Here is a 57,671-nt window from a genome sequence, read left to right as displayed (position 1 = left end):
CGTCCTTGAGGTTGGTGTTGGCGCTGGCGTCCTGCGGCGTCCAGAGGCAGACGTCCTCGGCGGCCTTCTGCTCGGGGTCGCTGTCGAAGGCGCCCAGCCCCCACGCCGCACCGGCCACGATCAGCACCAGCACCACCGCCGCACCGACCCCGGCCTGGATGCGTCGACGCCGACGGGCGGCGGCGGCCCGCCGGGCCAACTGCCGGTCGAGCTTCTCCCGCGCGAGCTTGCGCTGCCGGTCCCTGCTGGAAGCCACCCGTGCTCCCCTTCCTCTACCCTGGTCGTCACCGGCGGTCGGGTCGTTCGCACCCGCCGTGCTCGCAGGTGCGCCACGCCACACGCCCGCCAGAGTGTACGGGTACCTGCTGTGAAAGTGGTGTACGAGGGCCGGCCTGGGTTTATCAAAGTGCGTCACTGTGCCGTACGGGGCCCCTGGTACGGGTGGGCGCGGATACCGGATCGCGCCGGCGACTAGGCTGCCCAGGAGACGGACGACTCAGACGGAAGGGGAGCGGACGTGCTCGTGGCCGGCTTTCCCGCGGACGCCTTCGGCACCAACTGCTACGTGGTGGCGACCGCGCCGGGGGAGCAGTGCGTGGTGGTCGACCCCGGCATCGGGGTGCTCGACCGGCTCGACGCCGTGCTCGCCGAGCACCGCCTGCACCCGGCCGCCGTGCTGCTCACCCACGGCCACCTCGACCACACCTTCTCCGTCGCGCCGGTCTGTGGCGCACGCGGCATCCCCGCGTACGTGCACCCGGAGGACCGGGAGCTGCTGGCCGACCCGACCAAGGCGTTGTCGATGGACCTCACCGCGCTGTTCGGCGGCCGGCTGCCGTACACCGAGCCCGACGACGTCGCTGAGCTGACCGACGGGGCGACGCTGGCGCTGGCCGGCCTGGAGATCACCGTCGACCACGCGCCCGGCCATACTGGCGGGTCGGTGCTGTTCCGGTTGCCCGGCACCGGCTCGCCCTGGGAGGCCGACCAGGTCTGCCTCTCCGGTGACGTGCTGTTCGCCGGCTCGATCGGCCGCACCGACCTGCCGGGCGGCAGCATGCCCCGGATGCTGACCAGCCTGCGGGAGAAGGTCCTCCCACTCGCCGACGACACCGTGGTGCTGCCCGGCCACGGCCCGGCGACCACCATCGGCCGGGAGCGGGTGCGTAACCCGTACCTCGCCGACCTGGCCGGCCCGGACGGTGCGCGCCCGGCCGCGCCCACCCGCGGCCTCTAGCCGTTCCTCCGCGCCGCGCGCGGACCTGTCGATCCCCCCCGCGCCCGGCGCGGACCCGCAAGGAGTACGTCATGAGCAAGCCCACGCCCATCTCCGGCTTCCCGGAATGGACCACCTCGCAGCGGATGATCGAGCAGTACGTCCTCGACCGGATCCGGCACACCTTCGAGCTGTACGGGTTCGCCCCGCTGGAGACCCGATCGGTGGAGCCGCTGGACCAGTTGCTGCGCAAGGGGGAGACCTCGAAGGAGGTCTACCTGCTGCGCCGGTTGCAGGCCGACGCGGACGGTCCGGCCGGTGACGACGCGCTCGGGCTGCACTTCGACCTGACCGTGCCGTTCGCCAGGTACGTCCTGGAGAACGCCGGCAAGCTCCAGTTCCCGTTCCGGCGCTACCAGATCCAGAAGGTGTGGCGGGGCGAGCGCCCGCAGGAGGGGCGCTACCGGGAGTTCCTCCAGGCCGACATCGACATCGTCGACCGGGACACCCTGCCGGCGCACTACGAGGCCGAGATGCCGCTGGTGATCGGGGACGCGCTGCGGTCGCTGCCCATCCCGCCGGTGCTGATCCAGGTGAACAACCGCAAGATCTGTGAGGGCTTCTACCGAGGCATCGGGCTGACCGACCCGGAGGCGGCGCTGCGCGCGGTCGACAAGCTCGACAAGATCGGCCCGGCGAAGGTGGCCGACCTGCTGGCCGAGACGGCCGGGGCGAGCGCGGCGCAGGCCGACGCCTGCCTGGCGCTGGCCGGGATCTCCGCCCCGGACGCGTCGTTCGCCGAGGCGGTGCAGGCTCTCGGGGTGCGCGATCCGCTGCTCGACGAGGGCGTCGCCGAGTTGGTCGCGGTGGTGGAGACGGCCGCCGCGCACGCGCCGGGGCTGTGCGTCGCCGACCTGCGCATCGCCCGGGGCCTGGACTACTACACCGGCACCGTCTACGAGACCCAGCTGGTCGGCTACGAGCGGTTCGGCTCGATCTGCTCCGGCGGCCGGTACGACAACCTGGCCAGCGCCGGCGCCGTGTCGTACCCGGGGGTGGGGATCTCGATCGGGGTGACCCGGCTGCTCGGCCTGCTGTTCGGTGCGGAGGCGCTGTCGATCTCGCGCAGCGTGCCGACCTGCGTGCTGGTCGCCGTCGCGGCCGAGGAGGAGCGGGCGGCCAGCAACGCCGTGGCGGAGGCGCTGCGGTCGCGGGGCGTACCGACCGAGGTGTCGCCGAGCGCGGCGAAGTTCGGCAAGCAGATCCGGTACGCCGAGCGGCGCGGCATCCCGTACGTGTGGTTCCCGGGAGCCGAGGGTCACCAGGTGAAGGACATCCGTTCGGGCGAGCAGGTGGACGCGCTGGCGGACCGGTGGTCCCCGCCGCCTGCGGACCTGACGCCGGTGATCGGTTGAGCCCGGGTTACTGGCGCGTACGCCGACGGGGACCTACGGTGGCGTAAGTTACGCCACCGTAGGGAGGGCCCCTGTGACCGAGCTGAGCCAGACCGCGCTGCTCCACGAACTCGAACCCGTGGTCGCCAAGAACCTCGACCGGCACCTGTCGATGGCCAAGGAGTGGTTCCCGCACGAGTACGTGCCGTGGAGCGAGGGGCGCACCTTCGACGGCCCGCTCGGCGGCGAGGCGTGGTCGGAGGGGGACTCGACGCTGCCCGAGGTGGCCCGGACGGCGCTGATCGTCAACCTGCTCACCGAGGACAACCTGCCCTCGTACCATCACCAGATCGCCAGCCTGTTCGGGCCGGACGGGGCGTGGGGGACCTGGGTGGGCCGGTGGACGGCCGAGGAGGGCCGGCACGGCACCGCCATCCGGGACTACCTGACGGTGACCCGGGCGGTCGACCCGGTGGCCCTGGAGCGGGCCCGGATGGTGCACATGACCGCCGGTTACAGCAACTCGCACGACTCGTCGATGCTGCGTTCGCTGGCGTACGTGTCGTTCCAGGAACTGGCCACCCGGATCTCGCACCGCAACACCGGCCGGATCACCGGTGACCCGGTCTGCGAGGCGCTACTGAGCCGGGTCGCGGCCGACGAGAACCTGCACATGGTCTTCTACCGCAACCTGCTCGGGGCGGCCCTGGAGGTGGCCCCCGACCAGACGATGCGGGCGATCGCCGAGGTGCTGGAGGACTTCCAGATGCCCGGCGTCGGCATCGAGGGCTTCACCCGCAAGTCGGTGACGATCGCCCTGGCCGGGATCTACGACCTGCGTCAGCACCGCGACGACGTGGTCGCCCCGGTGCTGCGTCAGTGGGACGTGTTCAACGTCGCCGGCCTGGGTGCCGAGGGCGAGGCCGCCCGGGAACGGATCGCCGCCCACCTGGACGGCCTGGAGCAGGCCGCGTCCCGGTTCGAGGAGAAGCGCGACGCCCGGGCCGCCAAGCTGGCCGCCCGCGCCTGAACGTCCCGCCCGGGAACCGTCCGCTCCCGCACCTGTCCCCGGTGGGGCCGGTGGGGTGGGCGGTCCCGGGCTGCGCGTCGCCGACGCGAGCGCCGCTTTCGCTCCGGCCCTGTCCGCCGGTCACCGTGGGTGACGCAGGGCCGCCCTTCCGGCTTGGTGACTTAACGTAACTTGCCGGCCTTCCTTGGTGTCCCACCTCTCCGCGCTTTGCTCTGCTGCCCGCGCGGCACCACCGACCTGGCCTGTGGTCGACCGATGATCTTCGGTGGGGCCGGCCCCGGCTCCCGCTACCCTCCGTGACTGTCGCCGGCAGGGCGGCAGAGCAAGGGGGTGGCGTGTGGCGGCTCTGCGTGACGGGCTGGGGTGCCCTCTCCTGTCCGGTGCCGGGGCGGTCGAGGTGGTCGGGGTCGGTGGTCCCGACGGGGCGTCGTGTCGACCGCGGCCGACCGGGGGCCGGGTCCGGCGGTGGTCGGGCGGACGGGATCCTCGCCGGTCGGCTCGGCCGGGCCGGTGTGGGTCTGACATGGATGTGTCCACCGTGTTGCTTGACCGTCATAACCGCTGGTGGGGTGAATCCGGGCAAACTCATGTCTTGCTTACGATCTTAAATATGTGAATACTTCAGTCACTTGGCCGATTTCCCCAGGTCGGCCGGGTTGTCCCCGGGTGCGTCCCCGTGACGCAGCCCGTCACCCCCTTTCGGAGGTTGTTACATGCGACCCACGAGGTCCTCACTCCGTCACGCCGCCGCCGTCGCCATGGCCGGAACCCTGGTCACCGGCGCGCTCATGGGTGCCCCCGCCCAGGCGGCCCCCGCCTCGCCCGCATCCCCCGACGCCGCCGCCAGCCTGGCCGAGCGCCTCGGCGACCGGGCCGCCGGCACCTACGCCGACGCCAGCGGCAAGATGATCGTCGCCGTCACCGACTCCGCCGCCGCCAAGCAGGTCCGCGCCGCCGGCGCCACCGCGAAGCTGGTCACCCGGGGTGCCGCGCAGCTCCGTTCCGCCACCGCCGAACTGGAGCGGTCGGCCAAGATCCCCGGCACCGCGTGGTGGACCGACGCCGCCACCAACCAGGTCGTCGTGTCGGTCGACAGCACCGTCACCGGTGCCAAGCTGGAGCGGGTCAAGGCCGCCGCCGCGCGCACCGGTGGCACCGTGCGGATCGAGGCCGAGGCCGGCGTGCTCAGCACCAAGATCTCCGGTGGCCAGGCCATCTACACCGGCGGCGGCCGTTGCTCGCTCGGCTTCAACGTCCGCAACAGCGCCGGTCAGACCTTCTTCCTGACCGCCGGGCACTGCACCAACATCGGCTCGACCTGGTACTCGAACTCCGGCCAGACCAGCGTGCTCGGCACCCGTACCGGCACCAGCTTCCCGGGCAACGACTACGGCATCGTCCGGCACAGCAACGCCGCCAACGCGACCGGCAACGTCTACCTCTACAACGGCAGCTACCAGGACGTCACCGGTGCCGCCAACGCCTACGTCGGCCAGAGCGTGCAGCGCTCCGGCAGCACCACCGGCGTCAAGGGTGGCTCGGTGACGGCCACCAACGCCACGGTGAACTACGCCGAGGGCTCGGTCTCCGGCCTGATCCGGACCACCGTGTGCGCCGAGCCGGGCGACAGCGGCGGCTCGCTGTTCAGCGGCAGCAGCGCGATCGGCCTCACCTCCGGCGGCAGCGGCAACTGCACCCGCGGCGGCACCACCTACTTCCAGCCCGTCACCGAGCCGCTGAGCGTCTACGGCGTCAGCATCATCTGATCCACCTCCGGATCATCCGATCCACCTCCGTGAACGGGCCGTCGGGGACACCGGCGGCCCGTTCCGCGCGTCCGGTGGGCGGGGCCGGCCTTGCTCACCCCGCAACCGGGCGCACCGGGCGGCTGACACAATGCGGGGGAACAGCCGTACCGCAGATGAGGAGACGCAAGTCGTGATCCGTACCCATGACGCCGGCAGCCTGCGCGCGACGGACGCCGGCACCACGGTGACGCTCGCCGGGTGGGTCGCCCGCCGGCGCGACCACGGCGGTGTCATCTTCGTCGACCTGCGCGACGGCTCCGGCGTGGTCCAGGTGGTGTTCCGCGAGGAGGACGCGCACGCGCTGCGCAACGAGTTCTGCGTCAAGGTCACCGGCGAGGTGACCCGCCGCCCCGAGGGCAACGAGAACCCGGAGCTGCCCACCGGCGAGATCGAGGTGACCGCCAGCGCGCTGGAGGTGCTCTCCGAGGCCGCGCCGCTGCCGCTTCCGGTCGACGACCAGGTCGAAGCCGGCGACGACATCCGGCTGCGCTACCGCTACCTGGACCTGCGGCGCAGCGGCCCGGCGAAGGCGATGCGGTTGCGCTCGCGGGCCAACCAGCTCGCCCGCACCGTGCTGCACGACCGGGACTTCCTGGAGATCGAGACCCCGACGCTGACCCGGTCCACCCCCGAGGGCGCCCGCGACTTCCTGGTCCCGGTCCGGCTCCAACCCGGCAGCTGGTACGCGCTGCCGCAGTCGCCGCAGCTGTTCAAGCAGCTGCTGATGGTCGGCGGCATGGAGCGGTACTACCAGATCGCCCGCTGCTACCGCGACGAGGACTTCCGGGCCGACCGGCAGCCGGAGTTCACCCAGCTCGACATCGAGATGTCCTTCGTCACCGAGGACGACGTGATCGACCTCGGCGAGGCGATCGTCGCGGCGCTCTGGAAGGACCTGGCCGGGCACGAGATCTCCCGGCCCATCCCCCGGATCACCTGGCACGACGCCATGTCCCGGTACGGCTCCGACAAGCCCGACCTGCGCTACGGCCTGGAGTTGACCGAGCTGACCGACTACCTGCGCGGCACCGCCTTCCGGGTCTTCGCCGGGGCGATCGACGCGGGCGGCTACGTCGGCGCGGTGGTCATGCCCGGCGGCGCGGCGCAGACCCGCAAGGAACTGGACGGCTGGCAGGACTGGGCCAAGGCGCGCGGCGCGCGTGGCCTGGCGTACGTGGTGCTGGACGCCGAGACCGGCGAGGCGCGTGGGCCGGTGGCCAAGAACCTCTCCGCCGAGCACCTGGGCGGGCTGGCCGACGCGGTCGGGGCCAAGCCGGGCGACGCGGTGTTCTTCGCCGCCAGCACGGACACCCGGGAGGCGCAGGAGCTGCTCGGCGCGGCCCGGATCGAGATCGCCAAACGGGCCAAGCTGGTCGACGAGAGCGCCTGGGCGTTCTGCTGGGTGGTCGACGCGCCGATGTTCGAGCGTACGGACGAGGGTGGCTGGACCGCCGTGCACCACCCGTTCACCTCGCCGAACGCCGACTGGGTCGACCGGTTCGAGGAGGCCCCGGACCGGGCGCTGGCCTACGCGTACGACATCGTCTGCAACGGCAACGAGATCGGCGGTGGCTCGATCCGTATCCACCGGGGCGACGTGCAGCAGCGGGTCTTCGACCTGCTCGGCATCACCCCCGCCGAGGCGCAGGACAAGTTCGGCTTCCTGCTGGAGGCGTTCAAGTACGGCGCCCCGCCGCACGGCGGCATCGCGTTCGGCTGGGACCGGGTCTGCATGCTGCTGGCCGGGGCCGACTCGATCCGCGAGGTGATCGCCTTCCCCAAGACCCGGGGCGGCTTCGACCCGCTGACCGGCGCCCCGACCCCGATCACCGGGCAGCAGCGCGCCGAGGCCGGCATCGACGCCAAGCCCAAGCCCGCCGCCACCGCGTCCACCGGCACCGCCGGCCCGGCCGCCCCGGTCGCCGACCCGGTCTGACCCACCACCCGGAACCCGGCCCCACCCGGAGCCCGGCCCGGCCTACCCGGCATCGTTGATCAAGAGGTTTGCGTCATCATCGCTCGCCGAGGTGACGCAAACCTCTTGATCGTTACGGGAGAGTGGTGGGATGCGGATGCTCGTGGTGGGAGGGAGTGGGGGCGCGGCTGGTGCACCTGTCCAGCGACGCGTTGCACGGCGGACGTCCCGAACCGTACGGCGACGACGGGCCGCCCAGCCCGGTCCACGCCTACGGTGCGGCGAAGGCGGCGGCGGAGACCGCGGTCCGGGCGATCGACCCGTCCGCCGTGCTGGTGCGTACCTCGCTGATCGTGGGCGAGGGCAGCAAGCAGATCCGGCTCTGCCGGGAGGCGCTCGCCGGGCGGGCCGTCCTGTTCACCGACGAGCTGCGCTGCCCGATCGACGTGACCGACCTGGCCCGCGCCGTGCTGGAGCTGGCCACGTCGTCGTACGCCGGGCTGCTCAACGTCGCCGGCCCTGACGCGGTCAGCCGGGCGGAACTGGGGTTGCTGGTGGCCCGGCGGGAGGGGCTCGACCCGGGTGGGATGACCACCGCCACCGGGCGGTCGTCGGGGTTGGTCCGCCCGGCGCAGGTACGCCTGGACTCCTCCCGCGCGGTCGGTCTGCTCCGGACCCGGCTGCGCGGCGTCGCCGAACTCCTCACCGGCTGACCCCCTCCTGCCTGCCGGCCCCTCCGTGATGCTGCACAGTTTCTATGCATAACTCTTGTGCATAGAAACTGTGCACAGGTACTGTGCGGTCATGGCGAACGACGGACCCACCCCCCGACCCGCTCCACGCGAGGTGCGGATCGACAAGCGGCAGGTGCGGGTGCTGGCGCACCCGCTGCGGATGCGGTTGCTCGGCGCACTGCGGGTGCAGGGGCCCGCCACCGCCACCACCCTGGCGGAAGTGCTCGGCACCAACACCGGCGCCACCAGCTACCACCTGCGGCAGCTCGCCGAGGTCGGGCTGGTCACCGAGGACCCCGACCGGGGCACCGGCCGGCAGCGCTGGTGGCAGGCGGCCCACGAGGTCACCAACTGGGAACCGACCGACTTCGACGACGACCCCGACGCGCGGGCCGCGATCGAGTGGATCCAGGGCGACCAGGTGCGCCTGCTCGTCGAGCACGCCGAACGCTGGTTCGCCACCCAGCACGAGGCGACCCCCGCGTGGCGGGACGCGATCGGCATGAGCGACATCTTTCTGACCGTGGCACCGGACCGGCTCGCGGCGCTCACCGCGGAGGTGTGGCAGGTGCTGGAGCGGTACCACCGCGAGGCGGAACACGCGCCCGCCGATCCGCAGGCCCGCCCGGTGCAGGTGTTCCTGGCCGCCTACCCGCTGCTGGACGGGCCCCGATGAGCGCGCTCACCGTACGCCAGATTCGGTTCCGCTACCTGACCCTCTACGGCCTGCGGTGGCTGCCCACCGGCCTGACCATCCCGGTGATGATCCTGCTGATGCAGGAACGCGGCCTGACGCTGTCCCAGATCGGCCTGGTCTCCACCGCCCAGGGCCTGGTGGTGCTGGCGCTGGAACTGCCCACCGGTGGTCTGGCCGACGCGCTCGGCAGCCGGGTGGTCCTGGTCACCGCCTGGGCGGTGAGCCTGCTGTCGCTCGGGCTGTTCGCGGTGGCCGACTCGTTCGCACTGTTCTTCATGGTCTGGGCCCTGCAGGGGGTCTACCGGGCGCTCGACAGCGGCCCGCTCGACTCCTGGTATGTCGAGTCCACACTGGCCGCGGACCGCGACGCGGACTACGAACCCGGCCTCGGCTTCGCCGGCACCGTCGCGGGCCTCACCATCGCCGCCGGTGCGCTGCTCAGCGGCGGCCTCATCGCGCTCGGTCCGGTCGGGCCGGTGAGCGCGTTGACCGTACCGGTGCTGGTCGCCGCCGCCCTCCAGGCCGTCGCCCTGGTCGTCCTGCTGGTCCTGCTGGTCGAGACCGGCCCTGCCCGGGGTGGCCGCGCGCTGCGTGCCTCGGTCCTGGCGGCGCCCCGGATGGTCGGTCAGGCGATCGGCCTGCTGCGCCGCTCCCGGGTGCTGCTGGCGCTGGTGTCGGTGGAGTTGTTCTGGGGCTTCGGCATGGTCACCTTCGAGTCGCTACTGCCGATCCGGCTCGCCGACGTGGTCGGCGACCCCGAGCGGGCGGCGGCGCTGCTCGGCCCGGCCAACTCGGCGGCCTGGCTGGTCTCGGCGGCCGGCGCGGCGGCCACCCCGCTGCTGCTGCGCTGGCTCGGTGCCGCGCCCGCCGCCGGGCTGCTGCGGATCCTGCAGGGCGTCACCGTGCTGGGCATGGGGCTGCTCGCCGGCCCGGCCGGGGTGCTGGTCGCCTACCTGGCCTGCTACGCCGTGCACGGCGCGTCCAACCCGCTGCACCTCGGGCTGCTGCACCGACAGGTCGACGGGCCCTACCGGACCAGCGTCATCTCGCTCAACTCGATGATGGGGCAACCGGGGTTCGCCCTCGGCGCGGTGCTGCTCACCGCCCTGGCCGACCGTTCCGGGGTCGGCCCGGCGATGGTGGTCGGCGCGGTCGCGCTGGCGGTGGCCGCCCCGCTCTACCTGCCCGCCTGGTGGGCCGGTCGCCGGGCCGCCCCGGCCACGCCCGCCGGAGCCGGGCCGGCGACCGGTCCGGCCGGGCCCGGGGCTGAACCGGCCGGGGTCGCAGCCGGGACCGGTCCAGCCGGGGGCGTCCCGCCGGGCGGCGCGGCGGCCTCAGCCGAGCCACACCGAGCTGCGCCGTAGCGTGCCGGTGAAGCCGAGTCGACGGTAGAGCCGCAGCGCGGCCAGGTTGTCCGCGTAGACGCCGAGCGCGACGTGGTCGTACCGGGTGAGCAGGGCCCGGGTCATCCCGGCGGTCAGCGCCGCGCCCAGCCCGCGCCCCCGCCGGTCGCGGGCGACGGTGAGCCCGGCGAGGAAGCCGATGTCGCCGCGACTGCGGTCGGCACCGCAGGCGACCAGGCGGTCGGCGTCCCAGATGCCGTACCAGCCGGCGACCGTCGGGTCCTGCGGGCGCGACGACGACGTGGGGAAGGCGTCGTCGATCAGCGCCGCCAGCGCCGGGTGGTCGGCCCGACCGAGGCGGACCACCCGCTCCTGTCCGGGTTGCCGGGGTGGGGCGGCGGTGGTCCAGAGGAAGTCCCAGTCGTCGACCCGGGTCGCCGCGAACCGGTCGACCAGCAGCTGCCGGTCGGCCCGGGGCAGCTGCAGGTACTGTCCCGGGCCGACGGCCCCGTCGGCGACCAGCGCCGCGACCAGCTCCACCGCCGCGTCGACCGGGCCGAGGACGCCGCCGGCCCGGTCGGTCCCCGCCGCCGGCAGCAGCCAGGCCACCGCGCCGTCGCGGACCCAGGCGCGGGGCGCGTCGTCGAGCCGCACCGCGTGCCGGACGAACGGGTGGTGGTCGGTGGCGGCGAGGACAGCCGGCCGGCCGGCGAGTTCCCGGTCGGTGTCGATCATGCGACCAGCCTAGAACCCGGCCGGGTGGGACACCCCGCCGACGCCGATCTCCACCATGGAGATTGACGAGTCGACCGTTTGGGTACATCCGGGCCGACCTACTGGGACCCCCTACCGGAGGACATAACCATGCTCGCCATCCTCGCGGCCGTCGTCTTCGGCTTTGCGCTGCTGCTGGATCTGCTCAACACCAACTTCGGCGCCCCCGACCTGTTCAACTGGAACACCCTGGTCCTGATCGGCCTGCTGCTGCTCTCGCTCTACCTGGCCGGCGTCGGCAGCGGCCCGCGCGGCGGTGGCGGCGGCCGGTGGTACCGGGGCCGTCGGCCGGGCCGCGGCTGACCGCAACGGATCAGAACGGGCGCGGTCCACGGCGCGATTCCGGCGTCGTGGGCCGCGCCCGGTACTGTCTTCCTGATGGATTCCGACGCCCTGTTCTCCCTCGGTGCACCCGCCGCGGCGCCCAGCGCCCCCGCGGGTTCCGTCGGCGTCGACGACTTCGCCTCGGTCGGGCAGGACGCCCCGCTGCCGGTGCGGATGCGACCCGCGAGCATCGACGAGTTGGTCGGCCAGGAACACCTCCTCGCACCCGGGGCGCCGCTGCGGCAGCTCGTCGGCGGTGGCGCGGCGCTGTCGGTCATCCTCTGGGGCCCGCCGGGCAGCGGCAAGACCACCATCGCCCACCTGGTGGCCCGGGCCACCGACCGCCGGTTCGTGGCCATGTCGGCGCTGACCGCCGGGGTCAAGGACGTCCGGGCGGTCATCGAGACCGCCCGCCGCCAGCGCCGCTCCGGTGGCCCGCAGACCGTGCTCTTCATCGACGAGGTGCACCGGTTCAGCAAGACCCAGCAGGATTCGCTGCTCGCCGCGGTCGAGGACCGCACGGTCACCCTGCTCGCGGCGACCACCGAGAACCCGTACTTCTCGGTCATTTCGCCGTTGCTGTCCCGGTGCGTGCTACTCACCCTCCAGCCGCTCGACGACGACGCCGTGCGCGCGCTGCTGCGCCGCGCGGTGACCGACCCGCGCGGCCTCGCCGGCACGCTCACCCTGGCCACCGACGCCGAGGACCACCTGGTACGCCTCGCCGGCGGCGACGTCCGCAAGGCACTGACCGCGCTGGAGGCGGCGGCGGCCTCGGCGACCGCGCTCGGCGTCGACCGGATCGACCTGGCCACCACCGAACAGGCGGTGGACGTGGCGGCCGTGCGCTACGACCGCGACGGCGACGCCCACTACGACGTGACCAGCGCGTTCATCAAGAGCATGCGCGGCTCGGACGTCGACGCCGCGCTGCACTGGCTGGCCCGGATGCTGATCGCCGGGGAGGACGCCCGGTTCGTCGCCCGCCGCATGGTCATCTTCGCCAGCGAGGACGTCGGCATGGCCGACCCGTCCGCGCTGAGCGTGGCGACCGCCGCCGCGCACGCGGTGGAGTACGTCGGTCTGCCCGAGGCCCAGCTCAACCTGGCCCAGGCGGTGATCCATCTGGCGACCGCGCCGAAGTCCAACTCGGCGACCACCGCCCTGGGGGCGGCGATGGCCGACGTGCGGGCGGGCCGGGGCGGCGCGGTGCCGCGCGGGCTGCGCGACGCGCACTACGCCGGCGCCCGGGGGCTCGGGCACGGCACGGGTTACCGCTACCCGCACGACGACCAGCGCGGGGTGGTCACCCAGCAGTACGCTCCCGACGACCTCGTCGGGACCGACTACTACCGGCCCAGCGGGCACGGGGCCGAGCGGTCGGTGGCCGCCCGGCTGCCCCTGCTGCGCCGGATCGTCCGGGGGCTGTCCGCCCCGGCGACGCGCCCCGACGGTCCGGTGCCGGTGGTCAACGGCCGGCACCCGTCGGGCACGGGGCACGCCGGTGGGGCGGATGAGGACGGCGGCGACGCCGCCGGGGAGGTTCGGCAGTGACATCGCGAGGTGGGGAGCAACCGCAGGACGGTCCCGACGAGCGGCGTGAACCCCGCGCCAAGGGACGTCGGTGGGGCCGGGGGCGGGGCGGCGACGAGACCCCGCCCGAGCCGGTCGGCGAGGATTTCGGCTGGATCGACGACCTGCGTACGGCCAAGCAGCAGCGCACCGAACTCGGCCCGGATGGCGGCCCGGTTCCGCCCGTGCGGCCCCCGGCCGTGCCACCTGCCGGCCGGGGCGCGGTCGCGCCGCAGTCCGGGCCGGTCGCGCCGCGCGTCGGTCAGCCGGTGCACCGCCCCGAACCGGCCGGTCCCCGCCCCGTGCAGCCGGATCCCCGACCGCGCCCGACGCCTGCCGGGACCGGCCCGGAGCCGGCACCGCCGGCCGTCCGGCCGCAGTCCGGGCCACCGGCCGCCCCGCTCCCCGGTCAACCGGGTCCGCGCCCCGGGCCGGCGGCCCCGGGTGTCGCCCGCCCGCCGCAGCCCGGTGGCCCGGTCGAGCCGCCGCCGGCCGGGATGACCCGGCCGGGTCCGGTGCCGGCCGGTGCCGATCCGGCCCGGCCCGGCCGGTCGACGCCCCACCCCGACGGGCCGCCACCCGCCGCCGGTCCGGCCGCCCCGCCGGCCCGTGGGCCGGGCTGGCCCGCGCCACCCGAGCAGCGCCCACGCCCCGGTGCGGGGCCGTGGCCGGACCCGACCTCGCCCGGCCGGCCGGGCCCGCAGCGGCCCGGGGAGGCGTCCCGTCCCGACCCCGGCACCGGTGGCACCGGCCCGGTCCGGGCCGCCGTCCCGGCCCCCGGCCGTGCGTCGGTTCCCGGTATCGGACCCGGCCGGCCGGCACCTCCGGTCGGTCAGGTGCCCCCGCCGGGTCAGCCCCCCCAGGCCGGTCAGGCCCCTCCGGTCGGCCGGGCCGGCCCCGGTGGTGCGGCCCCGGGCGGCCCACCCCCCGGTGGCCCGGCTGCCGGGCCACCGGCCGGCCGGGCGGTGCCTGAGGAGCGGCCCGGCGTCGTGACTCCCGCCGAGCCGCCCCTGCGCAGCCGCCGCACGGTGCCGGACGACCGTCCGGGAGGTCGACGGGCGGCACCGGCCGAGCCGGCCAGGTCCGGTCCGGGTTCCGCCTCCGTCGGAGTGGACCCGGGCGGTGCCCCCCGGGTCGGGGCGGGTGCCCCGACCGGTGCCGGGCTGCTGCCCGGCCCGTCGGCCGGCGGCCCACGGGCCGCCGCCGTGGCACCTGTGGGCCCGCGTCCCGACCCGACCGAGCCCGGCCCCGGTGCACCGGGGCGTCCCGCTGACGCGGCGACCGGCGTGGGCCGCGAGCCCGCGGACCGGCCGGCCGCCGAGCGGGCCGGCCGTCGGCGTGCGGCCGAGCCGGACCAGCCGCTGGTACCGCTGACCGGCAACGCGCCGCCGCTGCCCGAGGTCACGCCGGCCGCACCGGGTGCGCAGGCGGTCCCGTCGGTACCCGGCCGGCCCGGTCCGGCCGCTCGGGACGACAACGGGCGGCGTCGCCCGCCCACCGACGTCGCCGCACCACCCGGCCGTCGGGCCCGCCCCGACGGTGAACCGGCCGTCCACCGGCCCGGCCCTGACGGCGACGCGCCGGTGGGTCGTCGGGCCCGCCCCGACGACGACGAGCCGTCGGGTGGTTGGCGGTACCCGGCCGGCACCGACGCCCCCGGTCCCCGGGCCCGTCCGGACGCCGACGAGGCACGGGTCCGGCGGAGCCGGCCCGACGAGGGAGGGACGGGCGGCCAGCCGACGGTTCCGCCCACGCCCGCCGAGCGGCCCCGCAGCGACCGCCCGGAGCGTCCGGCCGACTGGCTGCGCCAGGCCGGTCGTACCTCGCACACCGACCCCGCCCTGCGGGTGCTGAACCGGTCGACCCCGCCGCCCGGCCGGTCGGACCCGTCGGCGGGCGCCACCCCGGCCGCCCCCACCCGTCGGGGTGGCCCGGAGCCGACCGGCACCCCGGTCGGGCCGTCCCGGCCGGAGCAGTCCGGGCCGCCCTGGCCCGACCAGCCCGGTCCCGCCCGGGCGACGGCCCGTCCGCAGCCGCCCGAGGGGACGCCCGGCCGCCCGGCCGGCCCCGGGCCGCACGGGCCCGACCGTCCCGCCCGGGGCGTCCACGCCGATGCCGGTCCGTCGCCGGACCCGGCCCGGGGCGCTCGTCCCGGTGCCCCCGGGGCGGTGCCCGGTGGTCCCCGCGCCGGTGGCTCGGCTCCGGTGCCCGGCGGCGCGCCGGTGCCCGGCGGCCCGCGGTCCCACGGCCCCGGCGGTCCGGACGGGCCCGGCTCGACCGGCGGTCGGGGAACGTCGCCCGGTGCTCCCCGGACCGGTGCCACGGCCGCCGTGCCGGGGCCCGGCATCGCACCGGTCGCCGGCGGTCCGCGTGCCGCGGCGTCCCCACCTGTGGTACGCCCGTCAGGTGATACCGGTGGGGACGGTGCCGCCCCGGCACCCACCTCCGGTGCTCCCCGGGTGGGTGTCCCGGTCCCGAACGCTCCCCGCCCGGCGGGACCGCCCGGCGGCCCCCGCCCCGATGTCCCGGGCCCGGGTGGCCCGCGTCTCGGCGAGCCCGATCCACGGGCACCGCGCCCCGGCGCACCGTCGCGCGGCACCGCCCGTCCGGACGCCCCGGCCGCCGGCACCGCCCGTCCGATCGCCGGCACCGCCCGCCCGGCCGGCCCGGCCACCGGTACCGCGCACGCGGGGGGCCCGGCCTCCGATACGGCCCACCCGGCCGCCGGCACCGCGCGTCCGGGCGGCCCCGCAGCCGGCACCGCGCGGGTGGGTGGCCCGGCGACCGGCACCGCCCGTCCACCCGTCCCCGCCGACGACCCGCGTCGTGCGGCGCGGCCGGAGGGGGCCCGGCGGCCCGGCCCGGCGGCCGATGCCGCTGCCCGGCCCGCCGGTGCGGCCGGGGTCGCCGCGACGGCGGCGGCCCGGGCCACCGCGCCGGGCGTACGACAGGAGGAACCCGTCGGTCGGGCCGCTCCGCCGGTGCGTCCCGCCGACCGGGCGGGGGCGGCGGGTTCCGCCACCGTGCCATCCGGACGGGTCGACGGGCCGGGTGTGGCCCGGGTGCCCCTGCCGGAGGAGGTCCGGTCCGATTCCGACGGCCCGGCCGGCGGGCCGTTGCGCCCGGCCGCCGGGGACGACGCGTCCGACGTCGACTCCGACGCGTCCACCGGGCCGCGACGCCGGTCGGGGGAGCGGCGTCGGCTGCGGCTGGGAGTCCTGGTGCTGGTCAGCGTGGTGCTCCTCGGGGCGCTCCCGCTCTATTTCGGGATGCGGACTTTGAGCCGGGACCCGGTCTTCGACACCCTCGACGAGTTGGGCGTGCCCGGTTGGGCGACGGCCAAGACGGTGGACAACGTCAGTGGCAGCCGATGGTGCCTGCAGGACTGCCGGTTGCGGGAGCGCACGGTGGAGTCCGACCGGACGCCTGAGGAGACCGCCCGGGTCTACGAGCAGGCGCTGCGGGCGGAGGGCTGGCGGCGGTGGGAGGTCACCCGCTGCCCGGAACAGCCGGCCAAGGGCAGCTACACCTGCTGGCGGCGCGACGAGTTGACCCTCGACCTGTGGGTGCGGGAGCCGACCTGCGCGGCACCGCAGGCCAGCGGGGACCCGGCGGCACCGCCGGCCACCCCGGTGGAGCCCGCGGCGGGAGAGTGCACCGGCTCGTTGGTCTCGGTGAAGGTCCGTAACGCGATCGACGACGAGCGGACCCGGCCACAGCCGAGCACCGACCCGTCACTGACCGGTGAGGACCCGTTCCCGACGATCACCGATGATCCGCTCGGCGATCTGACACGCTCACCATCCTGAGCCGGCTTCCATCACGGACGGTAGGGTCTGGGGCTGGCAGGCCCGCCTGCTTCCGATGACCCCGTGCGGGTCACGCCGCGACGGCGGGAATCCGGGTCGCGTGTTCCGGGGCGTCGGGCCCCGGAACCCTGCTTGAGGAGGACTTGCGTGGATGGTGGACAGATCGCTGCGCTGATCGCGGCCGGCGCGTTCCTGATGCTGGTGCTCGTGCTGGCGGTGCCGATCCTGCGGCTGCGGCACACCGTGGACGCGACGACCCGGATGATCAACGACCTCAACGAGCAGACCGCCCCGCTGCTGGGTGACGTCAACACCACGGTGAAAAACGTCAACGTCGCCCTGGAGCAGGTGCAGACCTCCCTCGACGGGGTGAACCTCCAGCTCGCCAAGGTCGACACGATGACCAGCCACGCGCAGAACGTCACCGCGAACGTGGCGAACCTGGCCACGGTCGTCTCGGCCGCCGCGGCGAACCCGCTGGTGAAGGTGGCGGCCTTCGGGTACGGCGTGCGCCGGGCCGCGTCGGCGCGGCGGACCGCGGAGACCGAGCGTGAGGTGCGCGACACCATCAAGCAGCAGCGTCGGGCCGCCCGGCGCGGCAACCGCTGACCCCCGGGCCGGCGGCGCACAGGAGGATAGGGGACATGAGGCGACTTTTCTGGCTCGGTATCGGGCTGGCCGTGGGCGTGGTGGTGGTCCGCAAGGCCACCCGGACGGCCCAGGCGTACACCCCGGCCGGCATCGCCAGTGGGCTGTCCGAATCCGCTGGCGGTCTGGTCGAGTCGCTGCGTAGCTTCGTGGAGGACGTACGGATCGGGATGGCCGAGCGCGAGCAGGAGATCCACGAGGCGTTCGCCCGGGGTGAGGCGTTCGACGACCAGTTCGCCGAGCTGCGGGAGGACCCGCGCATCGGTGACCGAGAGATCTTTCCGGAGGAACCCCAGCGATGAAGACGGCGGAGATCAAGCGGCGGTACCTCGCCCACTTCGAGGCGAACGGGCACACCGTGGTGCCGTCCGCTCCGCTGCCCGCCATCAGCGACCCGAACCTGTTGTTCGTCAACGCCGGCATGGTGCAGTTCGTCCCGTACTTCCTGGGGCAGCAGACCCCGGCGTACCGGCGGGCGGTGAGCGTGCAGAAGTGCCTGCGCACGCCGGACATCGACGAGGTCGGCAAGACCAGCCGGCACGGCACGTTCTTCCAGATGAACGGCAACTTCTCCTTCGGCGACTACTTCAAGGCCGGGGCGATCCCGCTGGCCTGGGACCTGGTCACCAAGCCGGTCGCCGAGGGCGGTTACGGGCTGGACGGCGAGCGGGTCTGGCCGACGGTCTACCTCGACGACGACGAGGCGTTCGAGATCTGGCGGTCGGTGGGGGTGCCGGCGGAGCGGATCGTGCGCCGGGGCAAGGCCGACAACTTCTGGTCGATGGGCATCCCCGGCCCGTGCGGCCCGTGCTCGGAGCTGTTCTACGACCGGGGCCCGGAGTACGGCCGCGAGGGCGGCCCGGCGGTCGACGAGGACCGCTACATGGAGTTCTGGAACCTGGTCTTCATGCAGTACGAGCGGGGTCCGGGCAGCGGGAAGGAGGACTTCCCGATCCTGGGTGACCTGCCGGCGCAGAACATCGACACCGGCATGGGCCTGGAGCGGATGGCCTCGATCCTGCAGGGCGTCGACAACCTGTACGAGATCGACGAGGTGCGGCCGATCCTGGACCGGGCGGCGGAGCTGACCGGCAAGCGGTACGGCGCGCACTCGGGTCACGTGGCCAGCGAGTCGCACCCGGACGACGTACGGCTGCGGGTGGTCGCCGACCATGTGCGGACCGCGCTGATGCTGATCGGCGACGGGGTGACCCCGAGCAACGAGGGGCGCGGCTACGTGCTGCGCCGGATCATGCGGCGGGCGATCCGGGCGGTGCGGCTGCTGGGCTGGCAGGAGCGGGCGTTGCCGGAGCTGCTGCCGGTGGCCCGGGACTGCATGTCCCCGTCGTACCCGGAGCTGGCGCAGGAGTTCGACCGGATCTCCCAGTACGCGTACGCCGAGGAGGACGCGTTCCTGTCGACGCTGCGGGCGGGCACGACGATCCTGGACACGGCGATCGCCCAGACCCGGTCGGCGGGGAAGCCGGCGCTGTCGGGGGAGAAGGCGTTCCAGCTGCACGACACGTACGGCTTCCCGATCGACCTGACCCTGGAGATCGCGGCCGAGCAGGGCCTGCAGGTCGACGCGGAGGGTTTCCGCCGGCTGATGGCCGACCAGCGCAGCCGGGCGAAGGCCGACGCGCAGGCCCGTAAGACCGGGCACACCGACGTGTCGGCGTACCGGTCGGTGCGCGACGACGGCGGCGAGGTCGAGTTCACCGGCTACACCGAGTTGCAGCGGGAGTCCCGGGTCCGGGCGCTGCTGCGCGGTGGCGCGACGGTGGGCGCGGCGGTCGAGGGGGAGACGATCGAGCTGGTGCTCGACACCACCCCGTTCTATGCCGAGGGCGGCGGTCAGCAGCCCGACCAGGGGCTGATCACGGTCGGTGGCGGTCAGGTCGAGGTCTTCGACGTGCAACAGCCGGTGCCGGGGCTGATCGTGCACCGGGCGAAGGTGGTCCGGGGCGAGGTGCGAACCGGTGAGACCGGTTACGCCGAGATCGACGTGACCCGCCGCCGGGCGATCTCCCGGTCGCATACGGCGACCCACCTGGTGCACCAGACGATGCGTAACTTCCTCGGCGAGTCGGCGACCCAGGCGGGTTCGTTGAACGCGCCGGGCCGGCTGCGCTTCGACTTCAACACCCCGACCGGGGTGTCGCCCAGCGTGCTGCACGACGTGGAGCAGCAGGTCAACGAGGTGCTGCTGGCGGACCTGGAGGTGAACGCCTTCATCACCACCCAGCAGGAGGCGCGGCGGATCGGCGCGATGGCGCTGTTCGGCGAGAAGTACGGCGAACGGGTGCGGGTCGTCGAGGTCGGCGACTACGCCCGGGAGCTGTGCGGCGGCACCCACGTGGCCCGTTCGGCCCAGCTCGGCCTGGTGAAGATCCTCTCCGAGGCGTCGGTGGGTTCCGGGGTGCGCCGGATCGAGGCGTTGGTCGGGATGGACGCGTTCGGCTTCCTGGCCCGTGAACACCTGCTGGTGTCCCGGCTGGCGGAGCTGTTCCGGGTGCCCGGCGAGCAGGTCGCCGACCGGGTGGAGCAGACCGTCACCCAGCTGCGTGACGCCGAGAAGGAACTGGAGAAGCTCCGCGCCCAGTTGGTGCTGGGTGGGGCGGCGGCGCTGGCCGGGCAGGCGAAGGACGTCCGGGGGGTGGCGTACGTCGGCACCGAGGCGCCGGAGGGCGCGGCCGGCAACGACGTGCGGACCCTGGCCCAGGAGATCCGCGGCAAGATCGACCCGGCGCGACCGGCTGTGGTGGCGGTGGCGGCCCGGTCGAACGGCAAGGCATCCCTGGTGGTGGCCGTGAACGCGGCGGCCCGTGGGCGTGGCCTGGCGGCGAACGACCTGGTCAAGGCGGCCTTCTCCGGGCGTGGCGGGGGCAGTCAGGACGTGGCGCAGGGCGGTGGCCTGCCCGCCACCGAGGCGCCGAACCTGCTGCTCACGGTCGAGAAGGCGATCGCCGACGCGTGACGGAACAGCACCCGAGCCAGGGCGGACCCGAGCTGGTCCGCCCTGGCTCTGTCACCGGGAGGGTGACCATCCGTGAGTGAGTCGTCCCGTGGGGTCCGGTTGGGCGTCGACGTCGGGCAGGTCCGGGTGGGGGTGGCCCGGTCCGATCCGCACGGGATCCTGGCCACTCCGCTGGTCACCCTGGCCCGGGACGTCACCACCGGCGCGGACGCGGTGCCCGGCGACCTTGCCCAGCTCGCGCAGCTGGTCGTCGAGCACGAGGCCGTCGAGGTCGTCGTCGGGCTGCCGGTCAACCTGGCCGGTCGGCACGGCCCGGCGGCCCAGCACGTTCTGGCGTACGCGAGCCGGCTGGCGGAGGTGATCGCCCCGGTTCCGGTGACCCTCACCGACGAGAGGATGTCAACTGTCGTCGCGTCTCGTAGGCTTGCCGAGCGTGGCGTCCGGGGAAAGCGCCAACGTGCGGTGGTGGATCAGGCCGCCGCGGTCGAGATCCTGCAGAGCTGGCTGGAAGCGCAGCGGAGGCGGACGGAATGATCGACGATCTGGACCTCGGGTTCGACGAGCAGGAGAGGGGGGAGAAGGGCCGGCACCGGCGCGGCTTCGTCAACCGACGCAACGGCACGTCGGGCGGGCGCAAGTCGGGCGGTGGCACCGGGAGGACCATCTTCGCCCTGTTCATGGCCCTGGTGCTGCTGGGCGGCATCGGCGGTGGTGCCTTCTACGGCTTCGACCGGATCCGTAACCACTTCATCACCCCGGACTTCGACGGGCCGGGCACCGGTGAGGCGCTCGTCGACGTCAAGCAGGGCGACACCGCCACCGACATCGGCAACTCCCTCTACGACGCCGGGGTGGTCAAGAGCACCAAGGCGTTCATCGAGGCGGCCGAGGAGAACGCGCTCAGCAAGAACATCCAGGTCGGCCGGTACAAGGTCAAGAAGGAGATGCGCGCCAGCGACGCGCTCACCCTGCTGCTGGACCCGAAGAGCCGGGTGGTCAACGGGGTCACCATCCCCGAGGGCATGATCACGCTGGCCATCTACGACCTGCTGGCCAAGGAGACCAAGATCCCGGTCGCCGAGTTCAAGGCCGCCGCGAAGGACCCGGTCAAGCTGGGCGTGCCGGAGTTCTGGTTCAACCGCAAGGACGGCAAGAAGGGGCCGCGCAGCCTGGAGGGCTTCCTCTACCCGGCCACCTACGAGTTGCCGCCGAAGGCGACCGCCGCGCAGATCCTGTCGCTGATGGTGGACAAGTTCCTCGACGTGACCGGGGAGATGAAGTTCGTCGAGACGGTCGAGGCCGACCGGGGCATCTCCCCGTACGAGGCGTTGATCACGGCGTCGATCGCGCAGGCCGAGTCGGTCAACCACGTGGACATGCCGAAGGTGGCCCGGGTGATCTACAACCGGGTCTACACCGACCGCTACCACTGCAAGTGCCTGGAGATCGACAGCGCGATCAACTACTGGCTGCGGTTGCAGGGCAAGGACCCGAAGGATTCCGACATCCTCAAGCAGTCCGAGCTGAACGACCCGAGGAACCCGTACCGGACGCACGGCGCGGACGGGTTGACCATCACCCCGATCAGTAACCCCGGCGAGGACGCCCTCAAGGGGGCGATGAGCCCGCCCAACGGCACCTGGGTCTACTTCATGACCATCGACAAGAAGGGCACCATGGGCTACGGCACCACCGATGCCGACTTCCGCGAGCTCCAGCGCAAGATGTGCACCAACGGCGTGCTGAGCGGAGAGAACTGCCGGTGAGGGCGGCGGTGCTCGGTCGGCCGATCGCACATTCCCTCTCCCCGGTGATCCACAATGCGGGTTACGCCGCGGCCGGGCTCGACGGTTGGTCGTACACCCGGATCGAGTGCGGGGCGCAGGAGTTGCCGGCGCTGGTCACCGGCCTGGGCCCGGAGTGGGCCGGGCTGTCGGTGACGATGCCGGGCAAGGAGGCGGCGCTCGCGGTGGCCGCCACCGCGTCGCCGGTCGCCGCCGCCGTCGGCGCGGCCAACACGCTGGTCCGCCGGCCCGACGGCTCGTGGTACGCCGACAACACCGACGTCACCGGCATGGTGGACGTGCTGACCGGTGCCGGGGTGCGCCCCGGTGCCGCGGTGACGGTGCTCGGCGCCGGAGGCACCGCCCGCGCCGCCCTGGCCGCCGCCGCCCGGCTCGGTGCGACCACGGTGACGGTGGTGGCCCGGCGCGCGGAGGCGGTGGCGCAGCTACGGCCGGTGGCGTCGGCGGTCGGGGTGGAAATGGTCCCGGCGGCGTGGTCCGACGCCGCCGGGCACACCCGGGCCGACCTGGTCGTCTCCACCGTGCCCAGGGGGGTGGCCGACCCGGTCGCGGCCGCTGTCGACTGGGGACCGTCCACGGTGCTCTTCGACGCGTTGTACGACCCGTGGCCGACCCCGCTGGCGGCCTCGGCGCTGGCCGCCGGCCGGCGGGTGGTCTCCGGGCTGGATCTGCTGCTGGCCCAGGCCGTCGGCCAGTTCACCCAGTTCACCGGGGTGCCGGCCCCGGTCGACGCGATGCGGGCGGCGCTGGCGGCGGCCCGCCGCTGACCACCGGTGGGCGGGCCGTCACCGCATCGCCGACTTTCCGGTCAATCAGGCGTAACCTCGCCGAAGCGGCATTCGTTTGCTCGCCTGCCGAAAAGCAACCCCTGCTCCCTTATTCTTTGGTTAAGTCGTGTCGCCACTCCGATTTCCAACCTGCCACATCCGGCTGTGGTGGATACGCTGCTGCGGGTAATCGTCGCCCATCCGGGGAGTGTTCCTTGAGCCGGCATGGAATCCACCGCGCATTTCCGGCCATCAGCGGCCGACGCAAGGCGGTCGTCCTCAGTGTCCTGAGCGTCACCGCAGTCGGCGGCATCATGGCCACGATGATGCCGCTGATCGCCGCCGAGGTGCCGCCGATCACGCTTTCCGCCGTCGCGGACACCACGGTCACCCAGGTCCCGCAGGACGGCGACAACGGGGTCAAGACCACCCTGGCCAGCTGCCCGCAGCTCTGCGACGGCAACCGCAACGGCCGGCGCGACGCGGTGCTGGAGTTCCAGGTGCGGGGCCTGCCCGCCGACGCGGTCGACGTCAAGGCGTCCCTGCGGGTGTACGCGTGGCAGCAGTTCTCGTCCCGGGTCCGGGCCCACGCCGCTCAGGGCACCGCCGTCGGTGCCGGCGCGTGGGACTACCGACCCGCCCTCGGCCCGGTGCTCTCGGCCGTCGACCGGGTCGCCCAGGGCTACAACGAGTGGGACGTCACCGCCGCCGTCACGGGCAACGGCCCGGTCACCTTCGCGTTGACCCAGGAGAACTGGAACACCCGGATCTACTGGGCCTCCCGGGAGAACGCCAAGGCCGCCATCCGGCCCAGCCTGGTGCTGACCTACCAGCGCAGCGACCGGACGCCGACCCGGCCGCCGGCCACCACGACGGCACCGACCACCGCTGCCCCGTCGCCGACGCGGACGTCGCCGTCGCCGTCGCCGAAGCCGACGCGGACGGTCAGCCCGCCCGCGCCGACCACGGCCGCCCCGCGCCCGACGCCGACCGTGCGCCCCGGCACCGACGTGCCCGGCTGGCGGCTGGTCTGGTCCGACGAGTTCACCGGGCCGACGGTCGACCTCAAGCGGTGGAACCTGCGCGACAACGAGGGCCGCGACATCGACAAGGGCTGCAACGTCGACGACCCGGACAACACCTTCGTCGCCGACGGGGTGCTGACCCTGCGCGCCCAGCGGGAGACCGCGGTGTGCAGCTCGCAGACCCGGCAGTACACCCAGAGCTACCTGGACACCATCGGCAAGGCGTCGTTCACCTACGGCCGGTTCGAGATGCGGGCGAAGTCGCCCAACGGGCCGACCGACTCCAAGGGGCTCTGGCCGGCGTTCTGGTTGCGTCCCGACGACGGCGGCAAGGGCGAGATCGACGTGGTGGAGCTGCCCGGCGGGTCGTCCCTGCACGGGGCCGCCACCCAGGCGATCTTCTACGACTACACGCCGGTCAAGCAGGACCAGCGGTGGGACTTCCCGACCGGCTACCCGGGTGACGGCTTCCACACGTACACCACCGAGTGGGAGCCGGGGGTGATCCGCTGGTACATCGACGGCCGGCAGGTCTGGCAGCGGGACCGCAGCACCACCCCGTGGTTCGACGAGGCGTTCAACAAGCCGTTCAACCTGCGGCTGAACTTCCAGGTCGGTGGCTGGCTGGGCGATCCCGACGCGGCCACCCGCTTCCCGGCCGACTTCCGCGTCGACTACGTCCGCGTCTGGCAACGCTGAGCCACCCACGACGACGTACGCCACCCGGCGGGCCCCGGCCCGCCGGGTGGCGGTTTGCCCGCTGCCCCTATCGTGTCCGCCAGCGCGCGGCGGTCGGGCGGGACAGGGGTAGGGCATGACGGTGGCGACGGACCCACGGACCCGGCACGACGGCCTGGGCTGGGTGACCAGGGCCATTTTCGCCGACCCGCGGATCTGGCTCGGTATGCCGCCCGACCCGGTGCCCGCCACCCACCGCGCGGTCGTCCGGTACGCCGTGGTGCCCTCGGTGGAGCGGGCCAGGTTCCTGCTCCCGCTCGCCTCCCGTCGGGTCGGCGCGGCGTCGACGCTGGCCTACAACGCACTGCGCCCGCCGCGGGTGCGGGCCAACCGGTTGGCCGTCGGTGTGCTGGCCGGCCTCGGGGCGACCGGGCTGGCCCGGATGCCGGTGCTGACCGTGGCGCTGCCCACCGACGCCGACCCGGCCGAGCTGCTGCTCGCCGCCCATCTGGGCCGGCTGACGGGCCGGCCGCTGCACGCCGCGATCGGCATCCGGCCACCCGACCCGCACCACAAGCCGACGTTGCAGCTCTTCGACGACCGGGGCGTCGCCCGGGCGTACGCGAAGATCGGGTGGAACGAGGCGACCCGGGCGATGGTCCGCGCGGAGGCCGCCGCGCTGCGGGAGTTGCCCCGCGACGGCGGCGACTTCCCGGACGTGCCCCGGCTGCTGCGCGAGGTGGACTGGGGTGACCTGGCGGTGACCCTGGTCGAGCCGATGCCGGCGCGGGTCCGCCGGCCGCGTCACCCGCTGCGCCCGGAGGTGGCCGCGATGCTGGCGGTGGCCCGGCGCGGTGGCCCGCCGTCGACACCCCGGCCGCTGCGCGGTTCGGCGTTCCTGGACGACCTGACCGCGCGGGCCGCGACCGCCGGTGGTCCGGTGGTCGCGGCGGTGGCGGCCCTGGCCGCCCGCGACGGCGACCGGCCGGTGGAGTTCGGGCACTGGCACGGCGACTGGGTGCCGTGGAACCTCGGCCGGCACCGGGGCCGGTTGGTCGTCTGGGACTGGGAGAACAGCGGCGCCGACCGGCCGCTCGGCTTCGATCTCGCCCACCACGGGTTCCAGAGCGCCCTGTCGCTGGGTGGCCGGGACGTCGCGGGGGCGACCGGGGAGATGGTCGAGCTGTTGGGCCGGCACGGTGCGGCGTTCGGCCTGGACCCGGCGGGGCGTCAATTCGTTGCCGACGCATATCTCGTCGAACTGTGGTTGCGGACGGCGGAACTGGCCGCCGGCGGGGGCGGCTGGAGTGCGAAGTTGCACCCCGCGCTGCTGCACACGCTCGCCGACCGGTTGGGCTCACCCCGCCCCTGACCGGCGGTTCTCCCGGTGACTGGGACAAGTGTCGGGGTCCCGACCGGAAAAACGGCGAAAAGCCCACACTGCCGTCACCGCCGCTACCGAAGCCGGCTCACGTTCCACTAGGGTGGCCCCACTCGACGACTACTGGCCGGTGACGGCGTGGTCGGTCCGGCCCGGGACGGAGTGGGGACCCTGTCCGGGGCGCAGGTGTGGGGGAGGCCCGGCCGACGGCCGGCACAATCAGGGAGCACGATGGGATCGTCACGTGTCATTCAGCCCGGGGTGGACCACGCCCCGGTCACCTGCCGTGTGAGCGGCGGTCACCTCCGGTGACCATCGTCTACGTGCTGGCCGTGCTGGCGGTGCTGGTGCCGCTGCTGGTCGTTCCGGTGCTGGCGTCCCGCTGGATGTCGGCCGTCGCCACCGGCCGGACGGCCGAACGGTTCCGGACCGCCCTGGCCGGGCTGACCGCCGCGTTCGGCCGGGTCGGCGCGGCGGTGGTGGTGCTGCTGGCCGGGTGCGCGGCGGTCGTCGCCGTGTGCTGGCCGGTCGGTGAGGCGATCTCCCGGCTCGAACCCCACGTCGACCACCCGGTCTTCGACTACGTGCACGCCCACCGGGTCGGCTTCTGGGAGGACGTCAACCTGTTCATCTCCCCGATCGGCGACCGCTACCCGCTCAAGTGGGTGACCGTGGTGGCCGCGATCGGCTTCGCCGTCGCCTGGCGTCGTCGCCGCTGGTGGATCCCGCTGGTGGCGATGCCGCTGCAGTTCGTCGTCGAGCAGTACACCCAGACCATCCTCGCGAAGGTCGTCGACCGGGGCCACCCGCCGACCGACCTGGGCACCTACCCCTCCGGCGGCTGCGGCCGGGTGCTGATGACCTTCGGCACCATCCTGGTGCTGGCCGCGCTGACCTGGCGGCTGCCGCGCCGGGTGCTGATCGGCCTGGTCACCGCCCTGGCCGTGCTGGTCTCGGTGGAGGGCTACACCCGCGTCTACGCCGAGAAGCACTGGCTCACCGACGTGTTCGGCGGGTGGTTCTTCGGCACCCTGCTGACCGGCGTGATGGTGCTCGCCGTCCTGGTCGCCGACGGTCGGGTCCGCCGACCCGCGGCCCCGACGCCGACGCCGACGACCACCACCGACGACGACCGGATGTTGACCGGCACCTGACCCCGTATCCCCGTCCGGTGTGCGCTACCCCGTCCCCGCGCCGTCCGGACCCGGCCCCCACCACTCCTCTTACAGAAGTTGGGCCACCGACGTGACCACCCTCCTCGTCGCCTCCACCGGTGGGCACCTCGCCGAGCTGCACGACCTGCTGCCCCGGCTCGGGGTGCAGCACGACTGCGTCTGGGCGACGTTCGACTCCCCGCAGAGCCGGTCGCTGCTCGACGGCCACGAGGTCATCCACGTGCCCCCGGCGAGCACCCGCGACCCGGTGGGTGCGCTGCGCGACCTGCTGGCCGCCCGCCGGGTGCTCTGCGACGGGCGATTCCGCCGGGTGATCAGCACCGGCGCCAGCGTCGCCATGTCGTTCTTCCTGCCCGCCGCCCGGCACGGCCTGGACTGCCACTACATCGAGAGCGCCACCCGCACCGTCGGCCCGTCGCTGACCGGCCGACTGGTCGCCCGGGTGCCCCGGACCCGGCTCTACACGCAGTACCCGGGCTGGGCGAACGGCCGGTGGCGCTACGGTGGCTCCATCTTCGACGGTTACGCGCCCGAGCCCGCCGCCCCGCGCCCGGTCTCCAAGATCGTGGTGACCCTCGGCACCCAGGACCGCTTCGGCTTCCCGCGCCTGCTGCAACGCCTGGTCGACGTGGTGCCCGCCGAGGCGGAGGTGCTCTGGCAGGTCGGCGCGACCCGGATCCCCCGGATGCCGGCCGGGGCCCGCCGGCAGGTGCCGTACGCCGAGATGCAGCAGGCCATGCGGGAGGCCGACGTGATCGTCACCCACGCCGGGGTGGGGTCGGCGCTGGCCGCGATGCGCGCCGGCCACCGCGCCGTCTACGTGCCGCGCCGGGCCCGGCACGGCGAACACGTCGACGACCACCAGGTCGAGATGGCCCGGGAACTCGACCGGCGCGGGCTGGTGCTGGCCCGGGAGGCCGACGCCGTCAGCGCCGAGGACCTGACCCGGGCGGCCGCCTGGACGGTGACCGCCACCGGCACGGTCCCGGCGTTCCGGTGGGCGGAGGCGGCATGAGGCCGACCCGGGACGGCAGCCCGGTGGTGGGCTCCGCCGGTCGACGCGCGATCCTCGTCCTGCGTGAGTCGTCCGGACGCGACCCGTACGGCAGGACAGGGCCGAGCCGGTGGCCGACCGGACCGGTCGGTTGATGGTGGGAAATGTCCGGGCAGAGCAAGCTACGCACGATCTCACTTCTTTTTTGGGGGCGCCAGTGCTTCACAGAACGTCTCGACCGGTGTGGCGGCGGTGGTTCGCCGCGCTCGCCGCACCGGTGCTCGCGGTCGGCCTCCTGGCCGCGCCCGCCCATGCGGCGGATCTCACCCCGGTAACCAGCACGCTCACGTCGGCCAACCCGGCGGACAACATCCCGCACGCCCAGGACGGCGACACCAAGGCGTTCGCCGAAATCGGCAACACGATCTACGTGGGCGGTTCGTTCACCTCGGTCAAGGCGGCCGGGGGCACCAGCTGGACCTCCCGCAACTACCTGTTCGCCTACGACCGGACCAGCGGCGCGCTCAAGGCCGACTTCAGCCCGACGCTCGACGGCGCGGTGCACGCCCTCGCCGCCAGCCCGGACGGCAAGCTGATCGTCGGCGGCGCGTTCAAGAACGTCAACGGGGTCAGCCGCAAGAACCTGGTCCAGCTCGACCCGGTGACCGGCGCGACGGTCACCAGCTGGGTCGGCCGCAGCGACGGCGGCCTGGTCCGCCGCACCGTCGTGGTCGGCAACAAGCTCTACATCGCCGGCGCGTTCCACTGGGTCAACGGCACCGAGCACTCGCTGCTGGCCCGGCTCGACGCGACCACCGGCGCGATCGACCCGAGCTTCCAGATCGACGCCAGCGTCGCCCGCGCCAGCAGCGAGCTGGTCTGGGGCCTGGCCGTCGCCCCCGACGGCAAGACGCTGGTCGCGGTGGGCAACTTCACCGAGGTCAACGGCCAGCCCCGCAACCAGGTGGTGGTCGTCGACCTGGACGGCACCCCGGCGGTCGCCAACTGGAGCACCCAGCGCTACGTGGCGCCCTGCTACAGCGGCTCGTTCCCGTTCTACGCCCGCGACGTCGACTTCTCCGACGACGGCACGTACTTTGTGATCATCGCCGACGGTGGCCGGGGCGACGGGGCGTACTGCGACGCCATCGCCCGGTTCGAGACCGCCGACCGGGGCGCGGCCATGGACGCCACCTGGGTCAACTACACCGGCACCGACTCGGTGACCTCCGTCGAGGTGGCCGACAACGTGGTCTACGTCGGCGGGCACTTCCGCTGGCTGAGCAACGCCAACGGCAACGACTCGGCCGGCAGCGGCGCGATCAACCGGTTCGGGCTCGGCGCGCTGGACCCGATCAACGGCCTGCCGCTGGTCTGGAACCCGACCCGCTCGGGTGCCCCGGCGGGCACCACCACCTGGGGCCCGATCATGTGGGAGCTGTGGCGGGGCAGCACCGGCCTCTACGCCGGCTTCGACTCCGACGGCCTCGGCAACGAGTACCACGGCCGGATGGGCCTGTTCCCGCTGGCCGGTGGCCGTACCGTCGCGGCGACCAACGCGCCGACGGCGTCGTCGGGCTACCTGTACGTCGGGACCGGCAACGGGCAGACCGCCAAGGTGTCGTTCAACGGCACCACCCTGGGCACCCCGGTGACCAGCGCGCAGGCGAACCTCACCGCGTCCGGCGCGGCCTTCTCGGTCGGCAACAAGCTCTACTGGTCGAAGACCGACCCGACCGCCGCCGGCGGTAGCTACCTGGGTGTGTCGATGTTCACCGGCGGCACGGTGGGCGCACCCTGGGTGAGCAGCGGCTACAACGACTGGTTCAACCCCGCCACGATGGCCGGCGCGTTCTACCTCGACGGTCGGATGTACTACACCAAGGCCGGCACCAACAAGCTGTTCTACCGCTACCTGGAGCCCGACGGCTACGTCGTCGGCTGCACCGAGTTCACCCTGCCCAGCGTGGGCCTGAACTGGGGCAACGTGCGGGGGATGGCCTGGGTCGACGGTAAGATCGTCTACGGCAACACCAACGGCTCCCTGCGGGCCGTGCCGTTCGACGAGACCGCCGTCGACGGCGCCGCCTCGGTCGAGATCGCCCCGGCCGGCGGCGACGTGGACTGGTCGAGCAAGACGCTGTTCTTCGCCACTTCCTGAGCCGCACCCGCCGTGGGCGGCCCGCCGGTGTCCCGGACACCGGCGGGCCGCCCACGGCGCAGTGGGACCGGTCGGCTGTCGACCACAGGTGAACGGTCGGCGACAATGGGAACACCAGCGGTTCACACCAGGGCCGTTATCGGCCCGAGCCGGCCCGCCCCCCGCATCGCAAGAGGACCTGACTGATGGATGTGACCGACGTCACTCCCGCCCGGCAGCGCCCGGTCGGCCTGGCCGAGTTGGCCCGCATTCCGCTGCGGCGGTGGCGCACGGTGCTCGCCGCCACCGGGCTGGTGCTGTTACTGGTGGCCGCCTACGTGCTGGTCTTCCCGGCCACCTACACCGCCACCACGGCCGTGGTGGTCCGCCCGGTGGTCACCGACCCGTTCTCGGTGCCCTCCGGCGGCGCCGACCGGGCGGTCAACATGACCGCCGAGAGCGGGATCGCCACCAGCAACGACGTCATCGACAAGGTCGCCTCGATCACCGGCCGGGACACCACCGCCGTGGCCGACGCGCTCACCGTGGAGACGCCCGTCGGCGGGCAGGTGATGCGGTTCACCTACGCCGGGCACAGCGAGACCGAGGCGGTCAACGGCGCGAACGGCGCCGCCGAGTCGTACCTCGACCTGCGCAAGGGCATGTACGAGAACCAGCGCGCCGCCGTGCTCAAGTCGTACGACGAGACCATCGCCCTGGTCACCAGCCAGCGCACCACCACCCAGCGGTCGCTGCCGGCCAACCAGGGCACGTCGAGCCCGTCGCCGCGCACCAGCGCCCTGCTCGACCAGTTGCGGGCGCTCAACGACCAGCTCGCCACCCTCGCCGAGCAGCGTTCCAAGATCGCCTCGGCGGACCTGAGCCCCGGCTCGGTCACCAGCGCCGCCCGCATGCCCGTCCCGTCGAGCCGGGACGCCGCCCCGCTGATCCTGGTCGCCGGGCTCCTCGGCGGCCTGCTCGTCGGCGGGCTGGTCGCCTTCGTCAGGGAGTCCATGGACCGCCGGGTCCGCACCGCCGGTGAGGCCTCCGCGCTGGTCGGTGCGCCGCTGCTGGGCACCGTCGGGCGGGACCGCGCGGGTCGGCTCTCCGACACCGACCTGCGCTACCTGGTGCTGGCCCTGGGCCGCTGGGTGGACGGGCCGACCCCGCTGCCCCTGGTGCTGCTCTCCAGCGCCGCCGACGAGCAGCGGGAACAGGTCGCCGCCGGGATCGCCGCGGCACTGGCCCAGGCCGGGCACGAGGTGCGCCTAGGGGTCGCCCCGGAGGGCCAGGAGCGCCTGCGGGCGCTGCTCACCGACGCCCAGCGCCGGCACCCGGCCGTCGAGCCGACCCGGCCCCGGGTGCCCCGCCCCCGGCCGATGCCCAGCAGCGTCCCCGCCCCGGCTGCCGCCACTCCGGCCACCGGCGGCAACCCGGAGGACACCATGGTCATCCCGCCGGTCCGCAAGCCCCGGCCGTTCCCCACCGACGACCCGAAGAACGGTGGCGTCTACCGTTCCACCACCACCTCGGCGGACAAGACCGAGATCATTCCCAGGGTGCTGCCCAAGGAGGTCCCCGCCGCCGACGGCGAGCAGCTGCGCATCGGCGCCGGCGCGGTACGCCTGGTTCCGCTGGAGGCCCCGGTGGCCGGCGGTGTCACCGTGATCGACGCCCCGCCCGCCCTGCACGATGAACGGGGTGTCCGGGCCGCCCGGGAGGGCCGGGCCGTGCTGGTCGCCGCCCGCGACAAGACCCGTACCGGCCGGCTGGGTCAACTGGTGGACCGGCTGCGCGCGGTGGGCGTCGAACCGGTCGGGTTCGTGGTGACGGGAGAGAAGCGTGACTGAGCCGACGACCACCGGACACCCGCCGGTCACCGTGGTGATCGCCACCCGGGACCGGCCCGGCCTGCTGGAGCGGGCCGTGGGCGCGGTGCTCGCCCAGGACTACCCCGGGCCGGTGGAGTGCGTCGTCGTCTACGACCACACCGACCTGCGGGAACTGGACGTCGACGTGCCGGCGGGACGCACCCTGCGCTACGTCCACAACACCCACCGGCGGGGGCTGCCCGGCGGCCGGAACAGCGGCTTCGACACCGCCACCGCCGACCTGATCGCCTTCTGCGACGACGACGACCACTGGCTGCCGGCGAAGCTGCGCCGGCAGGTGGAGCTGCTGGCGCAGCGGCCCGACGCCGCCGCCGCGAGCTGCGGCATCCGGCTGGAGGGGCCGGGCATCGCCAAGGAACGGCAGCTCGACCGGGCCGAGGTCGGCCTGCCCGACTTCGTCGAGGACCGGATCATGGAGGTGCACTCCAGCACCATCCTCATCCGCCGCTCCACCTGGGAGGCCATCGGCCCGGTCGACGAGGAACTGCCCGGCGGCTACGGCGAGGACTACGAGTGGCTGCTGCGGATCGCCGGGCACGGCCCGGTGGTGATCGTGCCCGAGGTGCTGGTGGTGGTCGACTGGCACGGCGGCTCGTTCTTCTTCGGCCGGTGGGCGACCATCGTCGAGGCCACCCGCTACCTGCTCGACAAGCACCCCGAACTGGCCGGGAGCCGCACCGGCCTGGCCCGGTTGCACGGGCAGATCGCGTTCGCGCTCGCCTCCGGCCGGCGGCGCGGTGAGGCGGTGCGGGAACTCGGCCGGGTGATCCGGCTCAACCCCCGCGAGAAGCGGGTGCTGGTGACCGTCCCGGTGGTGCTCGGGCTGCTGTCGGGGGAGCGGGTGCTCCAGCTCGCCCAGCGCCGGGGCCGGGGTGTCTGACCGGCCGGTGCCCGGGGCGCGTTCCGGGCCGCCGCCGCTGCCCACCTGGCCCCTGCTGGCGATGTTCGGGCTGGTCCCGCTCTGGTGGATGCTCGGCGGCTTCTACCTCGGCTGGTCGGCGTTCGGGGTGGTGCTGCTGGGCCTGATGGTCACCCGGGGCCGGGTGGCGCTGCCCGCCGGCACCGCCTGCTGGCTGGTGCTGCTCGCCCTGGTGCTGCTGAGCTTCACCCGGCTCGACCGGGCCACCGCCTACCTCACCTCCGGGCTGCGCTTCGGCTTCATGCTGACCGCCCTGATCGTCTGCGTCTACGTCTACAACCTGGTCCGCGACGGCGTCCCCTGGGAGCAGGTGCTCCGCCCGCTCGGCTGGTACTGGCTGGGCGTGGTCGCCCTGGGCTGGCTGGCCGTGCTGGCACCCCAGTTCCAGCTCACCACCCCGGTGGAGATGCTGCTGCCGGGCGGCATGTCGGGGGAACGGTTCATCCAGGCGTTGACCCACGTGCGGGCCAACGAGTTCAACCCGGTCTCCCGGGCGCCGATCTACCGGACCGCCGCGCCCTACCCGTACACCAACAACTGGGGTACGGCGTACGCGCTGCTGGTGCCGTGCGTGCTGGCGTACCTGACCTCGGTGCGTACCGGCAAGTTCCGGGTGGCGCTGCTGGTGTCGTTGCCGCTGTCGATGGTGCCGGCGTTCATGACCCTCAACCGGGGCATGTTCCTCGGCCTCGGGGCCGGGCTGGCCTACCTGGGACTGCGGGCGCTGGTGCGGGGCAACGCCAAGCTGATCGCCTCGATCGGTGGGCTGGTGCTGCTGGTCTGGGTGGTCAGCCTGGTGGTGCCGGTGCAGGAGCTGATCGACAACCGGGTCAGCAGCACCGACACCAACGTCGACCGGATGGACCTTTACGTCCGTACCCTCCAGGCCGTCGAGCGTTCGCCGCTGCTCGGGTACGGCGCACCGAACAGCGTCGACACCACGCTCGCCGAGGAACCCCTGGGCACCCAGGGGATGATCTGGCAGGTGCTCTACAGCCACGGCATCCCGGCCCTGGTCGCCTTCCTGGCCTGGCTGGCACTGATCGCCAAGCGGCTGGCCGGCGCGGTCTCCCCGGCCGGGCAGTGGCTGAGCACCATCCCGGTGATCGCCCTGGTGGTGATCCCGGTGTACGCCTACATCGACCCGAACATGTCGGTCATCTTCTTCGCGGTCGGTGCCGGGCTGGCGGCGGTCAGCGGGCCGGTGAACCGCGCGGTGACCCTCGCCCCGGGAGTCGCCGACGCCCGCGCGCCACGTTCGGCGACGGGCGGCTCCGGCGTACCGCCCACCGCGTCCGGCACCACCGCGTCCGGAACGGCTGCCGTGCCGACCCGGGCGTCGGCCGCCGTACCGATCCCGCCGGCTCGGGCCGCCGTCACCGTGCCACCCCGACCCACCAGGGCCACTGCTGCCGTTCCGACCTCCGCTCCGCCCGCGCCGGCACCCCCGGCCCCGACCCCGACCCCGGCACCCCCGGCCCCGCCGCCGACCCCGGCCCCGTCCGCGCCGGCACCCCCGGTCGGACCCCGAACTCCGGCCCCGTCCGCGCCGGCACCCCCGGTCGGACCCCGAACTCCGGCCCCGTCCGCGCCGGCACCCCCGGTCGGACCCCGAACTCCGGCCCCGTCCGCGCCGGCACCCCCGGTCGGACCCCGAACTCCGGCCCCGTCCGCGCCGCAGCCGCCGGTCGTATCCCGGCCACCGGACCCGGCCCCGCCTCCGGCGTCGGTTCCGGGCCGGCCACCGGCCCCGTCGCCGGTTCCGCCCTGGCCCCCGCCCCAGGCTCCGGCCCGTCCCCGCCCACCCGCCCCAGTGCCGGCCCAGGGGTCGTCGGCGACCTCGCCTCCGGTCGCGGCCCCGCCTCCGGCCTCCGGGCCGGTCGCGGACCCGGTGCCCCGCCGGACCGCGATCCCCCTCCCCGGCCCGGCCCGGCCGCCGGCTGCCCACCCGCCGTCGTCCCCGGCCCCGACTGCTGCCGCGACCTCGGCCCCGGCTTCCGCCCGGCCCCCGGCGGCGACACCTGTCGACGGCTCCCGGCCGGCCGGCGGGGTGGACGCGCCGACGGTGGTGCAACCCGCACGCGTCGGCGGCGACACCCCACCCGGCATCCCACCCCGCGCCGGGGAGCAGGGCGGCACCGGGAACCAGACCCGCACCGAGGACGGCAGGGAGCAGACATGAGACGACCGGGAACCGGAACCACTCCGGCGGTGCCCCGGCAGCTCGACCGTCGCGCCGCCGACCCGGGGTCGCCGGCGTCGACCGGCCCGGCGGTCACCGACCCGGGGGGCGGCTCCGGCGAGGTACGACGCAGCGCCCGCAACGGTGCGGTCGGGTTGGTCGGCGCGGCGGTCAACGGCGCGTTGGGCTTCCTGCTCACCGTGGTCATCGTGCGCGGCTTCGGCACCGACGGCTCCGGTGCGCTGTTCACCGCCATCGGCGTGGTCACCATCCTGGGTGCGGTCTGCTGCGCCGGTGCGGACACCGCACTGGTCTGGGCCCTGCCCCGCCGCCGGGTGGGTGCCGACGGCGACGCCGCCCAGCTGCTGCCTGTCGCGTTGCTGCCGGTGCTTCTGCTCACCGGGGTCGTCGCGGCGGTGGGCGCGCTCACCGCCGACCTGCTCGCCCCGGTCTTCTTCGCCCGGTCGGACGGGCCGACGCTGCTGCGCCTGGCGTTCCTCGCCCTGCCGGTCACGGTGGCGATGACCGTGCTGCTCGCCGCCGTCCGGGCGGTCCGGCCGGTGACCGCCGTGGTCGGCATCCAGTACGTGCTGGTGCCGCTGGCCCGACCCGCCCTGCTGCTGGTGACGGTCGCCACCGGTGCCGGGGTGGTGGTCGGGTTCGGCGGGTGGCTGCTGCCGGTGGCGTTGGCGGTGGTCGCTGCCGCCGTCCTGCTGCTGCGGCCTCTCGGCCTGCTCGCCGGGGCACGGCTGCGGCCGGACGGCGCGGACTGGCGTACCCTCTGGGGCTTCGCGTTGCCCCGGGCGGTGTCGGCGGCCATCGACGCGAGCAGCATGTGGGTCGGGGTGCTGCTCACCTCGGCGTTGGCCGGCGCGGAAGAGTCCGGCGTCTTCGGCGCGGTCGGCCGGTACGCCCTGGCCGGGCTGTTGATCATGCAGGGGTTGCGGGTGGCCGTCGCACCCCAGTTGTCCCGGCTGCTCGGGCAGGGGCGCACCGCCGACGCGGCGCTGGTCTACCGACGGGTCACCGTCGTGATCATCCTGCTGTCCTGGCCGGCGTACCTGCTGCTGGCGGTGTTCGCGCCCGGGTTCCTCAGCCTCTTCGGCGACGGGTTCACCGCCGGGGCCGCGCCGCTTGCGGTGCTCGCCGGGGCGATGCTGGTCAACTCGGGGGTGGGCATCGTGCAGACGATGCTGCTGATGAGCGGCAACAGCGCCCGGCACCTCCAGGCCACCGTGGTCGGGCTGGCGCTCACCGTCGGGCTGGGCTTCCTGCTCATCCCCGACCACGGGGCGCTCGGCGCGGCGTACGCCTGGACGGCCGGCGTGGTCGCCGAGAACGTGCTGGCCGCGGTGGCCGCCCGGGTGGCGATCGGCGAGCCGCTGCTCACCCGCTCGGTGGGCTGGGCGGCGCTCGGGGCCGGCGGCGGCGCGGCCGTGGTGGCGGTGCTCAGCGCGCTGGTCGCCGGCCGGGGCGTGGCCGGCCTGGCGCTGGCCCTGGTGGTGCTGGCGGTCGTCGCCGCCGGGTTGCTGCTGGACCGGCGGGTCCGGAACACGGTCCGGGCCGCCGTGACGATGCTCAGGCCGACCGAGAGCGGCCGGACGATGCCCGGCCCGAGACCGGCGTGACGAGAGGGAAGACGATGACGATCCGCGACCGCCTCAAGGGTGTGGTCCCGCACCAGGTCAGCCACCAGGTGCGCAGCTCGCTGGTCCGCTACGGCGAACGGACCAGCGACCGCCGGCCGCTGCCGGACTTCCTGATCACCGGCACCAAACGGGGCGGCACCACCTCACTGTGGCGATACCTGCTGGCGCACCCGCTGGTGCCCCGGCTCTTCCCGGCCTGGAACACCAAGACCTCGCACTACTTCGAGGAGAACTGGGGCCGGGGTGAGGCGTGGTACCGGTCGCACTTTCCGACCGTCCGGCACCGGCAGGCCCTGGAACGCCGGCACGGTGGGCCGGTCCGCGTCGGTGAGGCCGCGCCGCTGTACATGTTCCACCCGCTCGTCGCGCAGCGGGTGGCCGAGCTGATGCCCGACGTCCGGTTGATCTTCCTGCTCCGGGACCCGGTGGAGCGGGCGTACTCGCACTGGAAGGAGCGGCGTACCGAGGGCAGGGAGCCGCTGGACTTCGCCGAGGCGCTGGCCCGGGAGGAGGAGCGGACGGCGGGGGAGCGGGAGCGGCTGATCGCCGACCCGACGTACTTCAGCGAGGCGTACGACTGGTACACCTACCGGGCCCGGGGCCGCTACCTGGAGCACCTGACGCCGTGGCTGGACCGGTTCGACCGTTCCCAGCTGCTGATCCTGCCCAGCGAGACGCTGTACGCCGAGCCGGCCGCCACCTATGCCCGGGTGCTGGACTTCCTCGGCCTGCCCCCGCACCGGCTCGCCGCCTACGAGGCGCACAACCACCGGCGCAGCAGCGCCATGCCCGAGCAGGTACGGGAAGAGCTGAGCGCGCACTTCGCCCCGCACAACGCGGCGTTGGAACAGCGACTGGGGATGCGCTTCGACTGGTCGTGAACCCGGTCGACGGCCCGCCCGACGCAGCTCGGCGTCCGCAGGGCGGGACGGACCGGACAGGGTGCCGACGCCGGCACCGGGCGTGACAGACTGACCGTCGTGTTGCGTTGGCTGACTGCAGGTGAATCGCATGGTCCGGCTCTGGTGGCGTTGCTGGAGGGGGTGCCCGCCGGGGTGGCGGTGACCACCGGTGAGATCGCCGGTGAGTTGGCGCGTCGTCGGCTCGGCTATGGCCGGGGCGCCCGGATGGCGTTCGAGCAGGACGAGGTCGAGCTCGTCGGTGGCCTGCGGCACGGATTGACGTTGGGTAGTCCGGTCGCGATCCGGGTGGGTAACTCCGAGTGGCCGAAGTGGCAGACGGTGATGGCCGCCGACCCGGTCGATGCGGACGAGTTGGCGAGTCAGGCGCGGAACGCCCCGCTGACCCGTCCCCGGCCTGGCCACGCCGACCTGGCCGGCATGCAGAAGTACGGTCACACCGACGCCCGGCCGATCCTGGAGCGAGCCAGCGCCCGGGAGACCGCTGCCCGGGTGGCGGTGGGCACCGTGGCGAAGGCCCTGGTGAAGCAGGCCCTCGGCATCGAGATCGTGTCGCACGTGGTGGAGCTCGGCTCGGTGGCCGCGAAGCCGGGGCTACGGCCGACGCCCGAGGACGCGCAGCGGATCGACGCGGACCCGTTGCGGTGCCTCGATCCGGACGCGAGCGCCCAGATGGTCGCCGAGGTCGACGCCGCGAAGAAGGCCGCCGACACGTTGGGCGGGGTGGTGGAGGTGTTGGCGTACGGGGTGCCGCCGGGCCTGGGTAGTCACGTGCAGTGGGACCGGAAGCTCGACGCCCGGTTGGCGACGGCGTTGATGTCGATCCAGGCGATCAAGGGCGTCGAGATCGGGGACGGCTGGCAGCAGGCCCGGTCCCGAGGCTCGGAGGCGCACGACGAGATCATGCCGACGGCGACCGGGGTGCGTCGGGTCACCGACCGGGCGGGTGGTCTGGAGGGTGGGATCACCACGGGTGAGCCGGTGCGGGTGCGGGCGGCGATGAAGCCGATCTCGTCGTTGAACCGGGCTCTGGCCACGGTGGACGTGACCACGGGTGAGCCGGCGACGGCGATCAACCAGCGGAGCGACGTGTGTGCCGTTCCCGCCGCTGCGGTGGTCGCGGAGGCGATGGTGGCGTTGGTCCTCGCCGAGGCTGCGGTGGAGAAGTTCGGTGGTGACTCGGTGGCTGAGATCCGTCGTAACGTCGCCGGTTACCTCGACAGCCTGATCATCCGGTGAACAGCGGCCGTCAAGAAGGGCCAACCCGGTGACGAAGCCTGTCTGTGTGCTGGTCGGGGCACCCGGTTCCGGCAAGAGCACCGTCGGCGCGGAACTGGCCACCCTGCTCGGGGTGGCGTTCCGGGACACCGACGCCGACATCGAGCAGATGGCGGGCAAGCCCATCCCGGAGATCTTCATCGACGAGGGTGAGGCGCACTTCCGGGCGCTGGAGCGGGCCGCGGTGCTGGCGGCGCTGACCTCGCACGCCGGGGTGCTCGCCCTGGGTGGTGGGGCGATCCTCGCCGAGGAGAACCGGGCCGCGTTGGTCGGGCACACGGTGGTACACCTGTCGGTGGAGTTGACCGACGCGGTGAAGCGGGTCGGGCTCGGTGCCGGCCGGCCGTTGCTGTCGGTCAACCCGCGCGCCACCCTGAAGCACCTGATGGACCAGCGTCGGCCGCTCTACGCGGAGGTCGCGACCGCGACGGTGGTCACCGACGGCCGGACGCCGGAGGAGATCGCCGCCGAGATCGTCACCCTGATCAGGCCCTGACCGCGTGTGGCCGGCGGTCGGGGCGAGCCGGGACCGCCTGGTTCCGGCGGGGGGCGGGTCGCCAGGTGACCAGCAGGGCCAGGGCGAGCAGGATCTCGGCCAGGTCGCCGACGTAGTACATCACTGTCGCCGCCACCCGTAGCTGGGCTGCCGGCGCGGCGGCGTCCACCAGGCCGGCGTACATCAGTTGGGCGAGGGTGGCGTGGGCGGCGACGGACAGGCCCAGCACCACCAGGCGTACCGGCACGCCGGGGCGGTGCGGCCCGGGGTCGGGGCCGGCGACCGACCAGGTGAAGACGTACCCGCTGACCAGGAAGTGCAGCAGCAGCACCGGATGCAGGCCGGGGTGGGTGAGGGTGGCCCGGTACAGCGGCGTCAGGTGCAGCAGGTAAAGGCCCCCGGCGGTGAGCAGCAACCCGGTGACCGGATGGCTGGCGACCGTCACGGCGGGCCGCCGCAGCAGCCGCAGGACGGCCCGGCCGGTGCGGGGCGGGACGCTGCGCAGGGCCAGCGTGCCGGGCGCGCCGAGCACCAGCCCGAGCGGCGCGAGCATGCCGACCAGCAGGTGCTGCCACATGTGGCCGACCAGGTCGTGCGCGGGCAGCAGCAGGGCCACCGCGAGCAGCGCGGTGCCCGCGCCGAAGCTGGCGGTCCGCCAGTGGCTCCACCCGGCGTGTCCCGGGTCGCGTTGGCGCAGCGCGGCGGCCAGGTAACCCCAGAACACCACCGGGGGTACGAGCAGCAGCAGCCCGACGCCGCCGCCGTGCGCCCCGGTCATCGCCGGTCGGCGCAGGTGTCCACGGCCGTGGCCCGGCGCTGCACCGCCCAGCCGAGGGCCACCAGTGCCGCCCCGAGCAGCAGGAAGCCGACGTCCCAGGCGGTCTGGTGCGGGCCGCCGTGCACGTGGTGGATGCCGAGCAGGTGGTGGTCGACGATCCCCTCGACCAGGTTGAACAGCCCCCACCCGACCAGCGCCCAGCCCCAGAGTGCGCCGGAGCGCCACAGCCGGCCCCGGGACCGGGTGACCCGGGAATAGAGCAGGGCCAGCCCGGTGAGCACCGCCACCCAGGTCACCACGTGGAACAGCCCGTCCCACAGGGTGTTCATCTGCAACCCCGGCACGGTGTCCACCGGGTACGCCCTGATCCCGACGTTGTCGCTGCCGGTGCTGCTGAGCATGTGGTGCCACTGGAGCACCTGATGCAGGACGATGCCGTCGACGAAGCCGCCGAGACCGACGCCGAGGATGGTGGCCGGGAGCCGGATGTCCGCACCGTCGACGGTGGTGCTGCCCATGGGGTTCCTCCACGTTCGGGTCGGCACGTTCGGGTCGCTCCCGTCCCCGGTGCCCGGGGCCCGTGGGGCTAAACGCCGGCCCGGCCGTCGGGTCACGCCGGGAGGCCGGGCCGCCATCAGGTGGACATTCCCCGTGCCAGGGCCGGGGCTGGACTAGGCTGCCGGCGATGGACGAGGTGACCCGGATTCCGGTCGGCGGCGAACGGCCGTACGACGTACTGGTCGGGCGGGGCCTGCTGGCCGAGCTGCCCGCGTTGCTGCCCGACGCGACCCGGGCGGCGGTGCTGTACGCGCCGCCCCTGCGGGCGCTGGCCGAGGAGATCGGCGGGCGGTTGGCCGGGGCGGGGATCACCCCGTTGGCGATCGAGGTGCCCGACGCCGAGGCGGGCAAGCGGGTCGAGGTGGCCGCCGACTGCTGGGAGCAACTCGGGGCGGCCGGCTTCACCCGTACCGATGCGGTGGTCGGGGTGGGCGGCGGTGCGGTGACCGACCTGGCCGGCTTCGTCGCGGCCTGCTGGTTGCGTGGGGTGCGGTGGGTGCCGGTGGCGACGTCGCTGCTCGGCATGGTCGACGCCGCCGTCGGCGGCAAGACCGGGGTGAACACGGCGGCCGGCAAGAACCTGGTGGGGTCGTTCCACCCGCCGGTCGGGGTGCTGGCCGACCTGGGCACGCTGGACAGCCTCCCGCCGGCCGACCTGGCCGCCGGGCTGGCCGAGGTGGTCAAGTGCGGTTTCATCGCCGACCCGGTGATCCTGGACCTGGTCGAGGCGGACCCGACGGCCGCCGTCGACCCGACCGGCCCGGTGGCCCGGGAGCTGATCGAGCGGGCGATCCGGGTGAAGGCCGACGTGGTCTCCGGTGACCTGCGCGAGTCGGGGGTGCGGGAGGTGCTCAACTACGGGCACACGCTGGCGCACGCGATCGAGAAGGTCGAGGGGTACCGCTGGCGGCACGGGCACGCGGTCTCCGTCGGCACCGTCTACGCCGGCATCCTGGCCCGGTTGGCCGGCCGGCTGGATGTGGCGACCGCGCAGCGGCACCGCAGCGTGCTGGCGGCGCTGGACCTGCCGACCAGCTACCCGGCGGAGGCCTGGCCGGAGCTGCTTTCGGCGATGCGGGTGGACAAGAAGGCCCGGGGCAGCCGGTTGCGGTTCGTGGTGCTCGACGGCCTGGCCCGCCCGGCGATCCTGGACGGCCCGGACGACGAGCTGTTGCACGCCGCCTACCGGGAGGTCAGCCGGTGACCACCGGGACCACCCCCCGGGTGTACGTGCTCAACGGGCCGAACCTGGGCCGGCTGGGCACCCGCCAGGTCGACGTGTACGGGGTGACCAGCTACGCCGACCTGGTGAAGCTCTGCGTCGAGACGGGCCGTGAGCTGGGGTTGGACGTGGTGGTGCGGCAGACCGACGCGGAACACGAGCTGGTCGGCTGGCTGCACGGGGCGGCGGACGAGGGCGCGGCGGTGGTGCTCAACCCGGCGGCCTGGTCGCACTACTCGATCGCGGTACGCGACGCCTGCGCGTTGCTGCGCGCCCCCCTGGTCGAGGTGCACATCTCCAACATCCACGCCCGGGAGGAGTTCCGGCACCACTCGGTGGTGTCGGCGGTGGCCACCGGGGTGATCTGCGGTCTCGGCGTGGACGGCTACCGGCTCGCGCTGCGGCATCTCGCCACCCGGCTCGACGGGGCCGCCTGATCCCCCCGTTGGTCACTCTGTGTGACGGTCGGGGGGTGGGTCGGGCCCCGGTCGACGGCCCCGCCACCGATTAGACGCAGCTAGTAGACTTGTCAGGTCTGTCCGCCAATTGATGATCAAGGCAGGAAATGGCATCCACCAACGACCTCAAGAACGGCCTGGTACTCAACCTCGACGGGGAGCTGTGGTCCGTCGTCGAGTTCCAGCACGTCAAGCCCGGTAAGGGTGGGGCGTTCGTCCGCACGACGCTGAAGAACGTGCTGTCCGGCAAGGTCGTCGACAAGACCTTCAACGCGGGCACCAAGGTCGAGACCGCCACCGTCGACAAGCGCACCATGCAGTACCTCTACGCCGACGGTGAGGACTACGTCTTCATGGATCTGGAGACGTTCGACCAGATCACCGTCCCCGGCGGCACCGTCGGCGAGGCCGCCAACTACCTCCTCCCCGAGGCCGAGGCGACCGTCGCCACCCACGAGGGTGTGCCGCTCTACATCGAACTGCCCACCAGCGTGGTGCTCCAGGTCACCTACACCGAGCCGGGTCTGCAGGGGGACCGGTCGACCGGCGGCAACAAGCCGGCCACCGTCGAGACCGGCGCGACCGTGCAGGTGCCGCTGTTCATCACCACCGACGAGAAGATCAAGGTCGACACCCGCGACGGCCGTTACCTCGGCCGGGCCTGATGGCCGAGGGGGCCAAGCAGCAGATGCCGGCGCGCCGCAAGGCGCGCAAGCGGGCGCTGGACGTGCTCTTCGAGGCCGACCTGCGGGACCGGCCCCCGGTCGAGGTGCTCGCCGGCTACGTCGAGCGGATCGAGAAGCCGCGTCCGGAGCACCTGGACTACGCGATCGGTCTGGTCGAGGGGGTCGCCGGGCATCTCGACCGGATCGACGAGGTGATCGCCAGCTACGCCGAGGGCTGGACCCTCGACCGGATGCCGGCGGTCGACCGCAACCTGGCCCGGATCGCCGTCTACGAGCTGCTCTACGTCGACGAGATCGACGACGCGGTGGCGATCAGCGAGGCGGTGGAGCTGGCCCGGCAGATGTCCACCGACGATTCGCCGCGTTTCCTCAACGGCATCCTCGGCCGGATCGCCGAGTACGCCACCCGCTGAACGTGGCCGCCCGTGGCGCGGGCGGGACCTGCGCCGCAACGAGAAGGGCCCGTGCCGGACGGCACGGGCCCTTCTCGTTGCGTGACCGCGGATCAGGAGGCGAAGAACGCCCGCGGGTCGGCGACCAGCACACCGTGCTCGGTGAGCCGTTCGATCAGACCGGACGGCGAGGCGTCGTAGACGATCGCCAGGGCGCGCAGGTCGTCGGCGCGGATGGAGAGCACCCGGCCGTTGTAGTCGCCACGCTGCTGCTGGATGGCACGGGCGTAGCGGGCGACGTAGGCGAGGTCCTCGGAGGCCTCGTCGTACAACCGCTCCAGGTCGAGGACGATCTTGCTGGTGGGCTCGTGCCGTACCCCGCTGCCGTCGGGCAACAACTCCGAGACGGGAACGCGGTAGAAGTCGGCCAGCTCCGCCAGTCGGGACACGGTGACGGCCCGGTCGCCACGCTCGTACGAGCCGACCACCACCGCCTTCCAGCGTCCGTTCGACTTCTCCTCCACCCCCTGCAGGGACAGGCCCTGCTGCTGGCGGATGGAGCGCAGGCGGGCGCCCAGCGACTTGGCGTATTCAGAGGGCATTCGGACACTCCCAGTGCTGTGCTTTAGGGGTTCTCCCCGCGATCGCTACGGAGCGTGACGGTACGGGGATTGCGACACGTGGTCAAGTGCTCGTGACATTCCCATCGGAGATAGCGGGTGAGTTGTCCGCATTTCACCGTCCTGATCCGGGGATCAGTGGGTCGCAGCGAACGGCCAGGTGACCGCTGGTAACGTGGCCGCCAGCCCCGGTCGGGCCCCCGACCCGACCGGACACCCCCGACATCCTTTAACGACCCGTCCCGTGAGGCGGGGAAGGAGGTCCGCCGTGGCCTGCCCACCGGCTGCCGACCCGTCGCCCGAGCGGCAACCCTCGGTGAAGGTGATCCTCGCCAGCGCCGACGTCCAGCGCGTCGTCGACCGGATCGCCCACCAGATCCTGGAGAAAACCCAGGGCGCCGCCGACACCGTGCTGCTGGGCATCCCCACCCGGGGCGCCCCGCTGGCCCGGCGGCTCGCCGCCCGGATCAGCACCTTCGAGGACGTCGACGTCCCGGTCGGGGTGCTCGACATCACCCTCTACCGCGACGACCTGCGCCGGCACGCCACCCGCGCGGTCGGCCCGACCCAGCTGCCCCCCGGCGGCATCGACGGCAAGCGGGTCGTCCTCGTCGACGACGTGCTCTTCTCCGGCCGCACCGTTCGGGCCGCCCTGGACGCCCTCAACGACGTCGGCCGGCCCGCCTCGGTGCAGCTCGCCGTGCTGGTCGACCGGGGGCACCGGGAACTGCCGATCCGCGCCGACTACGTCGGCAAGAACATCCCGACCGCGCTCGCCGAGAGCGTCAAGGTCACCCTCGTCGAGACCGACGGCACCGACGAGGTACGGCTCTGCGGGGGGACCCGGTGACCACGACCCGACGCCACCCGGCAGGCCCGAACGAGAGGCGGCCCCGCTCATGATCAGACACCTGCTCTCCGGGGGCGACCTGGACGCCGGCACCGCCACCGAGATCCTCGACACCGCCGCCGAGATGGCCACGGTCGCCGGCCGGGAGGTCAAGAAGCTGCCCGCGCTGCGGGGCCGGACGGTGGTGAACCTCTTCTACGAGGACTCCACCCGGACCCGGATCTCGTTCGAGGCCGCCGCCAAACGGCTCAGCGCCGACGTGATCAACTTTTCCGCCAAGGGTTCCAGCGTCACCAAGGGCGAGAGCCTGAAGGACACCGCGCTGACCCTCCAGGCGATGGGGGCCGACGCGGTGGTCGTCCGGCACCCCGCCTCCGGGGCCCCGCACCGGCTGGCCAACTGGGTCGACGGCTCGGTGGTCAACGCCGGTGACGGCACGCACGAGCACCCGACCCAGGCGCTGCTCGACGCGTACACCATGCGGGCCCGGCTGGGCCGGCTCGCCGGCCTGCACGTGGCGATCGTCGGCGACGTGCTGCACTCCCGGGTGGCCCGCTCCAACGTGCTGCTGCTGAGCACCCTCGGCGCCAAGGTCACCCTGGTCGGCCCGCCGACGCTGATCCCGGTCGACTGGGCCGCCCGCGCGGGTGTCGGGTCCGTGGCGACCGACGCCGACCCCGGCACCGACGTCTGCTACGACCTCGACGCGGTGCTGCCCGGGGTGGACGTGGTGATGATGCTGCGGGTGCAGCGGGAACGGATGAACGACTCCTACTTCCCCTCGGCCCGCGAGTACGCCCGCCGCTACGGGCTGGACGGCCCGCGCCTGCGCCGGCTGCCCGAACACGCGATCGTCATGCACCCCGGGCCGATGAACCGGGGGATGGAGATCACCCCCGAGGTCGCCGACTCGCCCCGCTCCACCATCGTCGAACAGGTCGCCAACGGGGTCTCCGTGCGGATGGCCGTGCTCTACCTGCTGCTCGGAGGGAACAACCGGTGACCGCGTACCTGATCAAGAACGTGAGCGTCGTCGGCGGCGCGCCGACCGACCTGCTGATCCGCGACGGCGTCGTGGCCGAGACCGGCCCCGGGCTGGACGCGCCGGACGCCGCCGTCGTCGACGGCACCGGGCTGGTCGCCCTGCCCGGCCTGGTCGACCTGCACACCCACCTGCGCGAACCCGGCCGGGAGGACGCCGAGACCGTGGAGTCCGGCTCCCGGGCGGCGGCGCTCGGCGGCTACACCGCGGTCTGCGCGATGGCGAACACCTCGCCGGTCGCCGACACCGCCGGCGTGGTCGAGCAGGTGTGGCGGCTCGGCCGGCAGGCCGGGCTGGTCGACGTGCAGCCGATCGGCGCGGTCACCGTCGGCCTGGCCGGCGAGCGCCTGGCCGAACTGGGCGCGATGGCCGACTCGCCGGCCCGGGTGCGGATCTTCTCCGACGACGGGCACTGCGTCGCCGACCCCAAGCTGATGCGCCGGGCCCTGGAGTACGTCAAGGCGTTCGACGGGATCATCGCCCAGCACGCCGAGGAGCCCCGGCTCACCGAGGGCGCGCAGATGCACGAGGGTGAGGTCTCCACCCGGCTCGGGCTGACCGGCTGGCCGGCCGTCGCCGAGGAGGCGATCATCGCCCGGGACGTGCTGCTCGCCGAGCACGTCGGCAGCCGGCTGCACGTCTGCCACGTCTCCACCGCCGGCAGCGTCGAGGTGCTGCGCCAGGCCAAGGCGCGCGGGGTCCGGGTCACCGCCGAGGTCACCCCGCACCACCTGCTGCTGACCGACGAGGTGGTGGCCGGACGCGGCGTGTTGGCCAGCCCCGCGCTCGGGGCCGACTGGAGCCCGACGGCCAGCTACGACCCGGTGTTCAAGGTCAACCCGCCGCTGCGCACCGGCACCGACGTCGCCGCGCTGCGCGCGGCGCTCGCCGAGGGCGTCATCGACGTCGTCGCCACCGACCACGCGCCGCACGCCGTGGAGGACAAGGAGTGCGAGTGGGCGTACGCCCGACCGGGCATGCTCGGTCTGGAGACGGCGCTGTCCGTCGCCCTCGACGTGCTCGGCCCCCGGTGGGATCTGATCGCCGACCGGATGTCACGGACCCCGGCCCGGATCGCCGGGCTCGACGGTCACGGCCTCGACCCGACGCCCGGGGCACCGGCGAACCTGACCCTGGTCGACCCGGCCGCCCGTCGGGTGGTCGAGCCCGCGGAACTGGCCAGCCGCAGTCGTAACACCCCGTACGCCCGCATGACGCTGCCGGGTCGCATCGTGGCGACCTTCCTGCGCGGCGAGCCGACGGTCCTGGACGGAAAGGCTGTCAAGTGATCCGAGCGAGGAACGTAGCGAAGCGGAGTCCCGCAGTCCGGATCGGAGGAGACGCGTGATCCGAGCGAGGAACGTAGCGAAGCGGAGTCCCGCAGTCCGGATCGAGGGAGACGCAGCATGGTGAAACGTAGGTCCGCGATCCTGGTGCTGGAGGACGGGCGCACCTTCCACGGTGAGTCGTACGGCAGTGTCGGGGAGACCTTCGGCGAGGCGGTCTTCAACACCGGCATGACCGGCTACCAGGAGACCCTGACCGACCCGTCCTACCACCGGCAGGTGGTGGTGCAGACCGCCCCGCACATCGGCAACACCGGGGTCAACGGCGAGGACGACGAGTCCGGCCGGATCTGGGTCGCCGGGTACGTGGTCCGTGACCCGGCCCGGATCGGCTCCAACTGGCGGGCCACCGGCGGGCTGGAGGACCGGCTCGGTGTGGAGGGCGTGGTCGGCATCGCCGGGGTGGACACCCGGGCGCTGACCCGGCACCTGCGGGAACGGGGCGCGATGCGGGTCGGCATCTCCAGCGTCGAGGACGACCCGCGTGCCCTGCTGGAGCGGGTCCGGCAGTCCCCGCAGATGGTCGGCGCGGACCTGTCCGCCGAGGTGAGCACCGCCGCGCCGTACGTGGTCGAGGCGGAGGGTGAGCACCGGTACACCGTCGCCGCGCTGGATCTGGGCATCAAGCGCAACGTGCCGCGCCGGCTGGCCGCCCGGGGGGTCACCACCCACGTGCTGCCCGCCGGGTCCACCATCGACGACCTGCTGGCCACCGGCGCGGACGCGGTCTTCTTCTCGCCCGGCCCGGGTGACCCGGCCACCGCCGACGGGCCGGTGGCGCTGGCCCGGGAGGTGCTGAGCCGGCGGATCCCGCTGTTCGGCATCTGCTTCGGCAGTCAGATCCTCGGCCGGGCGCTCGGCTTCGGCACCTACAAGCTCGGCTACGGCCACCGGGGCATCAACCAGCCGGTGCTCGACCGGGCCACCGGCAAGGTCGAGGTGACCAGCCACAACCACGGCTTCGCGGTGGCCTGGCCGGGCCACGGCGACGGGCCGGCCGGTGCGGTCGTCCCCGACCAGGTCATCGACACCGAGTTCGGCGGCGTGCGGGTGTCGCACGTCTGCCTCAACGACAATGTCGTCGAGGGGCTGCGGGCCGTGGACGTGCCCGCCTTCACCGTCCAGTACCACCCGGAGGCGGCAGCCGGCCCGCACGACGCCGACTACCTCTTCGACCGTTTCGCCGAGCTGATCGAGGGCCGTGGCCCGGACGGGCAGCCCGGCGCGGGCCGGAACCACAGCGAGGGGCGCACGAATGCCTAAGCGCGACGATCTCAAACACATCCTGGTGATCGGCTCCGGGCCGATCGTGATCGGGCAGGCCTGCGAGTTCGACTACTCGGGCACCCAGGCCTGCCGGGTGCTGCGCAGCGAGGGGATCCGGGTCAGTCTGGTCAACTCCAACCCGGCGACCATCATGACCGACCCGGAGTTCGCCGACGCCACCTACGTCGAGCCGATCACCCCGGAGTTCGTCGAGCTGGTCATCGCCAAGGAGCGGCCCGACGCGCTGCTGCCCACCCTGGGCGGGCAGACCGCGCTGAACACGGCGGTCGCCCTGCACGCCGCCGGTGTGCTCGACAAGTACGGCGTCGAGCTGATCGGCGCGAACATCGAGGCGATCAACCGGGGCGAGGACCGCCAGCTGTTCAAGGAGATCGTCGCCAAGGCCGGCGTCCGGCTGGGGCTGCCGGACCCGGACGCGCTGGTGCCCCGCTCGCGGGTCTGCCACTCGATGGACGAGGTCCGCGAGACCGTCGCCGAACTGGGCCTGCCGGTGGTGATCCGGCCGTCGTTCACGATGGGTGGTCTGGGGTCGGGCATGGCGCACACCGACGAGGACCTGGACCGTATCGCCGGGGCCGGCCTGGCCGCCAGCCCGGTGCACGAGGTGCTCATCGAGGAGAGCGTGCTCGGCTGGAAGGAGTACGAACTCGAACTGATGCGCGACCGGCACGACAACGTGGTGGTGGTCTGCTCGATCGAGAACGTCGACCCGATGGGTGTGCACACCGGCGACAGCGTCACCGTCGCCCCGGCGATGACGCTCACCGACCGGGAGTACCAGAACTTGCGTGACCTGGGCATCGCGGTGCTGCGTGAGGTCGGGGTGGACACCGGCGGCTGCAACATCCAGTTCGCGGTGAACCCGGCCGACGGCCGGATCGTGGTGATCGAGATGAACCCCCGGGTGTCCCGGTCGTCGGCGCTGGCGTCGAAGGCCACCGGCTTCCCGATCGCCAAGATCGCCGCGAAGTTGGCCATCGGCTACACCCTCGACGAGATTCCCAACGACATCACGCGCAAGACGCCCGCCGCGTTCGAGCCGACGCTGGACTACGTGGTGGTGAAGATCCCCCGGTTCGCGTTCGAGAAGTTCCCCGGCGCGGACCCGGAGCTGACCACCACGATGAAGTCGGTCGGCGAGGCGATGAGCCTGGGCCGCAACTTCACCGAGGCGCTCAACAAGGCGATGCGGTCGATGGAGACGTCGGCGGCCGGGTTCTGGACCCGGCCGGACCCGCAGGACGCGACGCGGGAGAACACCCTCGCCGCGCTGGGGATGCCGCACGACGGCCGGCTCTACACCGTGGAGCGGGCGCTGCGGCTGGGCGCGTCGGTCGCCGAGGTGTCGGCGGCTTCCGGCGGGATCGACCCGTGGTTCCTCGACCAGATCGCCGGTCTGGTCGAGTTGCGGGCCGAGATCGTGGCCGCCCCGGTGCTCGACGTCGGGCTGCTGCGCCGGGCGAAGCGGGCCGGGTTGTCCGACCGGCAGCTCGCGGCGCTACGCCCGGAGCTGGCCGCCGAGGACGGGGTACGCACCCTGCGGCACCGGCTCGACGTCCGGCCGGTCTACAAGACGGTGGACACCTGCGCGGCCGAGTTCGAAGCGACCACCCCGTACCACTACTCGACGTACGACGAGGAGACCGAGGTCGCCGCGTCGGACCGGCCCAAGGTGCTGATCCTGGGGTCCGGGCCGAACCGGATCGGCCAGGGCATCGAGTTCGACTACTCCTGCGTGCACGCCGTCCAGGCGTTGCGGGCCGCCCCGCGCGGCACGGCGGGTGCCGTGGCGGCGGACCCGGCCGGTGCCGTCGGCTACGAGACCGTGATGGTCAACTGCAACCCGGAGACCGTCTCCACCGACTACGACACCGCCGACCGGCTCTACTTCGAGCCGTTGACCTTCGAGGACGTGCTGGAGGTCTGGCACGCCGAGGACTCGTCCGGCCGGGCGGCCGGCGGCCCCGGCGTGGTCGGGGTGATCGTGCAGCTCGGCGGGCAGACCCCGCTGGGGCTGGCGCAGCGGCTCAAGGACGCCGGGGTGCCGGTGGTGGGCACCTCTCCGGAGTCGATCCACCTGGCCGAGGAGCGCGGCGCGTTCGGGGCCCTGCTGGCCCGCGCCGACCTGCGGGCCCCGGCGCACGGCACGGCCACCTCGTACGACGAGGCGAAGGCGATCGCCGACGAGATCGGCTACCCGGTGCTGGTCCGACCGTCGTACGTGCTGGGCGGGCGGGGCATGGAGATCGTCTACGACGACGCCACGCTGCGTGACTACATCGGGCGGGCCACCGACATCTCCCCGGACCACCCGGTGCTGGTCGACCGGTTCCTCGACGACGCCATCGAGATCGACGTGGACGCGCTCTGCGACGCCGACGGCGAGGTCTACCTCGGTGGGGTGATGGAGCACATCGAGGAGGCCGGCATCCACTCCGGCGACTCGTCGTGCGCGTTGCCGCCGATCACGCTGGCCGGCTCGCACCTGACCGAGGTGCGCCGCTACACCGAGGCGATCGCCCGGGGCGTGGGGGTGCGCGGTCTGCTCAACGTCCAGTACGCGCTCAAGGACGACATGCTCTACGTGCTGGAGGCGAACCCGCGGGCGTCCCGGACGGTCCCGTTCGTCTCGAAGGCCACCGCCGTGCCGCTGGCCAAGGCGGCGGCCCGGATCGCCCTCGGCGCGACGATCGCCGAGCTGCGTGCCGAGGGGCTGCTCCCGGCGACCGGCGACGGCGGGGTGCTGCCGCCGGACGCCCCGATCGCGGTGAAGGAGGCGGTGCTGCCGTTCAAGCGGTTCCGCACCCCGGCCGGCAAGGGCGTCGACTCGCTGCTCGGCCCGGAGATGAAGTCCACCGGCGAGGTGATGGGCATCGACACCAGCTTCGGGCACGCGTTCGCCAAGAGCCAGTCCGCCGCGTACGGTTCGCTGCCGACCACCGGGAGGATCTTCGTCTCGGTGGCCAACCGGGACAAGCGTGCGATGATCTTCCCGATCAAGCGGCTGGCCGACCTGGGCTTCGCGATCGTCGCCACCACGGGTACCGCCGAGCTGCTGCGCCGGCACGGTATCGCCTGCGAGCAGATCCGCAAGCACTACCAGGCGGGCGAGGGCGCGGACGCGGTGTCGATGATCCTCGCCGGTGACGTGGCGCTGGTGGTGAACACCCCGCAGGGGTCGGGCGCGAGCGCCCGCTCGGACGGCTACGAGATCCGCAGCGCCGCCGTCACGGCCGACATCCCGTGCATCACCACCGTGCCGGGGGTGGCGGCGGCGGTGATGGGCATCGAGGCCCGCATCCGGGGCGACATGCGGGTGCGCCCCCTCCAGGAGCTCCACGCCGCCCTCCGGGCCGCCCAGTGACCCCCGGCTTTCGTTCCCCGCGCGGTCCGCGTCCCCCGTCCGGTCCGGTGATCAAGAGGTTTCGGTCACCGAACGGCGGGCGCGGTGACGCAAACCTCTTGATCACCGACGAGAGCGTCGGTCGAGGGAGCGTCGGCCGGGAGGGGACATGATCTTCGAGAAGGGGGTCCGGCGGGCGCTGTTCCGGATCGGGGGTGGCGACGCCGAAGCGGCGCACGAGTGGACGCTGCGGCGGTTGGCGACGCTGTCCCGGCGGCCGGCGGCGCTGGCGCTGCTGCGGGCCCGCAACCTGCACCTGGCGCCCCGGACGGTGTTCGGGGTGCAGTTCCCCAACCCGGTGGGCCTGGCGGCGGGGATGGACAAGAACGGGGTGGCCCTGCCGGCCTGGCCGGCGCTCGGGTTCGGCTTCGTCGAGGTCGGCACGGTCACCGCGCACGCCCAGCCGGGCAACCCCCGGCCCCGGCTGTTCCGGCTGCCCGACAGCGCGGCCGTGATCAACCGGATGGGCTTCAACAACGCCGGGGCGCAGGCGCTGGCCGACCGGCTGGCCGCCGCGCCCCGCCCGCTGGGGGTGCCGCTGGGCATCTCGCTGGGCAAGTCCAAGGTGACCCCGCTGGAGGACGCGGTGGAGGACTACCTCACCTCGTACCGGGCGTTGCGCGGGCACGGCGACTACTTCGCGGTCAACGTCTCCTCGCCGAACACCCCCGGGTTGCGGTCGTTGCAGGACAAGGCACACCTGGACGCCCTGCTGGCCGCCCTCGTGGGGGAGAAGCCGGTGCTGGTGAAGATCGCCCCGGACCTCACCGAGACGGCCGTGGCCGAGCTGCTGGAGGTGTGCCTGGCCCGGGGCGCGGCCGGCGTGATCGCCACCAACACCACCCTGGCCCGCGACGGGCTCGCTCCCGCCGACCGGGCCCGGGGCGTCGAGACCGGTGGCCTGTCCGGCCGTCCGCTGACCGGGCGGGCCCGGGAGATGGTCGCGTTCGTACACCGGGAGACCGGGGGCCGGCTCCCGGTGATCGGGGTCGGCGGCATCCTCGACCCGGACGACGCGGCCCGGATGTTCGACGCGGGGGCCAGCCTGGTCCAGCTCTACACCGGGTTCATCTACCGGGGCCCGGCCCTGGTGCGGGCCGCCGCCCGGGTCCCGGCCGGGGCCGTCCGGGCGGGCGACCGGGTGGTGGGCGGCCGGTGAGCCGGCGGGCACGTCCGGCGTTCCGGTCGTGTCCGCCCGCAGCGCCCGTGCGCCCCGACGCCACCACCGACGAGGGTACGGAGGAGCACGCGTGACGCCCGAGGAGATCCTGACCGTCGACCGGGCCCGGGTCTGGCACCCGTACGCGGCGCTGCCGCCGGCCCACCCGCCGTACGTGGTGCACAGCGCGCAGGGCGTCCGGCTGCGGTTGGCCGACGGCCGGGAACTGGTCGACGGGATGTCGTCGTGGTGGGCGGCGATCCACGGGTACCGGCATCCGGTGCTGGACGCTGCGGTCACCGACCAACTCGGCCGGATGAGTCACGTGATGTTCGGCGGGCTCACCCACGAGCCGGCGGTCCGGCTGGCCGAGACGCTCGTCGAGCTGGCCCCGCCGGGGTTGGCGCACGTCTTCCTGGCCGACTCGGGCTCGGTGTCGGTCGAGGTGGCGATCAAGATGTGCCTGCAGTACCAGCGGGCCACCGGCCGGCCGCAGCGTCGCCGGCTGGGCACCTGGCGGGGCGGTTACCACGGCGACACGTTCCACCCGATGAGTGTCTGCGACCCGGAGGGCGGCATGCACCACCTCTGGGGGGACGTGCTGCCCCGGCAGGTCTTCGCGCCGGTGCCGCCCGGCGGTTTCGCCGACCCGCCCGACCCGGCGTACGTGACGGCGTTGACCGACGCGGTCGCCCGGCACGCGGACGAGTTGGCGGCGGTGATCGTCGAGCCGGTGGTGCAGGGGGCCGGTGGGATGCGGTTCCACCACCCCGGGTACCTGCGGGTGCTGCGCGAGGTGACCCGGGCGCACGGGGTGCTGCTGATCTTCGACGAGATCGCCACCGGATTCGGCCGGACCGGGTCGATGTTCGCCGCCGGGCACGCCGGGGTGACCCCGGACGTGCTCTGTGTGGGCAAGGCGCTCACCGGCGGCTACCTCACCCTGGCGGCGGCGTTGTGCACGCCGGAGGTGGCCCGGGGCATCTCCGCCGACGGGGTGCTGGCCCACGGCCCGACGTTCATGGGCAACCCGTTGGCCTGTGCCGTCGCCAACGCCTCCCTGGGGCTGCTGCGGGCCGGCGACTGGGCGGCCGAGGTGGCGCGGGTGGGTGCGGGGCTGCGGGCCGGTCTGGAGCCGTTGCGGGGGGCGCCGGGGGTGGCCGACGTCCGGGTGCTGGGCGCGATCGGCGTGGTGCAGCTGGACCACGAGGTGGATCTGGCGGCGGCGACGGCCGCCGCGGTGGACCGGGGCGTGTGGCTGCGCCCCTTCCGCGACCTGGTGTATGCGATGCCGCCGTACGTGACGGGAGACGACGACGTGGCCCGGATCGCGGCCGGGATCGCCGCCGCCGTCGCGGCCGGCTGAACACCGGGGCGCAACCGGGGCGGCGACCGTCCGCCCCGCAGCAGCGGAACCGATACGAGAGGGAGCAACGGATGGAGACCTTCGGAACCCGGCTGCACCGGGCGGTGGCCGAGCGGGGGCCACTCTGTGTGGGCATCGACCCCCATCCGGGTCTGCTGGCCCGCTGGGGCCTTGAGGACGACGTCGACGGTCTGGAACGGTTCGTCCGGACCGTCGCGGAAGCGCTCGGTGACCGGGTTGCGGTGTTCAAGCCTCAGTCGGCCTTCTTCGAGCGATTCGGGAGCCGTGGAGTGGCGATTCTTGAGTCAACTATCCGACAGTTACGTGATGTTGGGGCGCTCGTTCTTCTCGACGCCAAGCGTGGCGACATCGGTTCGACGGTCGCCGCGTACGCTTCCGCGTACCTTGATCCATCCAGCCCGATGTATGTCGACGCGCTCACGGCGAGCCCCTACCTGGGAGTAGGTTCGCTGGCCCCGATGTTCGAGACGGCCGCTGCGCACGGTGGCGGGGTCTTCGTGTTAGCGCTCACCTCGAACCCCGAAGGGGCGGAGGTGCAGCGTGCCGTCACCTCCGGTGGGCGCACCGTCGCACAGCTTGTTATCGATGAGATTTCCCAGCTCAACCGGGGTGCTGAGCCGCTGGGCAGCTTCGGACTGGTGGTCGGCGCGACCATCGGCGACACCGGTCACGACCTGTCCCGGGTCAATGGCCCACTGCTCGCACCGGGTCTCGGCGCGCAGGGTGCGACGGCCGCCGACCTACCCACCGTGTTCGGTCCGAACCTGTCCGCAGTGTTGCCGTCGTACTCCAGGGAGGTGCTCAACGCGGGTCCGGACGTCGACGCATTGCGGACCGCCGCGGCCCGGGTGGCGGCCGACTGCCGGCACATTCTGGCTTCCGGACACTGACTGACGGCTCGGTCACTTTACGTTGATCATCGCGCGTCCACGTTGCCGAAAACTCCGTCGAACGCTAGTTTTCCCCGCGCTGGGAACCACGGACCTCTTTGGTTGCCAGCGACACCACGTTTCACAGAGCGGCGGTGCGTTCCGCCCGTCGCGATAGGGACCTGAGGAGAACTGGTGCCGCTCCCGTCACTGACCCCCGAGCAGCGCGCTGCCGCGCTGGAAAAGGCCGCGGAGATCCGCAAGGCCCGTGCTGAGCTGAAGGAGCAGCTCAAGCAGGGCAAGACCACCCTGGCCGCCGTCCTTGCGCGGGCCGAGTCCGACGATGTCGTCGGCAAGCTCAAGGTGTCGGCCGTGCTGCAGGCGATGCCGGGTATCGGCAAGATCCGGGCCACCCAGATCATGGAGAAGCTCAAGATCGCCGACAGCCGCCGCCTGCGTGGCCTGGGCGAGCAGCAGCGCAAGGCGCTGCTTGGAGAGTTCGCCGCCAACTGACCGCCGCAGCAGGTACAAACAAGCGGTGAGCACGGATGAGGAGGCGTGCCCGGCGGCACGGCTCACCGTCCTGACCGGACCTTCGGGTGCCGGCCGGGGCGGTGTGGTCGAGGCGGTCCGGGCGCGTTCTCCCGCCGTGTGGGTGCCGGTCCCGGTGACCACCCGGGCGCCTCGCACCGGCGAGTCCGACGGCGTCGACCGGCTCTTCCGGGAGCCGGCCGAGTTCGACCGGATGATCGCCGCGGGCGAGCTGCTGGAGTGGTCCCGGGCCGGGCCGTACCGCCGGGGCACGCCGCGCGCCCCGCTGATCGAACGACTGACGCGGGGCCGGCCGGTGCTGCTGCCGTTGGACCCGCCCGGGGCGCTCGTCGTCCACGCGGCCCTGCCGCAGAGCAGCCTGGTGCTGCTGCTGCCGCCCGGACACCGTCCGGACCCGGTCCTGGCGGCCCGCGCCACGCGCGCCGTCCACCACGACCGCACCGAGCGCGCCGCCGCTGAGCTGGTAGGCTTGCTCGGTTCGTCCTAATCTGGCTCCCGCCCGGCCACCGCAACGTGGTCGAGCGACCGGCCGCCCCGCGCGGCCGAGCTGTCAGCCGCCCCGCGCGGCCGAGCGACCAGCCGCGTCCGCGCGGACACTTCAGAGGCAGAGGTATTTCGTGGGATCCATCGCCAACCCCGAGGGCATCACCAACCCGCCGATCGACGAGCTGCTGGAGAAGACCACCTCGAAGTACGCGCTGGTGATCTTCGCCGCCAAGCGGGCGCGTCAGGTCAACGCCTACTACAGCCAGCTCGGCGAGGGCCTGCTGGAGTACGTCGGCCCGCTCGTGGAGACCACCCCGCAGGAGAAGCCGCTCTCCATCGCCATGCGCGAGATCAACGCGGGCCTGCTCACCGCCGAGCCGACCGACCAGCCGTAACCCCCGTACCCCCGATGTCCGCCCAGATCGTGCTCGGAGTCGGCGGTGGTATCGCCGCCTACAAGGCGTGCGAGCTGCTGCGGCTGTTCACGGAGTCGGGCCACCGGGTCCGGGTCGTGCCGACCGCGTCGGCGCTCCGCTTCGTCGGGGCGCCGACCTGGGCGGCACTGTCCGGCCAGCCGGTCGCCGACGACGTCTGGTCCGCGGTGCACGAGGTGCCCCACGTGCGGCTCGGCCAGCAGGCCGACCTGGTGGTCGTCGCGCCGGCCACGGCCGACCTGCTCGCCCGGGCCGCCCACGGCCTCGCCGACGACCTGCTCACCACCACCCTGCTCACCGCCCGTTGTCCGGTGGTGCTCGCCCCGGCGATGCACACCGAGATGTGGGAGCACCCCGCCACCGTCGCCAACGTGGCCACCCTCCGGGCCCGGGGGGTACGGGTGATCGAGCCCGCCGTCGGCCGGCTCACCGGTGCCGACAGCGGCAAGGGCCGGCTACCCGACCCGGCCGAGATCTTCGCGGTCGCCCGGCGGGCCCTCGCCCGGGGTGTCGACGCCCCCGCCGATCTGGCCGGCCGGCACCTGGTGGTCACCGCCGGCGGCACCCGGGAACCCCTCGACCCGGTCCGTTTCCTCGGCA

At 73.5% G+C, this 57,671-nt stretch carries 49 protein-coding genes and 1 pseudogene (2 of these 50 only partly in view); 45 read left to right on the top strand and 5 right to left on the bottom strand.

The window, feature by feature from the left end; all coding sequences use genetic code 11:
• Window positions 1-256, bottom strand: partial view of a peptidylprolyl isomerase gene (locus ACWCHM_RS16920; protein WP_454218999.1) — the 5' portion only. Its footprint begins 629 nt before the window's first position; only the first 256 of its 885 coding nucleotides appear in the window; its start codon is at window positions 254-256; the stop codon falls past the left edge of the window.
• Window positions 257-517: 261 nt separating this feature from the next.
• Here ACWCHM_RS16920 and ACWCHM_RS16915 point away from each other — a divergent pair, with 261 nt between their 5' ends.
• From ACWCHM_RS16915 to ACWCHM_RS16880, 8 genes are all read left to right on the top strand, one after another.
• The gene (locus ACWCHM_RS16915; protein ID WP_281898921.1) at window positions 518-1,237 is read left to right on the top strand and encodes an MBL fold metallo-hydrolase; all 720 of its coding nucleotides are present in this window, start codon (window positions 518-520) and stop codon (window positions 1,235-1,237) included.
• A 71-nt stretch (window positions 1,238-1,308) separates the two neighbouring features.
• Window positions 1,309-2,631: a histidine--tRNA ligase gene (gene hisS, locus ACWCHM_RS16910; RefSeq protein WP_454218998.1), complete on the top strand. Its 1,323-nt coding sequence runs from the start codon at window positions 1,309-1,311 to the stop codon at window positions 2,629-2,631.
• A 73-nt stretch (window positions 2,632-2,704) separates the two neighbouring features.
• Window positions 2,705-3,640 carry an acyl-ACP desaturase gene (locus ACWCHM_RS16905; protein WP_088643999.1) on the top strand — a complete coding sequence of 312 codons (936 nt, stop codon included), beginning with the start codon at window positions 2,705-2,707 and terminating at the stop codon, window positions 3,638-3,640.
• A gap of 713 nt (window positions 3,641-4,353) precedes the next feature.
• Window positions 4,354-5,406, top strand: a complete 1,053-nt coding sequence (locus tag ACWCHM_RS16900; protein ID WP_204961362.1) for a S1 family peptidase — start codon at window positions 4,354-4,356, stop codon at window positions 5,404-5,406.
• Window positions 5,407-5,578: 172 nt separating this feature from the next.
• On the top strand, window positions 5,579-7,384 hold the full coding sequence (gene aspS, locus ACWCHM_RS16895) for an aspartate--tRNA ligase (protein ID WP_454218997.1): 1,806 nt from the start codon (window positions 5,579-5,581) through the stop codon (window positions 7,382-7,384).
• Between the two features lie 155 nt (window positions 7,385-7,539).
• A complete protein-coding gene (locus ACWCHM_RS16890; protein WP_454218996.1) occupies window positions 7,540-8,076 on the top strand; it encodes a sugar nucleotide-binding protein in 537 nt (178 codons plus the stop codon).
• Window positions 8,077-8,167: 91 nt separating this feature from the next.
• Window positions 8,168-8,773, top strand: a complete 606-nt coding sequence (locus tag ACWCHM_RS16885) for an ArsR/SmtB family transcription factor (protein ID WP_454218995.1) — start codon at window positions 8,168-8,170, stop codon at window positions 8,771-8,773.
• On the top strand, window positions 8,770-10,158 hold the full coding sequence (locus ACWCHM_RS16880; protein WP_454218994.1) for an MFS transporter: 1,389 nt from the start codon (window positions 8,770-8,772) through the stop codon (window positions 10,156-10,158). Before ACWCHM_RS16885 ends, ACWCHM_RS16880 begins: the two co-directional genes overlap by 4 nt.
• Here ACWCHM_RS16880 and ACWCHM_RS16875 read toward each other — a convergent pair.
• A complete protein-coding gene (locus ACWCHM_RS16875) occupies window positions 10,129-10,872 on the bottom strand; it encodes a GNAT family N-acetyltransferase (protein ID WP_454218993.1) in 744 nt (247 codons plus the stop codon). The genes ACWCHM_RS16880 and ACWCHM_RS16875 overlap by 30 nt on opposite strands.
• A gap of 129 nt (window positions 10,873-11,001) precedes the next feature.
• Here ACWCHM_RS16875 and ACWCHM_RS16870 point away from each other — a divergent pair, with 129 nt between their 5' ends.
• The 21 genes from ACWCHM_RS16870 to ACWCHM_RS16770 all read left to right on the top strand — a co-directional run bounded on the left by ACWCHM_RS16870 (window position 11,002) and on the right by ACWCHM_RS16770 (window position 39,542).
• Window positions 11,002-11,214: a hypothetical protein gene (locus ACWCHM_RS16870; RefSeq protein ID WP_067307861.1), complete on the top strand. Its 213-nt coding sequence runs from the start codon at window positions 11,002-11,004 to the stop codon at window positions 11,212-11,214.
• 75 nt (window positions 11,215-11,289) lie between these two features.
• Window positions 11,290-12,789, top strand: coding sequence for a replication-associated recombination protein A (locus ACWCHM_RS16865; RefSeq protein ID WP_454218992.1), 1,500 nt, complete (start codon window positions 11,290-11,292; stop codon window positions 12,787-12,789).
• Window positions 12,790-16,016: 3,227 nt separating this feature from the next.
• The gene (locus tag ACWCHM_RS16860; protein ID WP_372446020.1) at window positions 16,017-16,616 is read left to right on the top strand and encodes a hypothetical protein; all 600 of its coding nucleotides are present in this window, start codon (window positions 16,017-16,019) and stop codon (window positions 16,614-16,616) included.
• Window positions 16,617-16,763: 147 nt separating this feature from the next.
• On the top strand, window positions 16,764-17,225 hold the full coding sequence (locus ACWCHM_RS16855; RefSeq protein WP_088647310.1) for a DUF948 domain-containing protein: 462 nt from the start codon (window positions 16,764-16,766) through the stop codon (window positions 17,223-17,225).
• A 35-nt stretch (window positions 17,226-17,260) separates the two neighbouring features.
• A complete protein-coding gene (locus ACWCHM_RS16850) occupies window positions 17,261-17,566 on the top strand; it encodes a hypothetical protein (RefSeq protein ID WP_067312326.1) in 306 nt (101 codons plus the stop codon).
• Window positions 17,563-20,241 (top strand): alanine--tRNA ligase, encoded by a 2,679-nt coding sequence (gene alaS / locus ACWCHM_RS16845; RefSeq protein ID WP_454218991.1) that lies wholly within the window; start codon window positions 17,563-17,565, stop codon window positions 20,239-20,241. The genes ACWCHM_RS16850 and alaS overlap by 4 nt, the downstream gene beginning before the upstream one ends.
• Window positions 20,242-20,313: 72 nt before the next feature.
• Window positions 20,314-20,775, top strand: a complete 462-nt coding sequence (gene ruvX / locus ACWCHM_RS16840; RefSeq protein ID WP_204961369.1) for a Holliday junction resolvase RuvX — start codon at window positions 20,314-20,316, stop codon at window positions 20,773-20,775.
• Window positions 20,772-22,007, top strand: a complete 1,236-nt coding sequence (gene mltG / locus ACWCHM_RS16835; protein ID WP_454218990.1) for an endolytic transglycosylase MltG — start codon at window positions 20,772-20,774, stop codon at window positions 22,005-22,007. Before ruvX ends, mltG begins: the two co-directional genes overlap by 4 nt.
• Entirely contained in the window at window positions 22,004-22,813 is an 810-nt protein-coding gene (locus ACWCHM_RS16830) for a shikimate dehydrogenase (RefSeq protein WP_454218989.1), read from the top strand. The genes mltG and ACWCHM_RS16830 overlap by 4 nt, the downstream gene beginning before the upstream one ends.
• 215 nt (window positions 22,814-23,028) lie before the next feature.
• Window positions 23,029-24,537, top strand: a complete 1,509-nt coding sequence (locus tag ACWCHM_RS16825) for a family 16 glycosylhydrolase (RefSeq protein WP_454218988.1) — start codon at window positions 23,029-23,031, stop codon at window positions 24,535-24,537.
• A gap of 115 nt (window positions 24,538-24,652) precedes the next feature.
• On the top strand, window positions 24,653-25,888 hold the full coding sequence (locus tag ACWCHM_RS16820; RefSeq protein ID WP_454218987.1) for a hypothetical protein: 1,236 nt from the start codon (window positions 24,653-24,655) through the stop codon (window positions 25,886-25,888).
• A gap of 317 nt (window positions 25,889-26,205) precedes the next feature.
• Window positions 26,206-27,051, top strand: coding sequence for a phosphatase PAP2 family protein (locus ACWCHM_RS16815; protein ID WP_454218986.1), 846 nt, complete (start codon window positions 26,206-26,208; stop codon window positions 27,049-27,051).
• 91 nt (window positions 27,052-27,142) lie between these two features.
• Window positions 27,143-28,087, top strand: a complete 945-nt coding sequence (locus ACWCHM_RS16810; RefSeq protein WP_281898894.1) for a glycosyltransferase — start codon at window positions 27,143-27,145, stop codon at window positions 28,085-28,087.
• Window positions 28,088-28,220: 133 nt separating this feature from the next.
• A complete protein-coding gene (locus ACWCHM_RS16805) occupies window positions 28,221-30,227 on the top strand; it encodes a delta-60 repeat domain-containing protein (protein WP_454223096.1) in 2,007 nt (668 codons plus the stop codon).
• Window positions 30,228-30,412: 185 nt separating this feature from the next.
• Window positions 30,413-32,056 carry a hypothetical protein gene (locus ACWCHM_RS16800; RefSeq protein WP_454218985.1) on the top strand — a complete coding sequence of 548 codons (1,644 nt, stop codon included), beginning with the start codon at window positions 30,413-30,415 and terminating at the stop codon, window positions 32,054-32,056.
• On the top strand, window positions 32,049-32,978 hold the full coding sequence (locus ACWCHM_RS16795; protein WP_204961377.1) for a glycosyltransferase family 2 protein: 930 nt from the start codon (window positions 32,049-32,051) through the stop codon (window positions 32,976-32,978). The genes ACWCHM_RS16800 and ACWCHM_RS16795 overlap by 8 nt, the downstream gene beginning before the upstream one ends.
• A 7-nt stretch (window positions 32,979-32,985) precedes the next feature.
• Window positions 32,986-35,199 (top strand): O-antigen ligase family protein, encoded by a 2,214-nt coding sequence (locus ACWCHM_RS16790; protein WP_454218984.1) that lies wholly within the window; start codon window positions 32,986-32,988, stop codon window positions 35,197-35,199.
• Window positions 35,196-36,827, top strand: coding sequence for a lipopolysaccharide biosynthesis protein (locus ACWCHM_RS16785; protein WP_454218983.1), 1,632 nt, complete (start codon window positions 35,196-35,198; stop codon window positions 36,825-36,827). The genes ACWCHM_RS16790 and ACWCHM_RS16785 overlap by 4 nt, the downstream gene beginning before the upstream one ends.
• Before the next feature lie 14 nt (window positions 36,828-36,841).
• Window positions 36,842-37,729 (top strand): sulfotransferase family protein, encoded by an 888-nt coding sequence (locus ACWCHM_RS16780; protein WP_281898885.1) that lies wholly within the window; start codon window positions 36,842-36,844, stop codon window positions 37,727-37,729.
• Window positions 37,730-37,828: 99 nt separating this feature from the next.
• The gene (aroC, locus tag ACWCHM_RS16775; protein WP_204961381.1) at window positions 37,829-39,007 is read left to right on the top strand and encodes a chorismate synthase; all 1,179 of its coding nucleotides are present in this window, start codon (window positions 37,829-37,831) and stop codon (window positions 39,005-39,007) included.
• A gap of 28 nt (window positions 39,008-39,035) precedes the next feature.
• Window positions 39,036-39,542 (top strand): shikimate kinase, encoded by a 507-nt coding sequence (locus tag ACWCHM_RS16770; protein ID WP_204961382.1) that lies wholly within the window; start codon window positions 39,036-39,038, stop codon window positions 39,540-39,542.
• On the opposite strand, the gene ACWCHM_RS16765 is transcribed toward ACWCHM_RS16770, so the two are convergent.
• Together ACWCHM_RS16765 and ACWCHM_RS16760 are read right to left on the bottom strand one after the other, a co-directional pair.
• Entirely contained in the window at window positions 39,532-40,320 is a 789-nt protein-coding gene (locus ACWCHM_RS16765; protein ID WP_454218982.1) for a cytochrome c oxidase assembly protein, read from the bottom strand. The genes ACWCHM_RS16770 and ACWCHM_RS16765 overlap by 11 nt on opposite strands.
• Entirely contained in the window at window positions 40,317-40,838 is a 522-nt protein-coding gene (locus ACWCHM_RS16760; protein ID WP_088645224.1) for a DUF2243 domain-containing protein, read from the bottom strand. The genes ACWCHM_RS16765 and ACWCHM_RS16760 overlap by 4 nt, the downstream gene beginning before the upstream one ends.
• A 167-nt stretch (window positions 40,839-41,005) precedes the next feature.
• On the opposite strand from ACWCHM_RS16760, the gene aroB reads away from it, so the two are divergent.
• From aroB to nusB, 4 genes are all read left to right on the top strand, one after another.
• Window positions 41,006-42,082, top strand: a complete 1,077-nt coding sequence (gene aroB, locus ACWCHM_RS16755; protein WP_454218981.1) for a 3-dehydroquinate synthase — start codon at window positions 41,006-41,008, stop codon at window positions 42,080-42,082.
• Entirely contained in the window at window positions 42,079-42,537 is a 459-nt protein-coding gene (gene aroQ / locus ACWCHM_RS16750) for a type II 3-dehydroquinate dehydratase (RefSeq protein ID WP_204961384.1), read from the top strand. Before aroB ends, aroQ begins: the two co-directional genes overlap by 4 nt.
• Before the next feature lie 128 nt (window positions 42,538-42,665).
• Window positions 42,666-43,223: an elongation factor P gene (efp, locus tag ACWCHM_RS16745; RefSeq protein ID WP_088645221.1), complete on the top strand. Its 558-nt coding sequence runs from the start codon at window positions 42,666-42,668 to the stop codon at window positions 43,221-43,223.
• A 23-nt stretch (window positions 43,224-43,246) separates the two neighbouring features.
• Window positions 43,247-43,657 carry a transcription antitermination factor NusB gene (gene nusB / locus ACWCHM_RS16740; protein WP_204927718.1) on the top strand — a complete coding sequence of 137 codons (411 nt, stop codon included), beginning with the start codon at window positions 43,247-43,249 and terminating at the stop codon, window positions 43,655-43,657.
• Between the two features lie 92 nt (window positions 43,658-43,749).
• Here the strand turns inward: nusB and bldD are convergent, their stop codons facing one another.
• Window positions 43,750-44,238, bottom strand: a complete 489-nt coding sequence (gene bldD / locus ACWCHM_RS16735; RefSeq protein ID WP_013285505.1) for a transcriptional regulator BldD — start codon at window positions 44,236-44,238, stop codon at window positions 43,750-43,752.
• 286 nt (window positions 44,239-44,524) lie between these two features.
• On the opposite strand from bldD, the gene pyrR reads away from it, so the two are divergent.
• From pyrR to coaBC, 12 genes and pseudogenes are all read left to right on the top strand, one after another.
• Window positions 44,525-45,106 carry a bifunctional pyr operon transcriptional regulator/uracil phosphoribosyltransferase PyrR gene (gene pyrR / locus ACWCHM_RS16730; protein WP_302742278.1) on the top strand — a complete coding sequence of 194 codons (582 nt, stop codon included), beginning with the start codon at window positions 44,525-44,527 and terminating at the stop codon, window positions 45,104-45,106.
• Between the two features lie 49 nt (window positions 45,107-45,155).
• Window positions 45,156-46,109 (top strand): aspartate carbamoyltransferase catalytic subunit, encoded by a 954-nt coding sequence (locus tag ACWCHM_RS16725; RefSeq protein ID WP_204927588.1) that lies wholly within the window; start codon window positions 45,156-45,158, stop codon window positions 46,107-46,109.
• Window positions 46,106-47,437: a dihydroorotase gene (locus ACWCHM_RS16720; RefSeq protein WP_454218980.1), complete on the top strand. Its 1,332-nt coding sequence runs from the start codon at window positions 46,106-46,108 to the stop codon at window positions 47,435-47,437. Before ACWCHM_RS16725 ends, ACWCHM_RS16720 begins: the two co-directional genes overlap by 4 nt.
• Before the next feature lie 120 nt (window positions 47,438-47,557).
• Window positions 47,558-48,757, top strand: a complete 1,200-nt coding sequence (gene carA, locus ACWCHM_RS16715) for a glutamine-hydrolyzing carbamoyl-phosphate synthase small subunit (protein ID WP_454223095.1) — start codon at window positions 47,558-47,560, stop codon at window positions 48,755-48,757.
• The gene (carB, locus tag ACWCHM_RS16710; protein ID WP_454218979.1) at window positions 48,750-52,145 is read left to right on the top strand and encodes a carbamoyl-phosphate synthase large subunit; all 3,396 of its coding nucleotides are present in this window, start codon (window positions 48,750-48,752) and stop codon (window positions 52,143-52,145) included. The genes carA and carB overlap by 8 nt, the downstream gene beginning before the upstream one ends.
• Before the next feature lie 148 nt (window positions 52,146-52,293).
• Complete coding sequence (locus ACWCHM_RS16705; protein ID WP_454218978.1) at window positions 52,294-53,343, top strand: quinone-dependent dihydroorotate dehydrogenase; 1,050 nt, start codon at window positions 52,294-52,296, stop codon at window positions 53,341-53,343.
• Window positions 53,344-53,434: 91 nt separating this feature from the next.
• The gene (locus ACWCHM_RS16700; RefSeq protein WP_421488826.1) at window positions 53,435-54,709 is read left to right on the top strand and encodes an adenosylmethionine--8-amino-7-oxononanoate transaminase; all 1,275 of its coding nucleotides are present in this window, start codon (window positions 53,435-53,437) and stop codon (window positions 54,707-54,709) included.
• 71 nt (window positions 54,710-54,780) lie between these two features.
• The gene (gene pyrF / locus ACWCHM_RS16695; protein ID WP_204961392.1) at window positions 54,781-55,620 is read left to right on the top strand and encodes an orotidine-5'-phosphate decarboxylase; all 840 of its coding nucleotides are present in this window, start codon (window positions 54,781-54,783) and stop codon (window positions 55,618-55,620) included.
• 174 nt (window positions 55,621-55,794) lie between these two features.
• A complete protein-coding gene (gene mihF, locus ACWCHM_RS16690; RefSeq protein WP_067309448.1) occupies window positions 55,795-56,112 on the top strand; it encodes an integration host factor, actinobacterial type in 318 nt (105 codons plus the stop codon).
• A 25-nt stretch (window positions 56,113-56,137) separates the two neighbouring features.
• Window positions 56,138-56,669 (top strand): annotated as a pseudogene (locus ACWCHM_RS16685) (guanylate kinase); the annotation flags it as partial.
• 99 nt (window positions 56,670-56,768) lie between these two features.
• On the top strand, window positions 56,769-57,032 hold the full coding sequence (rpoZ, locus tag ACWCHM_RS16680; RefSeq protein WP_007075826.1) for a DNA-directed RNA polymerase subunit omega: 264 nt from the start codon (window positions 56,769-56,771) through the stop codon (window positions 57,030-57,032).
• 14 nt (window positions 57,033-57,046) lie between these two features.
• A protein-coding gene (gene coaBC, locus ACWCHM_RS16675; protein ID WP_454218977.1) for a bifunctional phosphopantothenoylcysteine decarboxylase/phosphopantothenate--cysteine ligase CoaBC crosses the window boundary here: on the top strand, window positions 57,047-57,671 show its 5' portion. Its footprint extends 584 nt past the window's final position; only the first 625 of its 1,209 coding nucleotides appear in the window; the start codon lies at window positions 57,047-57,049; the stop codon falls past the right edge of the window.

The organism is Micromonospora sp. SCSIO 07396, from assembly GCF_053667945.1.
This window is presented reverse-complemented; position numbering and strand designations above follow the sequence as displayed.

Excerpts from the sequence above, each read along its gene's own strand:
- carB (WP_454218979.1), top strand. The coding sequence starts at position 48,750 with ATGCCTAAGCGCGACGATCTCAAACACATCCTGGTGATCGGCTCCGGG.
- ACWCHM_RS16805 (WP_454223096.1), top strand. The coding sequence starts at position 28,221 with ATGGTGGGAAATGTCCGGGCAGAGCAAGCTACGCACGATCTCACTTCT.
- mltG (WP_454218990.1), top strand. The coding sequence starts at position 20,772 with ATGATCGACGATCTGGACCTCGGGTTCGACGAGCAGGAGAGGGGGGAG.
- ACWCHM_RS16785 (WP_454218983.1), top strand. The coding sequence starts at position 35,196 with ATGAGACGACCGGGAACCGGAACCACTCCGGCGGTGCCCCGGCAGCTC.
- bldD (WP_013285505.1), bottom strand. The coding sequence starts at position 44,238 with ATGCCCTCTGAATACGCCAAGTCGCTGGGCGCCCGCCTGCGCTCCATC.
- ACWCHM_RS16900 (WP_204961362.1), top strand. The coding sequence starts at position 4,354 with ATGCGACCCACGAGGTCCTCACTCCGTCACGCCGCCGCCGTCGCCATG.
- ACWCHM_RS16885 (WP_454218995.1), top strand. The coding sequence starts at position 8,168 with ATGGCGAACGACGGACCCACCCCCCGACCCGCTCCACGCGAGGTGCGG.
- ACWCHM_RS16880 (WP_454218994.1), top strand. The coding sequence starts at position 8,770 with ATGAGCGCGCTCACCGTACGCCAGATTCGGTTCCGCTACCTGACCCTC.
- ACWCHM_RS16875 (WP_454218993.1), bottom strand. The coding sequence starts at position 10,872 with ATGATCGACACCGACCGGGAACTCGCCGGCCGGCCGGCTGTCCTCGCC.
- pyrF (WP_204961392.1), top strand. The coding sequence starts at position 54,781 with ATGGAGACCTTCGGAACCCGGCTGCACCGGGCGGTGGCCGAGCGGGGG.
- ACWCHM_RS16705 (WP_454218978.1), top strand. The coding sequence starts at position 52,294 with ATGATCTTCGAGAAGGGGGTCCGGCGGGCGCTGTTCCGGATCGGGGGT.
- ACWCHM_RS16820 (WP_454218987.1), top strand. The coding sequence starts at position 24,653 with ATGACGGTGGCGACGGACCCACGGACCCGGCACGACGGCCTGGGCTGG.
- ACWCHM_RS16870 (WP_067307861.1), top strand. The coding sequence starts at position 11,002 with ATGCTCGCCATCCTCGCGGCCGTCGTCTTCGGCTTTGCGCTGCTGCTG.
- ACWCHM_RS16725 (WP_204927588.1), top strand. The coding sequence starts at position 45,156 with ATGATCAGACACCTGCTCTCCGGGGGCGACCTGGACGCCGGCACCGCC.
- ACWCHM_RS16765 (WP_454218982.1), bottom strand. The coding sequence starts at position 40,320 with ATGACCGGGGCGCACGGCGGCGGCGTCGGGCTGCTGCTGCTCGTACCC.
- ACWCHM_RS16780 (WP_281898885.1), top strand. The coding sequence starts at position 36,842 with ATGACGATCCGCGACCGCCTCAAGGGTGTGGTCCCGCACCAGGTCAGC.
- ACWCHM_RS16850 (WP_067312326.1), top strand. The coding sequence starts at position 17,261 with ATGAGGCGACTTTTCTGGCTCGGTATCGGGCTGGCCGTGGGCGTGGTG.
- nusB (WP_204927718.1), top strand. The coding sequence starts at position 43,247 with ATGCCGGCGCGCCGCAAGGCGCGCAAGCGGGCGCTGGACGTGCTCTTC.
- ACWCHM_RS16865 (WP_454218992.1), top strand. The coding sequence starts at position 11,290 with ATGGATTCCGACGCCCTGTTCTCCCTCGGTGCACCCGCCGCGGCGCCC.
- hisS (WP_454218998.1), top strand. The coding sequence starts at position 1,309 with ATGAGCAAGCCCACGCCCATCTCCGGCTTCCCGGAATGGACCACCTCG.
- efp (WP_088645221.1), top strand. The coding sequence starts at position 42,666 with ATGGCATCCACCAACGACCTCAAGAACGGCCTGGTACTCAACCTCGAC.
- alaS (WP_454218991.1), top strand. The coding sequence starts at position 17,563 with ATGAAGACGGCGGAGATCAAGCGGCGGTACCTCGCCCACTTCGAGGCG.
- ACWCHM_RS16800 (WP_454218985.1), top strand. The coding sequence starts at position 30,413 with ATGGATGTGACCGACGTCACTCCCGCCCGGCAGCGCCCGGTCGGCCTG.
- aroB (WP_454218981.1), top strand. The coding sequence starts at position 41,006 with ATGGACGAGGTGACCCGGATTCCGGTCGGCGGCGAACGGCCGTACGAC.
- ACWCHM_RS16760 (WP_088645224.1), bottom strand. The coding sequence starts at position 40,838 with ATGGGCAGCACCACCGTCGACGGTGCGGACATCCGGCTCCCGGCCACC.